General features: G+C 61.4%; 51 protein-coding genes (2 of these 51 only partly in view). 27 read left to right on the top strand and 24 right to left on the bottom strand.

What is annotated here, in order from left to right:
• The 7 genes from OIU37_RS07365 to OIU37_RS07335 all read left to right on the top strand — a co-directional run.
• Positions 1–1,036, top strand: the 3' portion of a protein-coding gene (locus tag OIU37_RS07365) for an ABC transporter ATP-binding protein (RefSeq protein ID WP_180694534.1). It extends 53 nt beyond the left edge of the window; only the last 1,036 of its 1,089 coding nucleotides appear in the window; its start codon lies beyond the left edge, outside the window; the stop codon is at positions 1,034–1,036.
• A 52-nt stretch (positions 1,037–1,088) separates the two neighbouring features.
• Positions 1,089–2,387 carry a PotD/PotF family extracellular solute-binding protein gene (locus OIU37_RS07360; RefSeq protein WP_264256856.1) on the top strand — a complete coding sequence of 433 codons (1,299 nt, stop codon included), beginning with the start codon at positions 1,089–1,091 and terminating at the stop codon, positions 2,385–2,387.
• Between the two features lie 309 nt (positions 2,388–2,696).
• Positions 2,697–3,608, top strand: a complete 912-nt coding sequence (locus OIU37_RS07355) for an ABC transporter permease (RefSeq protein WP_180694536.1) — start codon at positions 2,697–2,699, stop codon at positions 3,606–3,608.
• Position 3,609: 1 nt separating this feature from the next.
• A complete protein-coding gene (locus tag OIU37_RS07350) occupies positions 3,610–4,431 on the top strand; it encodes an ABC transporter permease (RefSeq protein WP_180694537.1) in 822 nt (273 codons plus the stop codon).
• Between the two features lies 1 nt (position 4,432).
• Positions 4,433–5,176, top strand: coding sequence for an aspartate/glutamate racemase family protein (locus tag OIU37_RS07345; RefSeq protein ID WP_264256854.1), 744 nt, complete (start codon positions 4,433–4,435; stop codon positions 5,174–5,176).
• A gap of 4 nt (positions 5,177–5,180) precedes the next feature.
• On the top strand, positions 5,181–5,792 hold the full coding sequence (locus OIU37_RS07340; protein ID WP_164070108.1) for a flavin reductase family protein: 612 nt from the start codon (positions 5,181–5,183) through the stop codon (positions 5,790–5,792).
• Positions 5,793–5,880: 88 nt separating this feature from the next.
• Positions 5,881–6,378: a heme-degrading domain-containing protein gene (locus OIU37_RS07335; RefSeq protein WP_168309929.1), complete on the top strand. Its 498-nt coding sequence runs from the start codon at positions 5,881–5,883 to the stop codon at positions 6,376–6,378.
• Between the two features lie 27 nt (positions 6,379–6,405).
• On the opposite strand, the gene OIU37_RS07330 is transcribed toward OIU37_RS07335, so the two are convergent.
• Positions 6,406–7,665: an AGE family epimerase/isomerase gene (locus OIU37_RS07330; protein WP_180694539.1), complete on the bottom strand. Its 1,260-nt coding sequence runs from the start codon at positions 7,663–7,665 to the stop codon at positions 6,406–6,408.
• A 170-nt stretch (positions 7,666–7,835) separates the two neighbouring features.
• Between OIU37_RS07330 and metH the strand changes: the two genes are divergently transcribed.
• Positions 7,836–11,609 carry a methionine synthase gene (gene metH / locus OIU37_RS07325; RefSeq protein WP_264256850.1) on the top strand — a complete coding sequence of 1,258 codons (3,774 nt, stop codon included), beginning with the start codon at positions 7,836–7,838 and terminating at the stop codon, positions 11,607–11,609.
• 132 nt (positions 11,610–11,741) lie between these two features.
• Here metH and OIU37_RS07320 read toward each other — a convergent pair whose 3' ends face one another.
• Positions 11,742–12,506: a GntR family transcriptional regulator gene (locus tag OIU37_RS07320; RefSeq protein WP_171604111.1), complete on the bottom strand. Its 765-nt coding sequence runs from the start codon at positions 12,504–12,506 to the stop codon at positions 11,742–11,744.
• Positions 12,503–13,387, bottom strand: a complete 885-nt coding sequence (locus OIU37_RS07315) for an N-acetylglucosamine kinase (RefSeq protein ID WP_180694541.1) — start codon at positions 13,385–13,387, stop codon at positions 12,503–12,505. Before OIU37_RS07315 ends, OIU37_RS07320 begins: the two co-directional genes overlap by 4 nt.
• 528 nt (positions 13,388–13,915) lie before the next feature.
• On the opposite strand from OIU37_RS07315, the gene OIU37_RS07310 reads away from it, so the two are divergent.
• The 5 genes from OIU37_RS07310 (at position 13,916) to OIU37_RS07290 (ending at position 19,257) form a co-directional block, all read left to right on the top strand.
• Positions 13,916–15,175 carry an ABC transporter substrate-binding protein gene (locus OIU37_RS07310; protein WP_180694542.1) on the top strand — a complete coding sequence of 420 codons (1,260 nt, stop codon included), beginning with the start codon at positions 13,916–13,918 and terminating at the stop codon, positions 15,173–15,175.
• A gap of 218 nt (positions 15,176–15,393) precedes the next feature.
• Entirely contained in the window at positions 15,394–16,341 is a 948-nt protein-coding gene (locus OIU37_RS07305) for a carbohydrate ABC transporter permease (RefSeq protein ID WP_180694543.1), read from the top strand.
• 9 nt (positions 16,342–16,350) lie between these two features.
• Positions 16,351–17,190, top strand: coding sequence for a carbohydrate ABC transporter permease (locus OIU37_RS07300; protein WP_180694544.1), 840 nt, complete (start codon positions 16,351–16,353; stop codon positions 17,188–17,190).
• Positions 17,187–18,245, top strand: coding sequence for a Gfo/Idh/MocA family protein (locus OIU37_RS07295; protein ID WP_180694545.1), 1,059 nt, complete (start codon positions 17,187–17,189; stop codon positions 18,243–18,245). Before OIU37_RS07300 ends, OIU37_RS07295 begins: the two co-directional genes overlap by 4 nt.
• A 10-nt stretch (positions 18,246–18,255) precedes the next feature.
• Entirely contained in the window at positions 18,256–19,257 is a 1,002-nt protein-coding gene (locus tag OIU37_RS07290) for an ABC transporter ATP-binding protein (protein WP_171604106.1), read from the top strand.
• Between the two features lie 68 nt (positions 19,258–19,325).
• Here the strand turns inward: OIU37_RS07290 and OIU37_RS07285 are convergent, their stop codons facing one another.
• The 6 genes from OIU37_RS07285 to OIU37_RS07260 form a co-directional block, all read right to left on the bottom strand.
• Entirely contained in the window at positions 19,326–19,631 is a 306-nt protein-coding gene (locus OIU37_RS07285; RefSeq protein ID WP_180694546.1) for an NIPSNAP family protein, read from the bottom strand.
• A 193-nt stretch (positions 19,632–19,824) separates the two neighbouring features.
• The gene (locus tag OIU37_RS07280; RefSeq protein WP_180694547.1) at positions 19,825–20,886 is read right to left on the bottom strand and encodes an ABC transporter ATP-binding protein; all 1,062 of its coding nucleotides are present in this window, start codon (positions 20,884–20,886) and stop codon (positions 19,825–19,827) included.
• Between the two features lie 12 nt (positions 20,887–20,898).
• The gene (locus OIU37_RS07275; RefSeq protein ID WP_171604103.1) at positions 20,899–21,687 is read right to left on the bottom strand and encodes an ABC transporter permease; all 789 of its coding nucleotides are present in this window, start codon (positions 21,685–21,687) and stop codon (positions 20,899–20,901) included.
• Positions 21,684–22,577, bottom strand: a complete 894-nt coding sequence (locus OIU37_RS07270) for an ABC transporter permease subunit (RefSeq protein ID WP_064652265.1) — start codon at positions 22,575–22,577, stop codon at positions 21,684–21,686. Before OIU37_RS07270 ends, OIU37_RS07275 begins: the two co-directional genes overlap by 4 nt.
• Before the next feature lie 73 nt (positions 22,578–22,650).
• Positions 22,651–23,754, bottom strand: coding sequence for an ABC transporter substrate-binding protein (locus OIU37_RS07265; RefSeq protein ID WP_171604102.1), 1,104 nt, complete (start codon positions 23,752–23,754; stop codon positions 22,651–22,653).
• A 191-nt stretch (positions 23,755–23,945) separates the two neighbouring features.
• Positions 23,946–24,818: a MurR/RpiR family transcriptional regulator gene (locus tag OIU37_RS07260; RefSeq protein ID WP_264256842.1), complete on the bottom strand. Its 873-nt coding sequence runs from the start codon at positions 24,816–24,818 to the stop codon at positions 23,946–23,948.
• A 178-nt stretch (positions 24,819–24,996) separates the two neighbouring features.
• Here OIU37_RS07260 and OIU37_RS07255 point away from each other — a divergent pair, with 178 nt between their 5' ends.
• The 6 genes from OIU37_RS07255 to OIU37_RS07230 all read left to right on the top strand — a co-directional run bounded on the left by OIU37_RS07255 (position 24,997) and on the right by OIU37_RS07230 (position 32,659).
• Positions 24,997–25,767 (top strand): N-formylglutamate amidohydrolase, encoded by a 771-nt coding sequence (locus OIU37_RS07255; RefSeq protein WP_182208905.1) that lies wholly within the window; start codon positions 24,997–24,999, stop codon positions 25,765–25,767.
• A gap of 118 nt (positions 25,768–25,885) precedes the next feature.
• Positions 25,886–27,475: an amino acid permease gene (locus tag OIU37_RS07250; RefSeq protein WP_182208846.1), complete on the top strand. Its 1,590-nt coding sequence runs from the start codon at positions 25,886–25,888 to the stop codon at positions 27,473–27,475.
• A 149-nt stretch (positions 27,476–27,624) separates the two neighbouring features.
• A complete protein-coding gene (locus tag OIU37_RS07245; protein WP_264256840.1) occupies positions 27,625–28,989 on the top strand; it encodes a glutamine synthetase family protein in 1,365 nt (454 codons plus the stop codon).
• Between the two features lie 204 nt (positions 28,990–29,193).
• Positions 29,194–30,579 carry an aldehyde dehydrogenase family protein gene (locus OIU37_RS07240; protein ID WP_264256838.1) on the top strand — a complete coding sequence of 462 codons (1,386 nt, stop codon included), beginning with the start codon at positions 29,194–29,196 and terminating at the stop codon, positions 30,577–30,579.
• Positions 30,576–31,730, top strand: a complete 1,155-nt coding sequence (locus OIU37_RS07235) for an iron-containing alcohol dehydrogenase (RefSeq protein WP_180694549.1) — start codon at positions 30,576–30,578, stop codon at positions 31,728–31,730. The genes OIU37_RS07240 and OIU37_RS07235 overlap by 4 nt, the downstream gene beginning before the upstream one ends.
• 230 nt (positions 31,731–31,960) lie before the next feature.
• Positions 31,961–32,659: a ParA family protein gene (locus OIU37_RS07230; protein ID WP_180694550.1), complete on the top strand. Its 699-nt coding sequence runs from the start codon at positions 31,961–31,963 to the stop codon at positions 32,657–32,659.
• Positions 32,660–32,717: 58 nt separating this feature from the next.
• Here OIU37_RS07230 and OIU37_RS07225 read toward each other — a convergent pair whose 3' ends face one another.
• From OIU37_RS07225 to OIU37_RS07210, 4 genes are all read right to left on the bottom strand, one after another.
• Entirely contained in the window at positions 32,718–33,473 is a 756-nt protein-coding gene (locus OIU37_RS07225) for an ABC transporter ATP-binding protein (RefSeq protein WP_180694551.1), read from the bottom strand.
• A gap of 1 nt (position 33,474) precedes the next feature.
• A complete protein-coding gene (locus OIU37_RS07220) occupies positions 33,475–34,314 on the bottom strand; it encodes an ABC transporter permease (RefSeq protein ID WP_180694552.1) in 840 nt (279 codons plus the stop codon).
• A 21-nt stretch (positions 34,315–34,335) separates the two neighbouring features.
• Positions 34,336–35,304, bottom strand: a complete 969-nt coding sequence (locus OIU37_RS07215; RefSeq protein WP_264256835.1) for an aliphatic sulfonate ABC transporter substrate-binding protein — start codon at positions 35,302–35,304, stop codon at positions 34,336–34,338.
• A gap of 183 nt (positions 35,305–35,487) precedes the next feature.
• Positions 35,488–36,888, bottom strand: a complete 1,401-nt coding sequence (locus OIU37_RS07210) for a L,D-transpeptidase (RefSeq protein ID WP_264256833.1) — start codon at positions 36,886–36,888, stop codon at positions 35,488–35,490.
• A 361-nt stretch (positions 36,889–37,249) separates the two neighbouring features.
• Here OIU37_RS07210 and OIU37_RS07205 point away from each other — a divergent pair, with 361 nt between their 5' ends.
• From OIU37_RS07205 to OIU37_RS07195, 3 genes are all read left to right on the top strand, one after another.
• Complete coding sequence (locus OIU37_RS07205) at positions 37,250–38,089, top strand: DUF4432 family protein (RefSeq protein WP_171377564.1); 840 nt, start codon at positions 37,250–37,252, stop codon at positions 38,087–38,089.
• A 71-nt stretch (positions 38,090–38,160) separates the two neighbouring features.
• Positions 38,161–38,499 carry a TIGR01244 family sulfur transferase gene (locus tag OIU37_RS07200; RefSeq protein ID WP_018074112.1) on the top strand — a complete coding sequence of 113 codons (339 nt, stop codon included), beginning with the start codon at positions 38,161–38,163 and terminating at the stop codon, positions 38,497–38,499.
• Positions 38,500–38,568: 69 nt separating this feature from the next.
• A complete protein-coding gene (locus OIU37_RS07195; RefSeq protein ID WP_003561071.1) occupies positions 38,569–38,913 on the top strand; it encodes a RidA family protein in 345 nt (114 codons plus the stop codon).
• A 39-nt stretch (positions 38,914–38,952) separates the two neighbouring features.
• On the opposite strand, the gene OIU37_RS07190 is transcribed toward OIU37_RS07195, so the two are convergent.
• The 4 genes from OIU37_RS07190 to OIU37_RS07175 are packed head-to-tail and all read right to left on the bottom strand — an operon-like array spanning position 38,953 to position 43,784.
• Positions 38,953–40,611 (bottom strand): thiamine pyrophosphate-binding protein, encoded by a 1,659-nt coding sequence (locus OIU37_RS07190; RefSeq protein WP_264256825.1) that lies wholly within the window; start codon positions 40,609–40,611, stop codon positions 38,953–38,955.
• Between the two features lie 13 nt (positions 40,612–40,624).
• On the bottom strand, positions 40,625–41,827 hold the full coding sequence (locus OIU37_RS07185; RefSeq protein ID WP_180694557.1) for a CaiB/BaiF CoA-transferase family protein: 1,203 nt from the start codon (positions 41,825–41,827) through the stop codon (positions 40,625–40,627).
• Between the two features lie 38 nt (positions 41,828–41,865).
• A complete protein-coding gene (locus OIU37_RS07180; protein WP_171377566.1) occupies positions 41,866–42,822 on the bottom strand; it encodes a DMT family transporter in 957 nt (318 codons plus the stop codon).
• Positions 42,823–42,839: 17 nt separating this feature from the next.
• Positions 42,840–43,784: an alpha/beta fold hydrolase gene (locus OIU37_RS07175; RefSeq protein ID WP_264256823.1), complete on the bottom strand. Its 945-nt coding sequence runs from the start codon at positions 43,782–43,784 to the stop codon at positions 42,840–42,842.
• Positions 43,785–43,942: 158 nt separating this feature from the next.
• Between OIU37_RS07175 and OIU37_RS07170 the strand changes: the two genes are divergently transcribed.
• The 4 genes from OIU37_RS07170 to metF all read left to right on the top strand — a co-directional run bounded on the left by OIU37_RS07170 (position 43,943) and on the right by metF (position 48,523).
• Complete coding sequence (locus OIU37_RS07170) at positions 43,943–44,683, top strand: ribonuclease (protein ID WP_168309957.1); 741 nt, start codon at positions 43,943–43,945, stop codon at positions 44,681–44,683.
• Positions 44,684–44,781: 98 nt separating this feature from the next.
• Positions 44,782–46,431: an energy-dependent translational throttle protein EttA gene (ettA, locus tag OIU37_RS07165; RefSeq protein WP_018242886.1), complete on the top strand. Its 1,650-nt coding sequence runs from the start codon at positions 44,782–44,784 to the stop codon at positions 46,429–46,431.
• Between the two features lie 162 nt (positions 46,432–46,593).
• Positions 46,594–47,619, top strand: a complete 1,026-nt coding sequence (locus OIU37_RS07160; protein WP_168309958.1) for a metalloregulator ArsR/SmtB family transcription factor — start codon at positions 46,594–46,596, stop codon at positions 47,617–47,619.
• A gap of 1 nt (position 47,620) precedes the next feature.
• Positions 47,621–48,523 (top strand): methylenetetrahydrofolate reductase [NAD(P)H], encoded by a 903-nt coding sequence (gene metF, locus OIU37_RS07155; RefSeq protein WP_264256819.1) that lies wholly within the window; start codon positions 47,621–47,623, stop codon positions 48,521–48,523.
• Between the two features lie 480 nt (positions 48,524–49,003).
• Here the strand turns inward: metF and OIU37_RS07150 are convergent, their stop codons facing one another.
• The 5 genes from OIU37_RS07150 to OIU37_RS07130 form a co-directional block, all read right to left on the bottom strand.
• Entirely contained in the window at positions 49,004–49,909 is a 906-nt protein-coding gene (locus tag OIU37_RS07150) for a DMT family transporter (protein WP_264256817.1), read from the bottom strand.
• 124 nt (positions 49,910–50,033) lie between these two features.
• Positions 50,034–51,251, bottom strand: coding sequence for a lytic murein transglycosylase (locus tag OIU37_RS07145; protein WP_264256816.1), 1,218 nt, complete (start codon positions 51,249–51,251; stop codon positions 50,034–50,036).
• An 81-nt stretch (positions 51,252–51,332) separates the two neighbouring features.
• On the bottom strand, positions 51,333–52,130 hold the full coding sequence (locus OIU37_RS07140; protein ID WP_168314045.1) for a GH25 family lysozyme: 798 nt from the start codon (positions 52,128–52,130) through the stop codon (positions 51,333–51,335).
• A 125-nt stretch (positions 52,131–52,255) separates the two neighbouring features.
• Complete coding sequence (locus OIU37_RS07135) at positions 52,256–52,930, bottom strand: class I SAM-dependent methyltransferase (RefSeq protein WP_168309963.1); 675 nt, start codon at positions 52,928–52,930, stop codon at positions 52,256–52,258.
• Positions 52,927–54,171 (bottom strand): DUF3419 family protein, encoded by a 1,245-nt coding sequence (locus OIU37_RS07130; RefSeq protein ID WP_168309964.1) that lies wholly within the window; start codon positions 54,169–54,171, stop codon positions 52,927–52,929. Before OIU37_RS07130 ends, OIU37_RS07135 begins: the two co-directional genes overlap by 4 nt.
• A 218-nt stretch (positions 54,172–54,389) precedes the next feature.
• Here OIU37_RS07130 and OIU37_RS07125 point away from each other — a divergent pair, with 218 nt between their 5' ends.
• The gene (locus tag OIU37_RS07125; RefSeq protein WP_264256812.1) at positions 54,390–55,817 is read left to right on the top strand and encodes a serine hydrolase; all 1,428 of its coding nucleotides are present in this window, start codon (positions 54,390–54,392) and stop codon (positions 55,815–55,817) included.
• Between the two features lie 71 nt (positions 55,818–55,888).
• Here OIU37_RS07125 and OIU37_RS07120 read toward each other — a convergent pair whose 3' ends face one another.
• On the bottom strand, positions 55,889–56,830 hold the full coding sequence (locus tag OIU37_RS07120) for a transglycosylase SLT domain-containing protein (protein WP_264256810.1): 942 nt from the start codon (positions 56,828–56,830) through the stop codon (positions 55,889–55,891).
• Positions 56,831–56,955: 125 nt separating this feature from the next.
• Positions 56,956–57,192, bottom strand: partial view of a LysE family translocator gene (locus OIU37_RS07115; protein ID WP_264256808.1) — the 3' end only. 399 nt of this gene lie beyond the right edge of the window; 237 of the gene's 636 nt are visible here — the last part of the coding sequence; its start codon lies off the right edge, out of view — the gene reads right to left on this strand; its stop codon occupies positions 56,956–56,958.

Genomic DNA, 57,192 nt, shown 5'->3' with positions numbered 1-57,192 from the left:
GACGACGGCGGTCCATGCGATCAGCCTGAAGATCCCCGCCGGTTCCTATTGCTGCTTCCTCGGCCCGTCGGGCTGCGGCAAGACTTCGACGCTGCGCATGATCGCCGGCCACGAGAGCATTTCGTCGGGCGATATCCGGCTCGGCAATGTCGTCGTCACCGATTTTCCGCCGGCCAGGCGCGGCACGGCGATGATGTTCCAGTCCTACGCGCTCTTCCCGCATCTCGACCTGATCGACAACGTCGCCTTCAGCCTGAAGATGAAAGGCGTCGACAAGCAGGAGCGGCGGGCGAAGGCGCTCGAGATGCTGAAGCTGATGCAGATGGAGGCCTATGCCGCCAGGCGTCCGGCCCAGCTTTCCGGCGGCCAGCAGCAGCGCGTGGCGCTGGCGCGCGCGCTGATCACCGATCCGGAAGCGCTGCTGCTCGACGAGCCGCTGTCGGCGCTCGATCCGTTCCTGAAGATCCGCATGCGCGCCGAACTCAAGAAACTGCAGAAGTCGCTCGGCATCACTTTCGTGCACGTCACCCATAGCCAGGAAGAGGCAATGGCGCTCGCCGACGTCATCGTCATCATGAATGACGGCCGGATCGAGCAGGCGGCAGCCCCGCGCGAGGTCTTCGAGCGTCCGGCGACGGCCTTCGTCGCGCGGTTCATGGGCGACCACAATGTGCTGTCCGGCCGGGTGACCTCGAGCGAGAACGGCGTGCTCGTCATGACCGTCCCGGAAGGTCAGAGCTTTTCCGTGCGTGGGACGGGCAGGGAAGTCGGCGAGCCCGTCGATATCGGCATCCGCACCGATCGCGTGCGCCTGCAGGTGGCGACCGAATGGACGCTCGGCTTCGACGGCATTGTCTCCAACATCGAATATCGCGGCTCTTCCGTGAAGATCACCGTTATCGGCGCCGGCAGCGATGACTTCACCGTCATTGCCGACGACGGCGACTATTTCGCCCGGCCGGTCGCCGTCGGCGATGCCGTTTCGCTCAGCTGGGCGCTCGAGGACGCCGTGCTTCTCGGCCGCTCTTCCGCATGAGCCATCCATCAAGAACACTGAACCTTCCATATCCAAGAAAAGGGGAACTGACATGACGACTGAAGCGACATCGACCAAGGCGGAGAAGGGTCTTTCCCGCCGCACGCTGCTGAAGACGGGTGCTGCCGCCGTCGGCGCCATCGCCGGCTCCGGCGCCATCACCGGCTTTCCCACAATCTGGGCGCAGACGAACATCACGCTTCGCCAGTTCGGCACCGGCGTTTCGAACATCAATGCGATCGCCGAGAAGTGCAAGGCCGATCTCGGCATCACGCTGGAGATGACGGCGACCGATTCCGACGCCGCCGCCCAGCGCGCCGTCACCCAGCCTGACAGCTACGACATTGCTGACATCGAATATTGGATCGCCAAGAAGGTGTTCCCGACCGGCGTCATGCAGCCGATGGACGTCAAGAAGCTGAAATATTACGACAAGATCGTGCCGCTGTTCATCAACGGCAAGCTGAAGCCGGAAAGCGTCATCGCCCAGGGCACGGCGCCGCACACGGTCGGCTTCGTCGAGGCTCCGGGCGCCAAGACCTTTGCCAAGGAACCGACGCAATGGATGACGATGGTTCCGACCATTTACAATGCCGATACGCTCGGCATCCGCCCCGATCTCGTCGGCCGCGATATTTCGAGCTGGGCCGACATCATGGATCCGAAGTTCAAGGGCAAGACCTCGATCCTCAATATCCCGTCGATCGGCATCATGGATGCGGCGATGATCATGGAGGCTATGGGCAACATTAAGTATGCCGACAAGGGCAACATGACCAAGGAAGAGATCGACAAGACGATCGAATTCCTGATCAAGGCCAAGGGCGACGGCCAGTTCCGCGCCTTCTGGAAGAGCTTCGACGAGTCGGTCAACCTGATGGCGTCGGGTGAAGTCGTCATCCAGTCCATGTGGTCGCCGGCCGTTGCCGCCGTCCGCTCCAAGGGCATCGCCTGCAAGTATCAGCCGCTCAAGGAAGGCTACCGCGCCTGGGGCGGCGGTCTCGGCCTTGCCTCGCATCTCAAGGGCGCGCAGCTTGATGCCGCCTATGAATATATCAACTGGTACACGTCGGGCTGGGTCGGCGGCTACCTCAACCGCCAGGGCTATTATTCCGCCTGCATGGACACTGCCAAGCAATTCATGTCGGCCGACGAATGGGGCTACTGGATCGAGGGCAAGCCGGCTGCCGGCGACATCCTGTCTCCCGAGGGCAAGGTGATGGAAAAGGCCGGCGCCGTTCGCGACGGCGGCTCCTTCGAAGCCCGCATGGGTGCTGTCGCCTGCTGGAACTCCGTCATGGACGAGGACCGCCACATGGTTCGCCGCTGGAACGAGTTCATCGCTGCCTGATCTCCGCTGACAGGGCGGCAGCTACTGTCTTTCGCTAACGCTTAAGACGTCGCTTCGCTCCGCCCCATCATCTGCCCTTCGGGCATCTTCTCCCCGCCGGGGAGAAGGGGGAGTTTGTCGCTCGGAAGGTAACAAAAGAGCAAGGTTTGCGGCGGCGGAGACGCTGCCGCGAATCTCTTCTCCCCAGCGGGGGTCCGAAGGACGGGGCGAGACCAGTGGCTCGACCCAGGCAAAAGGTGCCGGCAGGCGGATGAAGGGGCTGCACGCGCCTTCGTTCAACCTGGCGTAATCAGAACGGAGAACTGGATCATGGCGACCATTGCAGTGGAAACGGAAGAAGGCAGCCGCGGCGCACGCGGTAGACGGTCTTTCCTCTCCCCCTCAGCCATCTCCTATCTCCAGGCGACGCCGCTGTTCGTCATTCTCGGCTTGTTCTTCCTGCTGCCGATCGTCATGATCGCGGTCGTCAGCTTCTGGGACTACGACTTTGCCGGTCTCTATCCCGATTTCCTGACGATGAACTACACCGACACGCTCGGTTCGTGGGTGACGTGGAAGATCTATCTCAACACGCTGAAATTCACCGCGATCGTCTGGGCGCTGACGCTCGTCATCGGTTTCTGGGTCGCCTATTTCCTGGCCTTCCACATCCGCAAGACGTCGACGCAGATGATCTTCTTCCTTGTCTGCACCGTGCCGTTCATGACGTCGAACATCATCCGCATGATTTCGTGGATCCCGGTGCTTGGGCGCAACGGCCTCGTCAATTCGACGCTGATCAAGATGGGCATCATTCCGCAGCCGATCGAATGGCTGCTCTATTCCGATTTCGCCGTCGTGCTCGCCATGGTGCATCTCTATACGCTGTTCATGGTGACGCCGATCTTCAACACGCTGATGCGCATCGACCGGTCGCTGTTCGAGGCGGCGCGTGATGCCGGCGCCTCCGGCTGGCAGGTGCTGTGGAACGTCGTCCTCCCGCTTGCCAAACCCGGCATGGCGATCGGCACGATCTTCGTCGTCACGCTTGTGATGGCTGACTTTTCGACGGTGCAGGTGATGTCCGGCGGCCAGAGCGCCTCGGTGGCGCTGATGATGAAGAACCAGATGTCGCTGCTGCAATATCCGGCGGCTGCCGCCAATGCCGTGGTGCTGCTCGCCGTCGTGCTGCTGATGGTCGCGGCCATCCTGCGTGTCGTCGATATCCGCAAGGAGCTTTGAGATGAGCCACGAAAAACGCGGCCTTGAATTCTATCTGCTGGCGCTCTTCTTCATCATCTTCGTGCTGTTCCTCTACGGGCCGCTTTCGGCAATCCTGATCCTCTCCTTCCAGGGGCCAGACGGCGGCCTGACCTTCCCGATGAACGGCGTTTCCACGCACTGGTTCTTCAACCTGTTCGAAAAGCAGGCGGTCGGCGATTTCGGCGCCTCGTTCCGTCGCTCCTTCACCCTCGGGCTGATGGTGATGGTCGTGACCGTCGTCGTGTCGCTGCTTGCCGGCCTTGCCTTCCGTCGCCGTTTCCGCGGTTCGACTGCGCTGTTCTACGCCACGGTCGCAAGCCTCGTGGTGCCGTCGATCATCATATCTCTCGGCATCGGCGTCGTCTTCCAGCAGGGAGGCTTGAAGCCCGCCTGGTATTCGTCGGCCTTCGGCGCTCATCTCACCTGGACGCTGCCCTTTGGCGTGCTGATCATGTTTGCCGTCTTCAACCGCTTTTCGCCGGCCTATGAAGAGGCGGCGCGCGATCTCGGCGCCAGCTCCTGGCAGACGTTCCGCCATGTCGTGCTGCCGATGATCGCGCCGAGCCTCGTCGGCGTCGGCCTGTTCGGCTTCACGCTCTCCTATGACGAATTCGCCCGCACGCTGATGACATCAGGCACCTACAACACGCTGCCGCTCGAAATCTACGGCATGACCACCAATGTCACGACGCCGGTGCTCTATGCGCTCGGCACGGTGACGACGCTGTTTTCCTTCACCATCATTCTCATCGCGCTCGGCATCATGACGATGCTCAGCCGGCGGCAGGCAAAGATAGACTGACATGCGCATCCTCATCGTCAATCCGAACACCACGGCCTCCATGACCGAGAAGGCCGCCACCGCCGCGCGAGCGGTGGCGGCATCCGGCACGGAGATCATCGCGGCCACCTCGCGCATGGGGCCGGTTTCCATCGAGGGGCATTACGACGGGGCCTTAGCGATCCCAGGCCTGCTCGCCGAGCTTAAGGAGCGGCAGGGTGTGGGCTACGACGCGGCTATTATCGCCTGTTTCGACGATACCGGTCTCGAAGCGGCGCGAACCTTTGCCGATGTGCCGATCCTCGGGCTTTGCGAATCCGCCGTGGTGACGGCGGGCTTCCTGGCGCAACGCTTTACCGTGGTGACGACGCTGGAGCGCTCGCGGGTGCTGATCGACAATCTGGTGCGCCGCTACGGCATGGGCGACCGCGCCAAGGTGCGCGCCTCCGACATCCCGGTGCTGGAGCTCGAAGATGCGGCCTCGGGCGCGATCGGCAAGCTCAGAGCCGAGATCGAGCAGGCGCTTTTAGAAGACGGCGCCGAGGCGATCGTGCTCGGTTGTGCCGGCATGACCGATCTGGCGCGCGAGCTGCAGGAAATCTATGGCGTACCTATCGTCGATGGCGTCGCCGCCGCCGTCAAGCAGGCTGAAGCGCTGGTGTCGCTCGGGCTTTCCACCAGCAAGCGCGGCTCCTATGCTTCGCCGCTGCCGAAACCCTTCACCGGGGCGATGAGCGGTTTTTCGCCGGTCCTGAAGGTCGGCTGAACCGATGGCCGTTTCCTTCGATTTCAAACAGCTCACCGAGCGCGAACGCTACAAGCTGATGATCGGCACGATCATTCCGAGGCCGATCGCACTAGTGACGACGGTCGATGAGAACGGCCGGATCAACGCCGCGCCCTTCAGCTTCTTCAACTGCCTTTCGGCCGATCCGCCGATCCTTGCGATCGGGGTCGAGAACAATGCCGACATGTCGTTCAAGGACACCGGCCACAATATCCGCATGACCGAGGTGTTCACGGTCAATATCGTCTCCTTCGCGATCGCCGAGGCAATGCATGTCTGCGGCGCCAAATATCCGCGCGGCGTCGACGAGTTAAAGGAAGCGGGGTTGACGGCGATGCCGGGTGAGAAGGTCGCCTCGCCCTTCATAGCCGAGGCGCCGGCCGCCTTCGAATGCAAGCGGCACGTGACGCTGGAGCTCGGCCGTTCGCGGCAGATCGTCATGGGCGAGATCGTCTATGCGCATTACCGCGACGGGGTCGTCGATCCTGAACGACTGCATGTCGACCCGGCTGCGGTCGATGCCATTGCGAGGCTTGGCGGCGATACCTGCGCCACCATCCGCGACCGCTTCGAGATGCTGACGCCGAAGCTCTGACATCGGGGGTAGGCCCAAGTTTTGCTTTACTTTTTCTCTTCTGATGAGAATGGTCTGCAGCGGATCATTGCAGGAGAGGGCGCCCATCATGACAATCGAGAACGATCTCAGCCGGATCGCGGAGCAGGAGAAAGCGCTGAGCTTCGACGCCTTCGACCTGACGACGGCATGGCAGCTCGGCAAGCTCCTGCAGGAGCTTGCCACCGAGCGCGGCCTCGGCATCGCGATCGACGTGACCCTGCATTCGATGCCCGTTTTTTATGCGGCACTCCCGGGTGTGACACCCGACAACGTCAACTGGGTCCGCCGCAAGCGCAACATGGTGCTGCGTTATTTCCGCAGCAGCTATGCCTCCGGCCTGAAGCTGCAGAAGGACGGCAAGACGGTCGAGGATAACGGGCTTTCCGGCGCCGACTATGCGCCGCATGGCGGCAGTTTCCCAATCAACGTCAAGGGTATCGGCTGCATCGGTGCGGTCACCGTCTCCGGCCTGCCGCAGCGTGACGACCATAATCTCGCCGTCGAGGCGCTGGCGCTGATGCTGGCGAAGGATCTGGATACTCTGCGGCTCGCCCCGCCGCTCTGAGCGAGCGCGGCGCTGGACTCCTCAATCTTAGAGCTTGCCGCCGGCCTCGGCGATACCCTTCGTCAGGCTGCCCGTGGCCGGGAAGAGCGGGATGAGGCAGGCCTGTAGGGCGTGGTAGATATCGCCCTTGCCGGGGAACAGCGAGTGCGAGGGAACGAGATCTTCCGTCAGCTCCTCGTGCCAACCGCCGTTCTTGTGGTCGATGAAGGCGCGCTCGATCACGTTCCAGATCTTGCGGTAGCTTTCCTCATGGAAATCGCTCGGCAGGTGCTCGTTGAGGAAATGTGCAGCAGCCGCACCTTCGCAGGCTGGCCACCAAAGTTTGTTGCGCTTGGCGGGCTTGTCGTCCCAATCGAGCGTGTAGAAGAAGCCGCCCTTGTCGTTGTCCCAGCCGAGCGCCATGGATTGCGCAAAGAGGGCCTTGGCCGCATCCGGCATCCATTCGATCCGTTTGCCGCCGAGCGCCCAGAGCTGCAGGATCAGGCGGGCCCATTCCAGCCAATGGCCGGGCGTCGTGCCGGCCGGGCGGAACATTTCGTTCGGATGATAGTAGGTCTTGTCGAGCTTCCATTCGGCGTCGAAATGCTCGGCGACGCGCCAGTCGACCGAACCGGCCGCGCGGCGGATGACGAGGTCGGCGATGCTTTCGGCCTTGGTTAGATATTCCCTGTCGCCGGTGGCCTCGAAGGCCGCCATCAGCGCTTCGGTCAGGTGCATATTGGAGTTCTGGCCGCGATAGGTGCCGCCATCGAGCGGCTGCCAGTCGGCCGTGAATTCCTCCGCGATCGCGCCGTGTTTCGCCTCCCAGAACTTCGTGTTGAGGATCTCGGTGATATCGGCCAACATGCCGTCGGCAAGCGGATGACCGATCGTTTTTGCGGATGAGGCGGCGAGCAGCACGAAAGCATGGCCATAGCCCTGCTTGTTGGAATCAACGGGACCATCATTGTTGAGCGACCAGAAATAGCCGGCATTTTTCCGGTCGCGGTGATGGTTCCAGATATAATCCATGCCGTGGTCGACGACATCGGCAGCGCCGGGGCGGCCGAGCAGGGCGCCGATCGAGAAGCAATGCACGGCGCGCGCCGCGATATGGATGCCGCGAATCTGGCCCTCGGCGTCGAGAGGCCTGCCTTCGTCGTCGAGATCGTAGAAGCCGCCCTTGGGATTGACCGAATTGTGCTGGAAAAAATCGAAGAGACCGTTCGCCTGGTTAAGCAGCCAGCCGCGATGATAGGCGCGGGTCGTCCAGTTTCCAAGCACGGCGTTGCCGGTTGCGGGTGCCATAATGCTCCTCCGATTTCGTGCACAAAGCGTTGTAAACGCCTATATAGGCGTCGTGCGAGTCTGTCATCCGGCGAGATTTGCAAAGCACGAAATCGATAGGCATATATTGACATAAAGATATCTTTATGTGATTTGGACTATCTGGTCTTATGACGTCAAGGAGCCTTCCCGTGTTTGACAATCTCTTTGGTCCGGAAACGGGCAAGCGTGACGGCAGTGAAGTTTTCGCAGCTTTGAGACAAGCCGCGAGCGAACGCATCCTTGTTCTTGACGGCGCCATGGGCACGCAGATCCAGGGGCTTGGCTATGATGAAGACCAGTTCCGCGGAACGCGCTTCATCGGCTGCGCCTGTCATCAGAAGGGCAATAACGACCTTCTGATTCTGACCCAGCCGGACGCGATCGAAGAGATCCATTACAGATACGCCAAGGCCGGCGCCGATATTCTCGAGACCAACACCTTCTCCTCGACCCGCATCGCGCAGGCCGACTACGAGATGGAAGGTGCGGTCTACGACCTTAACAAGGAAGGTGCAGAGATCGTGCGCCGGGCAGCACAGCGCGCCGAGCGTGAGGATGGCCGCCGCCGCTTCGTCGCCGGCGCCATCGGGCCGACCAACCGCACCGCGTCGATCTCCCCCGACGTCAACAATCCCGGCTTCCGCGCCGTGACCTTCGACGATCTGCGTTCGGCCTATGGCGAGCAGATCGACGGACTTATCGACGGCGGCGCCGACATCATCCTGATCGAGACCATCTTCGACACGCTGAACGCCAAGGCAGCGATCTTCGCCTGCGAGGAGCGCTTCGAAGCCAAGGGCGTGCGCCTGCCTGTGATGATCTCGGGCACGATCACCGACCTTTCCGGCCGCACGCTGTCCGGCCAGACGCCGTCGGCCTTCTGGAATTCCGTGCGCCATGCCAATCCCTTCACGATCGGGCTCAACTGCGCGCTCGGCGCCAATGCGATGCGCCCGCACCTGCAGGAGCTTTCGGGTGTTGCCGACACCTTCATCTGCGCCTATCCGAATGCCGGCCTGCCGAACGAGTTCGGCCAGTACGACGAAACGCCGGAGCTGATGGCGGCGCAGATCGATGGCTTCGCCCGCGAGGGCCTCGTCAACATCGTCGGCGGCTGCTGCGGCTCGACGCCCGAGCATATCAAGGCGATCGCCGAGACCGTCGCCAAGTACAAGCCACGGCCGATCCCCGAGCATCGCCCCTTCATGTCGCTGTCGGGTCTCGAACCCTTCGAGCTGACCAAGGACATTCCCTTCGTCAATGTCGGCGAGCGCACCAACGTCACCGGCTCGGCCCGCTTCCGCAAGCTGATCACCAATGCGGATTTCACCGCAGCGCTCGATGTCGCCCGCGACCAGGTCGAGAACGGCGCGCAGGTGATCGATATCAACATGGACGAAGGCCTGATCGATTCCGAAAAGGCGATGGTCGAGTTCCTCAACTTGATCGCTGCCGAACCCGACATCGCGCGTGTGCCTGTCATGATCGACTCGTCGAAGTTCTCGATCATCGAATCCGGCCTGAAGCGCGTGCAGGGCAAGCCGATCGTCAACTCGATCTCGCTGAAGGAAGGCGAGGAGAATTTCCTCGCCCAGGCGCGGCTGCTGCACAATTATGGTGCCGCCGTCGTCGTCATGGCCTTCGACGAGACGGGGCAGGCGGACAGCTACGAGCGCAAAGTGGAAATCTGCACGCGCGCCTACAAGCTGCTGACCGAAAAGATCGGCTACCCGCCCGAGGATATTATCTTCGATCCGAATATCTTCGCGGTCGCGACCGGCATCGAAGAGCACAATAATTACGGCGTCGACTTCATCGAGGCGACGCGGACGATCCGTGAGCGCATGCCGCTGGTGCATATTTCGGGCGGCGTCTCGAACCTGTCCTTCTCGTTCCGCGGTAACGAGCCGGTGCGCGAGGCGATGCATGCCGTGTTCCTCTACCACGCCATTCAGGCGGGCATGGACATGGGCATCGTCAATGCCGGCCAGCTTGCCGTCTACGACAACATCGATCCCGAGCTGCGCGAGGCCTGCGAGGACGTGGTGCTGAACCGCCGACCTGACGGCACCGAGCGGCTGCTCGAAGTGGCAGAGAAATTCCGTGGCGGCGCGGCACGCGAAGGCCGGGTCCAGGATCTTTCCTGGCGCGAATGGAGCGTCGAGAAGCGTCTCGAGCATGCGCTGGTCAACGGTATCACCGAATATATCGAGGCCGATACCGAGGAAGCACGCCTGCAGGCCGCGCGGCCGCTGCACGTCATCGAAGGGCCGCTGATGGCCGGCATGAATGTCGTCGGTGACCTCTTCGGCTCGGGCAAGATGTTCCTGCCGCAGGTGGTCAAGTCGGCGCGCGTGATGAAGCAGGCGGTCGCCGTGCTGCTGCCCTACATGGAAGAGGAAAAGCGCCTCAACGGCGGCGATGAACGCCGGTCTGCCGGCAAGATCCTGATGGCGACGGTCAAGGGCGACGTGCACGATATCGGCAAGAACATCGTCGGCGTCGTGCTTGCCTGCAACAATTACGAGATCGTCGACCTCGGCGTCATGGTGCCGGCGACGAAGATCCTCGAAACGGCCATTGCCGAGAAGGTCGACGTCATCGGCCTTTCCGGCCTGATCACGCCGTCGCTCGACGAGATGGTGCATGTTGCCGCCGAGATGGAACGCCAGGGCTTCGAGATCCCGCTGTTGATCGGCGGAGCGACGACCAGCCGCGTGCATACGGCCGTGAAGATCCATCCGGGCTACAACAAGGGGCAGACGGTCTACGTTACCGATGCGAGCCGCGCCGTCGGTGTCGTCTCGGCACTGCTGTCGCCGGAGACACGCCAGGGTTATGTCGACGATATAAGAGCCGAATATGCCAAGGTGGCGGCCGCCCATGCGCGCAGCGAGGCCGAGAAGGTGCGCCTGCCGCTGCCGCGGGCTCGCGAGAATGCGCACAAGATCGACTGGTCGGGCTACCAGCCGACGAAGCCGCAATTCTTCGGTACGCGGGTGTTCGAGGATTACGATCTGGCCGAGCTTGCCAAATACATCGACTGGACGCCGTTCTTCCAGACCTGGGAGTTGCGCGGCCGCTACCCGGCCATTCTCGAAGACGAGAAGCAGGGCGAGGCGGCGCGTGCGCTCTGGGCCGATGCGCAGGCGATGCTGAAGAAGATCATCGACGAGAAGTGGTTTCGCCCGCGCGCGGTCATCGGCTTCTGGCCCGCAGGCGCTGTCGGCGACGACATCCGGCTGTTCACGGACGAGAGCCGCAGCCAAGAACTCGCCACCTTCTACACGCTGCGCCAGCAGCTTTCCAAGCGGGACGGGCGGCCGAATGTGGCGCTCTCCGATTTTGTGGCGCCGGTTTCAAGCGGTGTTCAGGACTATGTCGGCGGCTTCGTGGTGACGGCAGGTATCGAGGAAATCGCCATCGCTGAGCGTTTCGAGCGGGCGAACGACGATTATTCCTCGATCCTCGTCAAGGCGCTGGCCGACCGCTTCGCCGAAGCTTTTGCCGAGCGTATGCACGAGCAGGTACGACGCGAATACTGGGGCTATGCCAAGGACGAGACGCTCAGCAAGGAGGATCTCATCACCGAAGCCTATACCGGCATCCGCCCGGCGCCCGGTTATCCTGCCCAGCCTGACCACACCGAGAAGGCAACGCTGTTCAAGCTGCTCGACGCTGAAAAAGCGGCCGGCGTGAAGCTGACGGAGAGCTATGCGATGTGGCCGGGCTCCTCGGTCTCCGGCCTCTATATCGGCCATCCCGACTCCTACTATTTCGGCGTTGCCAAGGTGGAGCGTGATCAGGTGGAAGACTATGCCAAGCGCAAGGGCATGGAGGTTTCCGAAGTCGAGCGCTGGCTCGGGCCGGTGCTGAACTACGTGCCTCGCAAGACGGAAACCGAGATCGAGGATGCGGCGTAACCAGCCGTTTGGCCTCTTCCGCTGATAAAGTGATTCAAGAAACGAGGAAGCCGGAAAGTGATTCACTTTCCGGCTTCATGCTTTGAAAATCAAGAAGATTTTTCTGTTGAATCGGTGATGTCGGCTTTGCGGTCAAGTCACCGCGATCGTCAGCTCCGCGACGAAATCGTAGGCGTCGCCGCGATAGAGCGAGCGGGTGAATTCCACGGCGCGGCCGGAGCCGAGATAGGAGATGCGCTCGATCGACAGGCCGGCGGCGCCGACGGAGACGCCGAGAAGCTGGGCGTCGGCTTCCTTCATATTGGTCGCCGAGATGCGCTGCACTGCGCGCACCGGGCGGACCTGGCGGCGTTCGAGTTCGGCATAGAGCGAATTGGTGACGGCGGAGGGATCCGGCAGAAATTCGCCGGAGACGCTGGCATTCTCGATCGCCAGCGGCTGGTCGTCGGCGATGCGCAGGCGGGAGAGGCGCGAAACCTTTACGTCAGCGGCGAGGCCGAGGATCATCATCTCGTCGGGCGAGGGAGTGTGGATGCCCTTATGCAGCCATTCGGAGCGCGAGGACATGCCGCGGCGCGCCATGTCCTCGGTGAAGGAGGTGAGCTGCGACAGGCGCTGCTCGACCTTGGAGACCGGCTTGGCGACGAAGGTGCCCGAGCCGTGGCGGCGCACCAATAGGCCGTCGGCGACGAGTTCGTCGATCGCCTTGCGCACGGTGACCCGGCTGACGGCGGCAAGTTCGGCGATGTCGCGCTCCGGTGGCAGCGCATCGCCATGGCCGAGCGTGCCGGTGCGCACCGCCTCTTCGAGCGTGCGGCGCAGCTTGACATAGAGCGGGCCTGTGCCGGCCGCCTGCAGGCGTTCCAGGGACAGGATTGTGGCGAGATCGTCGGTCATGCCGCACCTCTCTGCTGATCGTTCAGAAGCTTGACCGCAAGTTCCACCGCACCCTGCAGGGCACCCCCCTTCGGCTTGGCAAGCCGTGACCTGTAGCGTTCGGAAAGCCAGGGCTCGTAGGCTCCCGCAAGGCCACCGAGCAGGCAGATCGACGGGCATTCGGACCAGAGCAGCGCTTCAAGGCTTTCGCCGATCGCCGTTGCCGCATCGGTGACGATGCCGGCGGCAACGACATCGCCCTTGGCGGCATGTTCGAAGACAACAGGCGCATAACGGGCAAAATCCGTCGGTCTTGCCGAATGCGCGAATTCGACGATGCGCTCGGGATCATTGCCATATTCGGTCATGACCGCGTCGGTAATCGGCGATGCTGGGCGCACGCCATCATGGGCAAGCAACGATCGCTCCAGGAGGTCGCGGCCGAGGCGGGCGCCGCTTGCCTGATCGCCGACGACGAAGCCCCAGCCGCCGATGCCGTTCAGCCGGCCATCCCTGCGGGCATTATAGACCGAGCCGGTGCCGAAGGCGCCGACGATGCCATCAGCATCGCCGAGCGCGCCCTGCAGGGCGATCAGCGCATCAGTGACGACGCGGCCTTCGGCAAAGGGCAGGGCCTTTTCGATTCGCTGGCCGTAATCCGTGACATTGGCGCCGGCGACACCGACGACTGATACAACAGAGGAGATTGTTTCAGCGGCAATTCCGGCATCGCGCAGCGCCTGCCGGGCGGATTCGACGATATTGAGAAGAGAGTTCTCCAGATCGGACAGGATGTTGGCCGGGCCTGATTTGCCACGGCCGACGATATTGCCGTTTCTGTCCGCGACCGCGGCCCGGCAGCTCGTTCCGCCGCCATCTATGCCGATTGCAAGCTCCGTCATCGGACCTCCGAATACGCCGTTCCCACTTGTTTTGAATACAATACCAAAAAAATACCATTTACCAAGTGGGAATGGTTGAGAAAATTCATCTTTTTATCGTATTGATTTTACTTGATAAAATTTTTTAATGAATTTTTGACAGCCAAAAAGTTAAATTCGGCTGGACAATTGGTATTTTTTTGGCCTTAATTCGACAAAAGGGAACAGCGTTTCGAAGCCCACGAAACCGGCAATAAAGCCAAAGCCGGAACCGCTTCGGGAATGATTGCCAGAATGCCGTCGGCCTGTCGGGCCGGCGTTGGAATTCAGGCATCTATCGGCTTTCCCATCATTTCGGCGCGTCCGGTGCAGGTCACCGGCAAGGCGCACAGTCCGGCCGCAGGCGATTCGCCTTTGCGTCCATCGAGCTTTCGGGGCCGGCAGTCGCTGGCGGCCCTCCAAGGGGCGTTGGGTGTTGCCTCAGGCACCCCAATTGCTTGTTTCAGATCGAGATCGGCGCCTTCAGGCGCTTTAAAACAGGAGAGGGAAATGAAAAACACTGCTCTGAAAAGCCTGCTGCTTGCCTCCAGTCTGCTGAGTTCAGCGGGTCTCGTCCATGCCGCCGACGTCACGCTGACGGTCGAAAGCTGGCGTAACGACGACCTGCAGATCTGGCAGGAAAAGATCATCCCGGCCTTCGAAGCGAAGAACCCGGGCATCAAGATCGTCTTCTCGCCGACCGCGCCGACCGAATACAATGCCTCGCTGAACGCCAAGCTCGATGCCGGCTCCGCAGGCGATATCATCACCTGCCGTCCGTTCGACGCCTCGCTCGAACTTTTCAACAAGAAGCAGCTCGTCGATCTCACCAGCCTGCCGGGCATGGAGAACTTTTCGCCCGTCGCCAAGGCCGCCTGGACGACCGACGACGGCAAGTCCACCTTCTGCGTGCCCATGGCTTCGGTCATCCACGGTTTCATCTACAACAAGGATGCCTTCGACAAGCTTGGCATAGCCGTGCCGAAGACGCAGGACGAGTTCTACGCAGCGCTCGACAAGATCAAGGCCGACGGCACCTATATTCCGCTCGCCATGGGCACGAAGGACCTCTGGGAAGCCGCCACCATGGGCTACCAGAACATCGGCCCGAATTACTGGAAGGGTGAAGAGGGCCGCGAGGCCCTGATCGCCGGCAAGCAGAAGCTGACCGACCCCGAATGGGTCAAGCCCTATGAAGAGCTCGCCAAGTGGAAGCCTTATCTCGGCGACGGATTCGAAGCGCAAACCTACTCCGACAGCCAGAACCTCTTCACGCTCGGTCGCGCCGCCATCTATCCGGCCGGTTCGTGGGAAATCGCTCTGTTCAATACCCAGGCTCAGTTCAAGATGGGCGCCTTCCCGCCGCCGGTTCCGAAGGCTGGCGACACGGGCTACATCTCCGACCATCCGGATATCGGTGTTGCCCTGAACGCAAAGAGCACCCATGCCGAGGAAGCCAAGAAGTTCCTCAGCTGGGTCGCTTCGCCGGAGTTCGCCGATATCTACGCCAACTCGTTGCCAGGCTTCTTCAGCCTGAACTCCACCCCGGTCAAAATGTCCGATCCGCTCGCTCAGGAATTCGTTTCCTGGCGCGGCCCGTACAAGTCGACGGTGCGCTCGACGTACCAGATCCTGTCGCGCGGCACCCCGAACCTCGAAAACGAGACCTGGGTCGAATCGGCCAACGTCATCAACGGCACGGATACGCCGGCGGTTGCTGCCGAGAAGCTCCAGAAGGGCCTCGACAGCTGGTACAAGCCGGCCAAGTGATGTGATCGAGGGGCGGCGTCTGCTGCCCCTCATCCGGCCTGCCGACCACCTTCTCCCCGCTTGCGGGGAGAAGGAGACTCGCAGCGACCTCCCAGCCCGATATGGCATCTCAGCAGGGCGTGTTCCCTCTCTTCCCAGGTGGCAGAGAGTTAGGGTGAGGCGCAACGTTTTCCACCTGAGCTGCCCTTGCAGCCAGTCGACAAGAACAGGCAAAAGCCATGAGCGAAACCGACAACGCGGCTGATATCGTCCCGATCAAGCGCCCGGTGCGCTGGCACATTTTCGTCTTCATGCTACCCGCCCTGATCATCTATTCCGCCGTCATGGTGCTGCCGCTCATCGAAACTCTTCGGCTCTCGCTCTACAATACGGTCGACGGGCAGCCGGCCTTCGTCGGACTGGCGAATTTCAAGGTGCTGTTCGGCGATGCGCGCTGGGCGCGCGATTTCTGGAATGCCCTCGTCAACAACCTGATCTTCTTCGCCATCCACATGTGCGTGCAGAACCCGATCGGCGTGGCGCTGGCCGCGCTGCTTTCGGTGCCGAAGCTGCGTGGCGTCGCCTTCTACCGCACAGCGATGTTTCTGCCGACGCTCCTGTCCTTCGTCATCGTCGGCTTCATCTGGAAGCTCATCCTTTCGCCGATCTGGGGCGTGGCGCCCTGGATGCTCGATCTCATCGGCTTGAAATTCCTGTTCGCGCCTTGGCTCGGCCAGTCCGGCCCGGCGCTGATCGCGGTGTCGCTGATCTCCAACTGGCAATATATCGGCATTCCGATGATGCTGATCTATGCGGCCCTTCTGAGCATCCCCGAGGAAGTGATCGAGGCGGCCGAATGCGACGGCATTACCGGCTGGGCTCAATTCTGGAAGATCAAGCTGCCGCTTATCCTGCCGGCGATCGGCATTATCTCGATCCTGACCTTCGTCGGTAATTTCAACGCCTTCGATCTGATCTACACCGTGCAGGGGGCGCTTGCCGGACCTGACATGTCGACAGACATTCTCGGCACGCTGCTCTACCGCACTTTCTTCGGTTTCCAGCTTCAGCTCGGCGACCGCTCGATGGGGGCGACGATCGCCACAGTGATGTTCCTCATCATCCTCGCCGGCGTCTCGCTTTATCTCTTCGTCATCCAGCGGCGCATGCGTCGCTATCAGTTCTGAGGAGCGCGCATGTCCAAGGCACGCACATCTCCCATCCGCACCGGCCTCGTGCATCTGGCCCTGAGCGCCTATACGCTGGTCGCGCTGTTTCCGGTGTTCCTGACCATCATCAACTCGTTCAAGGATCGCGCCTCGATCTTCCGCGAGCCGCTGATGATCCCGACGCCGTCGACCTTCAGCCTCGTCGGCTATCAGACGGTGCTCGGGCAGGGCGATTTCGCCACCTATTTCCAAAACAGCTTCATCGTCACGATCGTCTCGATCCTGCTGGTGCTGCTGTTCGGGGCCATGGCCGCCTTTGCGCTTTCCGAATACCGTTTCCGCGGCAATACGCTGCTCGGGCTCTATATGGCGATCGGCATCATGATCCCGATCCGCCTCGGCACGGTGGCGATCCTGCAGGGCATGGTGGCAGCCGGCCTCGTCAATACACTGACGGCGCTGGTCCTCGTCTATACCGCGCAGGGCATACCGCTGGCGATCTTCATCCTGTCGGAATTCATGCGCACGGTTTCGGACGATCTGAAGAATGCCGGGCGCATCGACGGGCTTTCCGAATATGCGATCTTCTTCCGCCTGGTGCTACCGCTGGTGCGCCCCGCCATGGCGACGGTCGCCGTCTTCACCATGATCCCGATCTGGAACGATCTCTGGTTCCCGCTGATCCTGGCGCCTTCGGAGGCCACCAAGACGGTCACGCTCGGCTCGCAGATCTTCATCGGCCAGTTCGTCACCAACTGGAATGCGGTGCTGGCGGCGCTGTCGCTGGCGATCCTACCGATCCTCGTCCTCTACGTCATCTTCTCGCGGCAGCTGATCCGCGGCATCACGTCAGGAGCCGTCAAGTGACCGAAAAACCGATCCGCGTGCTCGTTGCCGGCCTCGGCAATATGGGCCGCAGCCATGCGCTCGCCTATCACAACAATCCAGGCTTCGAGATCGTCGGTCTCGTCAACCGCTCGACGCCGGAGCTGGCGGCCGAGCTGCAGGGCTACACGATCCATCCCGACTTCGCGACGGCGCTGGCCGAGCTGAAGCCGGACCTCTGCTCGATCAACACCTATTCCGACAGCCATGCCGATTATGCCGTCGCCGCCTTCGAGGCCGGCTGCGATGTCTTCGTGGAAAAGCCGCTGGCAACCACCGTCGCCGACGCAGAGCGCGTCGTCGCGGCGGCCAGGAAGGCGGGGCGCAAGCTGGTGATCGGTTATATCCTTCGCCATCACCCTTCCTGGATGAAGCTGATCGAAGAGGCGCGCAAGCTCGGCCCGCCTTACGTCTTCCGCATGAACCTCAACCAACAGTCCAGCGGCCCGACCTGGGCGACGCACAAGTCGCTGATGCGCACGACCTCGCCGATCGTTGATTGCGGCGTGCATTATGTCGACGTCATGTGCCAGATCACCGACGCGAGAGCCGTCGAGGTGCGCGGCATGGGGCTGCGCTTGTCCGACGAGATCGCTGCCGACATGTATAATTACGGTCACCTGCAGGTGCTGTTCGAGGATGGCTCCGTCGGCTGGTACGAGGCGGGCTGGGGGCCGATGATTTCGGAAACCGCCTTCTTCGTGAAAGATGTGATGTCGCCGAAGGGTGCGGTGTCGATCGTCATGGATCCGAACGCCAAGTCCGATGATATCGACACGCACACCAAGACCTCGGTGATCCGCTTGCACACGGCCGAGACCGGCCCGGACGGCAAATTCATCCGGCCCGACCAGGATATGACTATGGAAGGCGAGCCCGGTCATCAGGCGCTCTGCGACCTGGAACAGGCCTTCATGCTGAGGGCGATCCGCGAGGATCTCAACCTCGACCGCCATATGGCGGATGCGGTGGCGTCGCTGCGCATCTGCCTTGCCGCCGACGAGAGCGTGCGCACCGGCCAGCCGGTCAGATTATAAGGAAAGACCCGTGGGATCGCTTCAACTCAAATCCATCCGCAAGACCTATGGCACGCATGAGGTGCTGAAAGGCATCGACCTCGAGGTCAAGGACGGCGAATTCGTCATCTTCGTCGGGCCGTCGGGCTGCGGGAAATCGACGCTGCTGCGCAGCATCGCTGGCCTTGAAGACGTCACGTCAGGCGCCGTCGTCATCAATGGCCGCGATGAGACGCTGACGCCGCCGGCCAAGCGCGGCATCGCCATGGTGTTCCAGTCCTACGCGCTCTATCCGCATCTGACGGTCAAGGACAATATGGGGCTCGGTCTCAAGCAGGCCGGCACCGCCAAGGACGAGATCGAAAAGCGCGTCGCCAAAGCATCCGGCATGCTCTCGCTGGAACCCTATCTGGGGCGGCGGCCGGCAGAGCTCTCCGGCGGCCAGCGCCAGCGCGTCGCCATCGGCCGCGCCATCGTGCGCGAACCGGAGCTCTTCCTGTTCGACGAACCGCTGTCGAACCTCGATGCGGCGCTGCGCGTCCAGACCCGCCTCGAAATCGCCCGGCTGCACCGGAGCCTGAAGGCAACGATGATCTATGTCACCCACGACCAGGTCGAGGCGATGACGCTTGCCGACAAGATCGTGGTGCTGAATGCCGGCGCGATCGAACAGATCGGTTCGCCGATGGAACTCTACAAACGACCGGCCAATGTTTTCGTCGCCGGTTTCATCGGCTCGCCGCAGATGAATTTCATCGCGGCCGAGAAGGTCGGCGATCACAGCGCCAAGACGATCGGAGTGCGTCCCGAACATTTGACTCTGTCGCGCGAACACGGGACTTGGGCTGCGAAGGTCGTCCATGTCGAGCATCTCGGCGCCGACACGATCATCTATCTGGAATCCGATCAGTGCGGCCTGCTGACCGCGCGTCTTTTCGGCGAGCACCAGTATGAGCCGGACGAGATCGTCTATGCGACGCCGGACCAGGGGCACGTGCATCGTTTCGATGTAGACGACCAGGCGATCCGCTGAGCGCATGATAGAACGAAAAGCCCCGTGTTGCGGGGCTTTTCACTTCCCGTCGACGTGCAAGAGTTCGATCAGCCGAGCACGGGCCGCATGAAGCTACGTTCATAGCTGACGATACTGCGGTTGCGTTTGTCGAGTTCGAAAGCGGCCTGACATTCCGGATCGCTCGCCATGCGCGTGCGATAGTCCTCGTAGGCGGCAAGGCTCGGGAAGGAAAACAAGGCAACGGCAATGTTGTTGGCGCCTTCGGATGGCAGGAAATAACCGTGATGGGTGCCGCCCATCCTATTGACGATCGGAATCCAGAGCCGGGCATATTCCTCGAATTCGGCAAGCTTGTACGGATCGATCATATAACGCAGGTGGCAGGTAATCATTGACATATCCCATCGCGTAAATGCTGGCGGACGTCTGCCTGGCAGGTTTGGTTTGCTCACCTTCTGGCATCGCGTCGAGAGAGTGCAAGTGCTTTGTGGTGATGGCTGCATCACGTTTGCTGACGTGTCGGCCGGCCTGAAATGGAGAAGGCGCCGTTTCGCGGCGCCTTTTGCGTGAACGGTATCGGCGAAATCAGTCGCGGATGATCAGCAGGTCGGCTGCCATGAAGCGCAGCGTCACCGTTTCGCCGGCCTGCGGCGGGGTGATGCCCGGGCTGTTGAACATGTCGAAGGAGATGACGTTGCCGCCGACATTCATACGGGTGCGGATGACAGAACCCAGGAAGTGAGCCGAGACGACCTGGCCGGTTAGCGCCGTATCGCTTTTGACGTTGTCGGAGAGGGAGCCGGCTTCCGGACGCAGCGCCAGCGAGATGGTTTCGCCAGCCTTGTGAGTGGCGACCGACTGCTTCAGCGTGATATTCTGATCGCCGATTTGGATGAGGTTGCTGTCGGGATCCACGACCTTGGCTTCGATCAGGTTCAGCGTGCCGACGAAGGAGGCGACGAAGCGCGTCGCCGGCGTGTTGTAGATCTCGAAGGGCGAACCGATCTGGTCGGCCTTGCCGGCATTCATGACGACAATGCGGTCGGAGATTGACAGGGCCTCTTCCTGATCATGGGTGACGAAGACCGTGGTGATGCCGAGCTGCTGCTGGATCTGGCGGATTTCCTCGCGCAGCGATACGCGGATCTTGGCGTCGAGTGCGGAGAGCGGTTCGTCGAGCAGCAGCACCTGCGGCTTGACGGCAAGCGCGCGGGCAAGGGCGACACGCTGCTGCTGGCCGCCCGACAGTTGATAGGGGAAGCGGTCGGCCAGATGATCGAGCTTGATCAGGCCAAGCATTTCCTTGACGCGGGCGTCGATCTCAGTCTTCGGGGCGCCGGCGACCTTGAGGCCGAAGGCGACATTGTCGTGCACGGTCATATTGGGGAACAGCGCGTAGGCCTGGAAGACCATGCCGATATTGCGCTGGTTCGGCTTCAGCGAGCTCTGATCTTTGCCATTGATGGTCAGCGTGCCGCCGGTCGGCGTTTCGAAGCCGGCGATCATGCGCAGGACGGTCGTCTTGCCGCAGCCCGACGGGCCGAGAAAGGAGATGAACTCACCCTTTTCGATCGTCATGTTGAAGTTCTTGACGACCTGCACCGGGCCGAAGGATTTCTGAATGTTGGTCAGTGTGAGAAAGGACATGAGCCAGTTACCTTAAGCCTTTGCCGGGCGGGCTTTGCCGACGCGGGAAACGAGGTTGAGCAGGCCCATGCTGAGCCAGGTGATCGAGAAGGCGATGACGGCGAGCGCCGAAGGCTCATAGGCCTTGTTGGCACCGACGAGCTGCAGGTAGGGACCAAAGGCCGGACGGTTGAGCAGCGCGGCGAAGGTGAATTCACCCATGACGATCGCGAGCGTGATAAAGGCGCCTGAGAGCACGCCACTCATGACGTTGGGGAAAATGCACTTGAACATGATGGTCGTCCAGCTGGCGCCGAGACTTTCGGCTGCCTCCGTCAAGGTGCGGACGTCGATGGCGCGCATGGCGGTATCGACGGCGCGATACATGTAGGGCAGCGACAGGGTGATATAGGAGAAGACCAGCAGGATATTGGTCCCGGTGGTCGAGCCCGTCAGCGGCAGGTAGGAGGACGAATTGTACATCCTGAGGTAACCGAAGACGATGACGATCGCCGGAATGACAAGCGGCAACAGCGTGATGAATTCGACGACGGGGCGCATCTGCGGCAGGCGCAGCCGCACCCAATAGGCGGTCGGCACGACGAGCAGCATGCCGAAGACGATGGTGAGCAGAGCCATCAGCATGGAATAGCCGAAGGTCTCGCGGAACTGAATGTCTGAAAAGACCGACTCATAGGCATCGAGGCTGTATTCGCCGCGGCGCATGCGCAGCGAAAACTCGATTGTGCCGATCAGCGGGATGATAAAGTAGGACGCGCCGAGAATGATGGCGATCCAGGCTCCGAGACGTTGAGCTTTCATTTCTGCCACCGTTCGGCGCGCATGCGCAGCAGGAGGTAAAGGACGTTGGAGACGCCGGTTATCACGATCATGCCGAGCGCGATGGCGTAACCGAGGTTGGCATTATGCAGAACGTCGCCGCGGATCTGCGCATAAAGCAGGATCGGCACGATGTTCAGCGAACTGCCGGTCAGCGCAAAGGCTGTAGCGATAGCGCCGAAGGCATTGGCGAAGAGCAGCAGCGTCGTGCCGAGCAGGCTCGGCCAGAGGATCGGCAGCGCGACCATCGTCCAGTACTGACGGTTGGTGGCGCCGAGAATCTGCGAGGCTTCGCGCCATTCTTTCTTCATGCCGTCGAGGGCCGGCGTCAGGATCAGCACCATCAGCGGGATCTGGAAATACATGTAGGTGATGGTGAGGCCGAAGAAGGACAGCAGGTTGAAGCCGGTGCCGTAGAGATTGAAGCCGAACCATTCGCGCAGGAAGATCGTCACAAGGCCGGTGCGGCCGAGCGTTGCGAGGAAGGCGAAGGCGAGCGGCACGCCGGCGAAATTCGAGGCGACGCCGGAGAAGGTCAGCAGTGTCGAGCGCACGGAGGCGGGCAGGCCGCCGAGCACGACGGCCCAGGCAAGGAAAAAGCCGATCAACGCGCCGCCGAGGGCGGAGGCGACCGAGACGCGGATACTGATCCAGTAAGCGCTCATGATCGATGGCGTAAAAAGATCGCCGATATTCTTCAGCGTGAAATCGCCCTCGGGCGTCAGGAACGCGCCCACCACGAGATAAAGCGTAGGGATGATCAGGAATAGCAGGGAGAAAATAATGAAGGGTGCGATGCCCAGCCAGTCGATCACGCGGTCTTTGTTGATCAAGGGGGCACTGCTCGCCATCGGCGTTGAAACGGTGCTCATGGAAAAGCTCATCCTGGGGCGTCGGAGTGAGAAAACCTCCCCGCCTTGGCGGGCGGGGAGGCAGGATCAAAGTTTACTGAACGTTGGCGCCGACGACGGAATCCCAGTTCTTGGTGATGGTTTCCTTGCCGGCGGCCTGCTCTTCCAGCGTCGGGAAGACAGCCTTTTCATAGGCTGCTGCCGGCGGCAGCTTGTCGAGCAGTTCCTTCGGGATCTTGTTGTTCTTGGCAAGATCGTTGAAACGGATCGGGTGGCAATAGCCCTTCAGCCAGCCGAGCTGACCTTCGTCGGAATAGAGATATTCCATCCAGAGCTTGGCAGCGTTCGGGTGCGGAGCGAAGGCGGAAATCGCCTGAACGTAGACGCCGGCTACGACGCCGGTCTTCGGAACGACAACCTCGAAGGGAGGATTGCCCTTCAGGCCTTCGCCCCACGAGAGGGCGTTGTAGTCCCAGGCGATGACGATCGGCGTGGAGCCCTGCGCGAAGGGAGCAGCCTTGCCGACGACCGGCACGAAATTGCCGCTCTTGTTCAGTTCGGCGAAGAACTTCAGGCCTTCCTCGGCTGCCTTGGCCGCGTCGCCGCCGGATGCGGAAAGACCAGCGGCGTAGACGCCCTGGACAGCCTGGTTGGCGCTGCGCGGATCGCCTGCGAGGGCGACGGTGTTTGCATAGTCGCTCTTCTTCAGGTCGGCCCAGTCGGCCGGCGATTCCTTGACGAGATCCTTGTTCACCAGGAACGCGAGAACGCCGTAATAGTCGCCGTACCAGTAACCTTCAGAATCCTTTGCGGTATCCGGAATGGAATCCCAGGTGGAGACTTTGTAAGGCTGGATCAGGCCGTCTTTCTTGGCAGACGGGCCGAAAGAGAGGCCGACGTCGATGACGTCAGGAGCCTGCGGGCCGGTGTTGCCTTTGTTGGCCTTGATGGCTTCGATTTCGTCGCCCGAACTTGCATCCGGGTTCAGTTCGTTGACCTCGATGCCGTACTTGGCCTTGAAGCCGGCAATGACGTCGCCATAGCCGCACCAGCTGTGCGGAAGAGCGATCGTCGTCAAGCTTCCTTCTTTTTTGGCGGCGGCGATAAGCTCAGCGCTCGGCTCGGCGGCGGCAATCGCGGTCGAGGCCACGATCAGCGCAGTAGAAAGCGACAGAAGTCGAGAAATGTTAGAGATCACTGTTGTTCTCCTTCGGGTTTTCAGTGTCTGGCGATGCTGTTAATGAGATTACATGAAGCTTGTGTGACAGTTCGGTGACGTTAATTCTGCTGTGAATAGCGGGGGTTGCAACAAATGTTTTATTTGCGACAACGTCGTCTGGTTCCGCGAAAAATCCGTCATTGTTTTTCTTCTGTTTTAGTCTTGTCCTCCTAACCCGGTTTACGGAAAAGCCTGGTCTGCTCGAACAGGCCTTCCAGTGTCTTCATGCGCTCTTTCGTCTCGTCCCAGGTCGAATTCTGAACGGCCTCGATCAGCGCTTCGACGATGAAAAGGGTGACGACGGAGGAATCCCAGGCCGACGGCGCCTCGATCCGGACGCGGAAGGCATGCCTGGCGAGCTTGGCGGCCGGCGAACCCCACTGGTCGGTGAAGACGATGATTTCGGCGCCGCGTTTGCGAGCGGCGGTCGCAAGGCTCACCATCTCCTGCTCATAGCGGCGGATGTCGAAGATGATCAGGATGTCGCCGGCATTCATGTTGAGGACATATTGCGGCCAACTGCTGGAATTCGACGATAGTAGCGTCGTTGCCGGCCGGATCACCTGCATATGGGTGAAGAAATATTCGGCAAGGGCGCCGGTGATGCGGCCGCCGACGAAATAAAGGCCGCGCTTGCGATCGGAGAGCAACGCGGCGACGCTGTCGAACGTTGCGGTGTCGAGATCTGTCAGCGTCTGGCGCAGATTGCCCATGATGGCATCGGCGAAACGGTTGAGAATATGGGTGCCCGGCGCGTTCTGCGCCCAGCGGTCGTGCTTGGTGATCGGGTTCGAGATCGTCGCCTCGACTTCCTGATGCAGATGCGCCTGAAAGTCCGGATAACCCTTGAAGCCGAGCTTCTGTACCATGCGCACGACGGTCGGCGTCGAGACGCCGGCGTTTTCGGCGATCGTGGTGATGCTGCCGAGGCCGGAGACCGGATAGTTGTCCAGCAGGCTTTCGGCCAGCTGCTTCTCGGCACGAGTCAACACCCCCAAATGCGAGTGTATGACGTCCGAAACCGTCTTCGACGCAACTGTCACTTAATATGCTCCCCGGGATGGTCTGGCGCCACTTTCCCACTCAAAGTTAACAACGCTGTCACAATCCATGTCAACCGCTGTCATGAAAAGAAATTTTCAGTCCATGCTTGACACTGGCCGAAACCTGAAGAATTCTTTTCTTCATCAAGAGTTTGTTAAGGGATAAGGAGTGGCGCCTTTGGTGCTGGCCCGGCCGAAGATCCTCAGCGAAGCGGACGGCGACTGCGTCGGGATCGAACGCATCCACGGCCCGAGCCCGGTGCTTCTTATCTGCGAGCACGCTTCGAATGCGCTTCCAGCTGTTTTCGGCGATCTCGGCCTACCCAGCGAAGCGCTCTCCAGCCACATTGCCTGGGACCCGGGCGCGCTGGCGGTCGCCCGCATCCTATCGGAAGCGCTCGACGCGACGCTCGTTTACCAGCGGTTCTCCCGGCTTATCTACGACTGCAATCGGCCGCCCAGTGCACCCGGCGCCATGCCGGAGACCAGCGAAGTTTACGCCGTTCCCGGCAACAAGGATTTGAGCCCTGAAGAACGGCTTGCGCGCACCGATGCGCTCTATGTACCTTTCCATGACGCTATTCGCGGCCTGATCCGCGATCGCCGGGCGAAAGGGCAGGACAGCATCATCGTGACGATGCACAGCTTCACGCCGGTCTATCACGGCCGCGAACGCGCCGTCGAACTCGGCATATTGCACGATGAGGACAGTCGGCTCGCCGACCGCATGCTGAGAGCCGCGGCCGAGGCGCCGCTTTACAGGACGGAACGCAACGAGCCTTACGGACCCGAGGATGGCGTCACCCACACGCTGATCCTGCACGGGCTTTCGAATGGCTTGCGCAATGTGATGATCGAGGTCCGCAACGACCTCATCGCAGACGATATCGGCCAAGGGGTCATGGCCGATTATCTAAAAGGGCTGCTCCAGCAAAGCCTGGACGCCTGAATAAAAAGAAGACCCGAGGGAGCAGTCTAACTGCGAACGTCCGAATGGCGAAAACGCCGCGGACAATTGGCACTGAAACGGCCGCAATCCCGCGGTCGACCGTGAACAGGGGGAAGTCATGTCTGACTATACCGATCAGGATAAGAAGCAGGACGTCCATGTCCTGCATTCGATGGGCTACGCCCAGGAACTCGAACGGCGAATGAGCTCGTTCTCGAATTTCGCAATTTCGTTTTCGATCATCTGCATCCTTTCGGGCGGCATCAATTCGCTCGCGCAGGCGACGTCGGGCGTCGGCGGCGCGGCCATCGGCATCGGCTGGCCGGTCGGCTGCATCATCTCGTTGTTCTTCGCCCTCGGCATGGCGCAGATCTCGTCCGCCTATCCAACGGCTGGCGGCCTCTATCACTGGAGCTCCATTCTCGGCACCCGTTTCACCGGCTGGCTGACGGCCTGGCTGAACCTGCTCGGCCTCATCACCGTTCTCGGCGCCATCAACATCGGTACGGCCCTGTTCCTCGGCGGTACGTTCGGCGCCCGACTCGGCATTGCCGATGCCAATGGCGTCGTCTCGCCGGGCATGCAGGTTGTTCTGGTCGTGCTCTTCACGATCGTCCAGGCAGCGATCAACCATTTCGGCATCGGCCTGACGGCAAAGCTCACCGACTTCTCTGGTACGCTGATCCTCGTGACCGCGGCCGTTCTGACGATCGCCTGCTTCTACTTCGCCCCGACGCATGATTTCTCGCGTCTGTGGACTTTCACCAATAATTCCGGCGAAGCCGGTGGTTCGGTTTGGCCGCAGTCGGACAGCATGTGGTATATTTTCGGCCTCGGTCTGCTTTTGCCGATCTATACGATCACCGGTTACGACGCTTCCGCTCACACGTCGGAAGAGACCAAGAAGGCGGCTCTTTCCGTGCCGCGCTCGATGGTGTCCGCTGTCATCTGGTCGTCACTTGCAGGCTGGGTGATGCTTTCGGCTTTCGTCATCGCCATTCCCGATATGGCCGAAGGCGCAAAGCAGGGCTGGAGCGTGTTCTTCATGACCATCAACGCCATCATGCCGGCCTGGCTGGTGACACTGCTTTACATCGCGATCTTCATCTCGCAGTTCCTCTGCGGCCTTGCGACCGTTACGTCCTGCTCGCGCATGATCTTCGCCTTCTCGCGTGACGGCGGCATTCCGGTCGGCTCGAAGACGCTTGCCAGCGTCAGCCCGAAATTCCGCACGCCGGTTGCGGCGATCTGGACGGGTGCAGCTCTCGAAAGCCTGTTCGTCTGGGGTGCGCTGTTCATTTCGGTCGGCGAGGCGAGCCTCTATGTCACCGTGGTCAACGCCACACTGATCTTCCTCTTCCTGTCCTTCCTCTTCCCGATCGTGCTCGGCATCTTCGCCTACGGCACCAAGAAGTGGCCGGCACCCGGACCGTGGAACCTCGGCGGTGGCCTCTACAAGGTGGTCGGCGTTCTCGCGACGCTCGGCATGATCTTGATCGTCTACATCGCGATCCAGCCGCCGAACGACAAGGTCTTCGGCGTAACTCTCGGCTTCATCGTGCTGGCGATCGTCATCTGGTTCGCGGTTGAGAACAGACGCTTCCAGGGTCCGCCGATCGGCGACATGATCGCCAAGCGAAAGGGCGAGATCGCCGCCGCGGAAGCTGCTGTCGGTGAAACCGGTACAGTCGCCGTTCCCGGCGAATAGTCGGGCGTATTGCTAAGAAACGGGGCCGCGTCCTGCGGCCCCGTCAGCGGTTCATCGAAAAGGCATCCGGCCGGAAAACGCCGGCGATGGCATGCCGTTTCGTTGCCCCGGTTTCAGATTTTCCTATTTCTCGTTCAGGCGGATCAATCATGAGCAGCTACACAATCGACGATCTCAGGAAGGATGTTGCCGAAGGGCGCATCGATACGGTTCTGGCCTGCCAGGTGGATATGCAGGGCCGGCTGATGGGCAAGCGTTTCCAGGCGGAATATTTCGTCGAGAGCGCCTGGAAGGAAACGCACAGCTGCAACTACCTGATCGCCACCGACATTGAGATGGAGACGGTCTCCGGCTACAAGGCGACGAGTTGGGAGAAGGGCTACGGCGACTACACGATGAAGCCGGATCTGGCGACGCTGCGCCGTATTCCCTGGCTCGAAGGCACCGCGCTGGTGCTCTGCGACGTGCTCGATCATCACACGCACGAGGAGGTCGCCCACTCGCCGCGTGCGATCCTGAAGAAGCAGGTGAAGCGCCTCGAAGATATGGGCATGAAGGCCTATATGGCCTCCGAACTCGAATTCTTCCTGTTCGACCAGAGCTACGAGACGGCGCAGGCTTCCGGCTACCGCAATCTCAAGCTCGCCAGCGCCTATAACGAGGATTACCACATCTTCCAGACCACCAAGGAGGAAGAGGTGATGCGGGCGATCCGCACCGGGCTGCAGGGCGCCGGCATTCCGGTCGAGAACTCCAAGGGCGAGGCGTCGGCCGGCCAGGAGGAGATCAACGTGCGCTACGCCGATGCGCTCGCCATGGCCGACCGGCACGCGATCATCAAGAACGGCTGCAAGGAGATCGCCTGGTCGAAGGGCAAGGCCATCACCTTCCTCGCCAAGTGGAATTACAACGCTGCCGGCAGTTCCTCGCATATTCACCAGTCGCTTTGGAGCCTGGAGGAGAAGCCGCTTTTCTTTGACCATACCGGCAAATACGGCATGTCGCCGCTGATGCACAATTACGTCGCCGGGCTTCTTTCCCATGCGAGCGAGATCACCTATTTCCTGGCGCCCTACATCAACTCCTACAAACGCTTCATGGCCGGCACCTTTGCGCCGACCAAGGCGATCTGGAGCAAGGACAACCGCACTGCCGGCTACCGGCTCTGCGGCGAGGAGACCAAGGGAATCCGTATCGAGTGCCGCGTCGGCGGCTCCGATCTCAATCCCTATCTCGCCTTCGCGGCGCTGCTTGCCGCCGGCATTGACGGCATCGAGAACAAGCTCGAGCTCGAAGCCCCCTTCGTTGGCGACGCCTATGGCGGCAAGGATATTCGCGAGATCCCGCGCACGCTGCGCGCGGCCACGGCGGCGATGACGGAATCGGCGATGCTGCGCAAAGCCTTCGGCGATGACGTGATCGACCACTATACGCGCGCAGGCGAATGGGAGCAGGAAGAATACGACCGCCGTATCACCGATTGGGAAGTGGCGCGCGGTTTCGAAAGGGCTTAATAGGCGTTTCGTGGGTTTGCCCCTCACCCTAACCCTCTCCCCGTTCTGACGGGGAGAGGGGACGTGCCCTGCGCGGGATTTGCGGTTGACGAAAGCGGTGCTGCGTAGTCCCTTCTCCCCGCGTGCGGGGAGAAGGTGCCGGCAGGCGGATGAGGGGGCGGTCGCCCACACACATTTTGAATAATACGAGGACAGGAAACGATCATGGCAATGATCCAATGCATTTCACCGGTTGACGGCTCGATCTATGCCGAGCGTCCGGCACTTTCGCTCGATGCCGCGAAGGATGTGGTGGCGCGCGCTCGCAAGGCGCAGAAGGCCTGGGCGAAACGGCCGCTCGAAGAGCGTGTGCAACTGGTGCTGAAGGGTGCTGCGCGGTTGAACGAGATGTCCGACATCGTCGTGCCGGAGCTTGCCTGGCAGATGGGTCGGCCGATCAAGTATGGCGGCGAATACAAGGGCTTCAACGAGCGCTCCAACTATGTCGCTTCGATCGCGGCGGATGCGCTGGCGCCTGTTGTGGTCGAGGAGAGCGAGCGTTTCGAGCGTCGCATCGAGCGCGAGGCGCATGGCGTCGTCTTCGTCGTCGCACCGTGGAATTATCCCTATATGACGGCGATCAATACGATCGCGCCGGCGCTGATGGCCGGCAACACCGTGGTGCTGAAGCATGCCTCGCAGACGCTTGTTGTGGGTGAGCGGCTGGTGCAGGCCTTCGTCGAGGCTGGCGTTCCCGAGGATGTGTTCCAGAACGTCTTTCTCGACCATGAAACGACATCGGCGCTGATTGCCGCCGGCAGCTTCAATTTCGTCAACTTCACCGGATCGGTCGAAGGCGGGCGGTCGATGGAGCGGGCCGCCGCCGGCACCTTCACCGGTCTCGGCCTCGAACTCGGCGGCAAGGATCCGGGTTACGTCATGGAAGACGCCGATCTCGAGGCGGCCGTCGACACGCTGATGGACGGCGCGACCTATAATTCCGGTCAGTGCTGCTGCGGCATCGAGCGCATCTATGTGCATGAATCGCTCTATGACGCCTTTGTCGAAAAATCGGTTGCCTGGGTATCGAACTACAAGCTCGGCAATCCGCTCGATCCCGAGACGTCGCTCGGGCCGATGGCGCATAAGCGCTTCGCCAAGGTGGTGCGCGAGCAGATCGCCGACGCGGTTTCCAAGGGCGGCAAGGCGCTTGTCGATCCCAAGCTTTTTCCTCAGGATGACGGCGGCGCCTATCTCGCACCGCAGGTTCTCGTCAATGTCGACCATTCTATGGCCTTCATGCGCGAAGAGACTTTCGGCCCGGCGGTCGGCATCATGAAGGTGAAGAGCGACGAAGAGGCACTCGCTTTGATGAACGACAGCCAGTACGGGCTGACGGCCTCGCTCTGGACCAAAGATGTCGAGCGGGCAGGGCGGCTCGGCCGCGAGATCGAAACCGGCACCGTTTTCATGAACCGCGCTGATTATCTCGATCCGGCGCTCTGCTGGACCGGCGTCAAGGAGACCGGCCGCGGCGGTTCGCTGTCGATCATCGGCTTCCACAATCTGACGCGTCCGAAATCCTTCCATCTGAAGAAAGTCACAGCATGAGCAGCAGCAACATCACCGCAAACTGGAGCTATCCGACATCGGTCAAGCTCGGCCGGGGCCGCATCACGGAACTGGCCGACGCCTGCAAGAGCCTCGGCATCAAGAAGCCGCTGCTCGTCACCGACCGTGGCCTCGCCTCGATGGCAATCACCAAAACTGCGCTCGATATTCTCGAAGATGCCGGTCTCGGCCGGGCGATCTTTGCCGATGTCGATCCGAACCCGAACGAAAAGAACCTCGACGCCGGCGTCAGGGCTTTCAAGGATGGCGGCCATGACGGCGTCGTCGCCTTCGGCGGCGGCTCCGGCCTCGATCTCGGCAAGTGCGTCGCCTTCATGGCCGGCCAGACGCGGCCGGTCTGGGACTTCGAAGATATCGGCGACTGGTGGACGCGTGCGAGCCTCGAGGGCATCGCGCCAATCGTCGCGGTACCGACAACGGCAGGCACCGGTTCGGAAGTCGGGCGCGCCAGCGTCATCACCAATTCCGAAACGCATGTGAAGAAGATCATCTTCCATCCGAAGTTCCTGCCTGGCGTCGTCATTTCAGATCCGGAACTGACGGTCGGCATGCCGAAGATCATCACGGCCGGCACCGGCATGGATGCCTTCGCTCATTGCCTGGAGGCCTACTCCTCGCCCTTCTATCACCCGATGTCAGCCGGCATCGCGCTGGAAGGCATGCGCCTCGTCAAGGAGTTCCTGCCGCGCGCCTATAGGGAAGGCACGGATCTGGAGGCCCGCGCCAACATGATGTCGGCCGCCGCTATGGGCGCGGTCGCCTTCCAGAAGGGGCTCGGCGCCATTCACGCGCTGTCGCACCCAATCGGCGCCGTCTACAACACCCATCACGGCATGACCAACGCGGTGGTGATGCCGGCGGTGCTGCGCTTTAATCGCAAGGCGATCGAGGAGAAGATCGGCCGCGCCGCGGCCTATCTCGGCATTTCGGGCGGTTTCGACGGGTTCTACGATTATGTGTTGAAGCTCCGCTCGGAACTCGGCGTGCCGGAGACGCTGTCGGCGATGGGAATCGCCGCCGACCGCCTCGACGAATTGTCGGCCATGGCGATCGAAGATCCGAGCGCCGGCGGCAACCCGGTTGCAATGACACTCGAAAATACCAAGGCCCTTTTCAGGGATTGCTTCTGACAACATAAGAGCGGACCTACAGACTCGCCTGGAAAACCTCGGTTTTCCAGGCTTTTTTCGTTTCGGCGGCATCCCTATTTTTAGGGATGTGAAAAATACCGGCTGCAATTTCGCCGCGCGTGTTTCGAATTTGTTAACCATGATTAGAAAGGATGGATTAACCGCACGATGCTCCGAGGGTGCGTAAAAGAGCGATTCCGGCTCGCACCATATCCTTCCGAGGACCGAACATGCCTGTTATCACATTCGCAAATACCAAGGGCGGCGCCGGCAAGACCACCGCTGTTCTCCTGCTCGCCACCGAGCTTGCCCGCAAGGGCTATCGCGTCACCATTCTCGACGCCGACCCGCAGCACTGGATTTCGCGCTGGCACGAAATATCAGGTCATGTGCCCAATCTTTCGGTGATCGATTTCGTGACAACTGCGTCGCTGCCGCTGCATATCAGCGAGAACAAGCACAATACCGACTATTTCATCGTCGACCTGCCGGGTGCTCGCAATCCGCTGCTTGCCACCGCCGTCGGCCTTTCCGACCATGTGCTGATCCCCATTCAGGGCTGTGCGATGGATGCGCGCGGTGGCGCGCAGGTGCTCGAACTGCTGCAATATCTGGATGAGAAGGCCGGCATCAAGATCGGCCATTCGGTGGTGCTCACCCGTGTCAATTCGATGGTGACGACGCGGGCGCTACAAGTCGTCAAGTCGCTGCTCAGCGAGCGGCACGTGCCGGTGCTGGATACCGCGATTATCGAACGCTCCGCCTTCCGCGACATCTTCGACTGTGGCGGCACACTGCACACGATCGACCCCACACGCGTCAGTAACCTCGACAAGGCGCGGGAAAACGCCACCTGTTTTGCCGAGGAAATGATGCGCAAGCTGCCGGTCAGGCTGACGGCCTCGGCCCGCATGGCGACCGCCGCCTAACCGTTTCCCGTATTGTCGAACAAAATGCGTCCGGTTCGCCCGCGACGCATTTCGTTTTTCAGGCACTCGCCGTGCGGCTGCCATTGTTGAGGGAACGGGCCAGGAGATCGGAAAGGCGCCTTTTGACAGCGGCAAATTCGTCGGACATGCGATTGCGTTGCCGCGGCAAGCCCATGTCGACCACTTCGAGAATGCGTCCCGGCCAGGGGCTCATCACGACCACGCGATCCGCCAGAAAAGCTGCCTCTTCGATGTCATGGGTGACCAGTAGCATCGTCGTGGCATTCACCTGCCAGAGGTCGATCAAATGATCCTGGAGATCAACACGCGTCATCGCATCAAGCGCGGAGAAGGGCTCGTCCAACAAAAGTACGGCCGGCTTCGTAACGAGTGCGCGCGCCAAGGCCACGCGTTGCGCCTGCCCGCCGGACAGCTCTTTGATCCAGCGCTTCTCGTAGCCACGAAGGCCGATCTTCTCCAGGGCCGCCGATACCTGCTCATCCCGTTCGCTGCTTGGGAGATGTCGCAGGCCGAAACCGATATTGTCCGCGACTCTCAGCCAGGGAAAGAGCCGAGGCTCCTGGAAGACGATGTTCACCAACGAGTCCGGCTCCGTCAGCCGCCGTCCCTGCGAGCTGATTTCGCCATGTGTCGGGGCTTCGAGGCCTGACAAGAGCCTCAGAAGAGTGCTCTTGCCACAACCCGAGCCGCCGATGACTGCCACCAGTTCTCCCTTTCCGATGCTCAGGGAAAAGTCTTGCAGCGCGTGCGTTCCGTTGGGATAGACCTTGGATAGCGAGCGGATCTCGAGCATGTCAGATCCCGCTCGTATGGCTGTCACGCCAGCGCAGAAATGGTCTGGTCGCAATCAGAAGCAGGCTGTCGGTCGCCTTGCCGACAATGGCAAAGATCAAGATAGCCGCCAGGATTTGATCCGGTTTTCCGAGCTGCTGACCATCCACCAGGAGATATCCCAGGCCCTCCGACGCGCCCATGAATTCCGCCGCGACAACGAACATCCAACCGAGACCAAGGCCGGCGCGCAGAGCCAGAATAAAGTCCGGAAGGACCGCCGGCAGCAGAATCAGACGAATGAGTTCGAACCCCGAAAGCCGGAAGACGCGACCGACTTCGACGATGCGCCTGTCGACGCCGATGACCGCGCCATAGATCCCGAGATAGACCGGGAAGAAGACGCCGACGGCAATCAAGGCGACTTTGGAGGCCTCGAAAATGCCGAACCACAGGATGAAGAGCGGCACCCAGGCAATCGAAGGAATCGCTCTCAGGGCCTGCAGTGTCGGATCGAGCAGGCGCGCCAGCAGTTTGGAGTAGCCTGTCAGCGCCCCGAGCACAGTCCCCGCCAGGGACCCGAAGGCAAAACCGATCGCCACTCTGCGCAGCGTCGCACCGACATGGGTAGCCAGATCGCCGGATCCGGCCAGCGTATAGACCGTATAAAGAATCTTCGAGGGCGGAGGCATCAAGCGGCCGCCGACTATCCCTGTGCGGACGAGGATCTCCCAGGCGGCAAACAATGCGATTGGAAACACGATCCCGACGATCGGGTGATCGAAAGGCGAGACCCGGCGCTGCCGGGTCTCCCTTTCTGTTTCGGAATTGCGCCATGACAGCGCGATGTCGACCAACGACATGGGAATGTGTTTCCTATCGCTTCATTGGCCGAGAGCGGCGGAGGCGAAGCTGGGATCGATCAGCGTGGAGACGACCGTTTTGACATCGACATCCGCCTTGATGACATCCGCCTTTTGCAGAGCAAGACCTGCGGCTTCGATCGTCTCGCGCTGGGCATCGCCGATCACGGAATAGCCGAGGTTCGTGCGCTCCAGCTGGCGCTCAATTACGGTATCGGGCAGCTTGGTGGCGGCAACGAGGGCGGCTTTGAGCTTTGCCGGATCTTTCAGAGCCTCAGTGCGCGCCTTCTCGTAAGAGGCAAGCACGCGTTTAACGATGTCCGGATGCGCGGCGGCAAACTCCTCGCGCACGTTGAGAACGCCCCAGCTGTTATTCTCCGGCTTGCGATAAAAGAGAACATCGCCATCCTCGATCTCGGCGGAGGCCATGATCGGATCGAGGCCCGCCCAGGCATCGACGTCCCCCCGCTTCAGCGCAAGGCGGCCGTCCGCATGCTGGAGCAGAACAAGCGAAACATCCTTTTCGGTGAGACCTGCATCAGCGAGCGCGCGTACCAGGAAAATGTGCGGATCGGTGCCGCGCGTCACGGCGATGGACTTGCCCTTGAGGTCCTCGACCTTGGCAATGCCGGTATCCTTGCGCGTTACGAGCGCGGTCCATTCCGGACGCGAATACACGTAGATGGATTTGATCGGGTTGCCGTTGACCCGGCCGATCAATGCAGCCGCACCCGCGGTCGAGCCAAAGTCGAGGGAGCCGGCATTCAGGAATTCCAGCGCCTTGTTGGAGCCTGCGGACTGGACCCAGGTTATCTTGATCCCGTCCTTTTCGAATTCCTTTTCCAGGATGCCTTCATCCTTCAGAATAAGGCTGACCGGGTTGTAGGTTGCCCAGTCCACGCGAATTTCCGAGACATCGGCAGCCCGCGCCGTGCCGATTGCGACCAAACCCGCGAACACGCTCAAAGCCAAGCGAATAAACGATTTCATACGACCTCCTAAATGTCAGGAGATGAAATCTACAGATTTAATAGCTTTTGGCGCGCTTTCAGGTTCTAAACTTTGAAACGGGAGAGCAAATTTGAACTGCCGCCGCGGTCGCCGCTAGATTGTTGTGTCAAAAAGTGGACGTGGCGTGGCCGCGTCACGGTCAAAGACGACGCGTTGCTGTAGTCAGTCGACGAATTCGACCGTCACTCCTGGCTTGACCATCTTGGCAAGCTCGGTGGCATCCCAGTTGGTCAAGCGGATGCAGCCGTGGCTCTGGGTGCGGCCGATCTTTGAGGGCTCGGGCGTGCCATGGATGCCGTAGGTCGGCTTGGAAAGCGCCATCCAGACGGTGCCGACGGGACCGTTCGGGCCGGGCGGAATGTTGAGGATCTTATCATTGGCGCCCTGCTGGAAATTGATCTTCGGATTGTAGGTGTAACCGGGATTGAGGGCGACGCGCTCGACATTGACCGTGCCCGATGGAGAGGGGGTATCGGTGGAGCCGATCGACGCCGGATAGGCGGCGAGGAGATTGCCGGCGCCGTCATAAGCGAAGACCTGCTTACGCCCCTTGTCGGCGATGATGCGGGCTACCGCGCCGCTTTTCGGCTCGCCTGGATTGACGACCTTGATGACGGTGCCGGGAACGGTGAAGTCGGCGCCGGGGTTCATCTCCTTGAGGAAAGCCTCATCCATGTGGAAACGCTCGGCGAGCATTTCGATGGTCGAGGTGTAAGCCAGCGACGGCAGCAGCGCCTTATGCGAATAGTCTTCCGGAATCTCGGCGACGAAGGGGCCGGCCGCATCGGCCGGCGTGATCGTATAGCTGACGACGGGCAGCCCGCCGGTCATGCGCAGCTCTTCCAGAATGGCGTCGGTGTTGTTCGGATCGAGCTTCGAGCCGGTCATCTGATCGTAGGCTAAGATCGCCTTGGTGACGTTCGAACCCATATGGCCGTCGATGACGCCGGGGGAGATGCCGGCGCGGTCGAGGAAGACCTGCAATGCGACGATCTCCGGCTTCGATTTGTTGTTCAGCGTGATGGCAGGTTCATCGGGTGCGGCCTTCGGCTGATCGGCGGGCGGGATCTGCTGGTCGGGATCGATCGAGGCATAATCGTCGCCGGGCTGCGGATTGCCGATGCTGTTATCCTCGAGGTAGGGCTGGTCGCCGAGCGGATGGCGCTCGATCGCGGCATCGCGCGGAATGCCGCCGGTGACGGCGCCACGCTCGGAATAACGCGTATCGCCGTCGGGATTGTTGTCGGAATAATAGGGGTCGTTGCCGTACTGGTCGTTATAGACTTCGCGCGGGCCGGGCCGCGGCGGATAGTAGCCGCGGGCGCGCATCTCGGTGGCGACGACGTTGCCATAGTCGTCGATCAACACGCGATTGCCGCTACGGTCGCGGGCATAGATATAGCCGGCTGGAACATAGTCGAGGATTTCGCCGCTCGGTGTCACAAGCACGATATCGCTCTGGCGGCGGTCGCGGAACTGCTGCGCGCCTGCCTCCGGCGGTGTAGCCGCAAGGGCAGTCAGAGCGGCCGCCAAGCAAAATGCCGACTTCAAAAAGCGATTCACGTCTCATACCTCGAACAGTGATTGGGCAGACACACACCTGCGAATTTTGACGCTAGTGTGGAATTTATGAAAGCGTGCTGAACAAAATATGAAAATCACTAAGATTTCCTTTTACTCATAAACGTTTGCGTCCTTGTGTCAGTTCCGCAAAATCCGCGGTTGCGGCAAAACCACAAGATGGGAACAGCCCCGATTGACGAATGGCGGCGCGAAACCTAACGCTAGCGCATCATGCTTTTCGAAAAGCGGAATCGATTTTCGGAAAGCATGATGCGTTGATTCAAGGTGTTAGAGCGTTCTTTGTGCGTCCGAAAGGACACACGGCGCTCTAAGGGGCCGACCATTCCCCGAGGAGACTGTGATGATCGAATTTGCCGCCGCAAGCGGGCCGCGCCTGATGCTGGACGAAACATCGGTGCTGGATATCGGCGGATGCATCGTCGAAGGCGTCGACATCGCTCCGAAACGCGCCATTCCCGATGACGGCGACCCGCGAATCGATCACTCGCTCGAGGGCTTCCTGTTCACCTGCGGGCCGGACCATATCCGCCACCGCCAGCCGATCGCCGGCCGGAACGACGGTAAGGTCTATCCGCTGCACGGATCGGCCTCCGGCCATGCGGCAAAGGTGCTGTGGACGAAGTTCGAGAACGGCAATGCGGAATGCCGGGCCGATATCGACATCACCACCGTCGAGGGACTGCCGCAGCGCATCGAGCGGCTGTGGCGGATCGATGGTGCGACCGGCGAGGTGCGGCTCGAGGATCGGGTGGTCAATACCAGCGATCGGACGGTGCCGACCTTCCTGATGTACCACATGAACATCGGCGGCAAATGGCTGGACGACGGCACGCGGCTCGAAGGCCGGATGCTGGAAAATGGCGGTTTCCCCTGGGCGTTTGGCGAGGAGCTGGGCGGCATCTTCTGCGTCGCGGCGTCGGCGACGGAGGAGGGTTTCGCGGAGGTCCGCCTCGGACCGATCGCCGCAATCGGCGGCAGGACGCTGCGTGTGCGCTTCCGTGCCGACACGCTGCCCCATCTGCAGGTCTGGCGGAACCAGAAGGCGCCGGCCCATATCATCGGCATCGAGCCGGTGTCGCATCGCTGGATATCGCGCGACGAGCTTGAGGCTGCCGGTGAGTTCAATATGCTGGTGCCCGGCGAAAGCCGCAGCTCTGCGCTGACCTTTACCTTCCTGTGAACGAAGTGTTGTTGACGCTGGCAGACCTCCGTCGTAGACCTTCAGCCCACGATTTTTGAGGAGACAAGACGATGGATATTCGCCAGATCGACGATGAATATTCGGTTTCAGGCCAGATCACGCTGGAGGAGCTCGACGAGATCAAGGCGCTGGGGTTCAAATCGATCGTCTGCCACCGCCCCGACCATGAAAGTCCCGACCAGACGTCGTTCTCCGTTATCGAGGCGCGCGCCAAGGAGCTCGGTCTCGAGATCGCCCATGTGCCGGTTGGACCGATGGGGGTGACCGAGGAAGCCGTGCAGGGCATGGTCGACGCGCTCGATGAATTCCCGCGGCCGATGCTCGGCTATTGCCGTTCCGGCGCACGCTCGACGGCGATTTACCAGAAGACCCACCATATCCGTAATTGAGGCCGTTCCGGGCGATTTTCCGGCGTTGAACCTCAGCGCCGTCACCTTTCATTCACTCAGGAGACTATAATGAGCATCAAGCGTATCGACGTCGGCTCGCGCATGAGCGGCGCCGTCATTCACGGCAACACGGTCTATCTCGCAGGCCAAGTCGGCGAAGGCGAAAGCGTCACCGATCAGTGCAAGTCATCGCTTGCCGAAGTCGACCGTCTGCTGGCTGCATCAGGCAGCAGCAAGTCGAAGATCCTGCAGACGATCATCTACCTGTCCGACATCGCCGATTTCGCCGAGATGAACGCCGTCTGGGAAGGCTGGATCGATCCGGCCAATCCGCCGGCCCGCGCCACCAGCGAAGCCAAGCTCGCAGCGCCGAAATACAAGGTCGAATTCATCGTCACGGCTGCACTCGACTGAAGTCGCAGCGTCCCTATCCTTCAGGGCCGGTGAGTTTTCTCACCGGCTTTTTGTTTGCGCGATTTCCGAGAGCGTGCGTGTCGGCGTGATCGCTTCGGGATCGAGTTTGACTTCGATGATTGCGGGTTTGCCGCTGGCGCGTGCTCGCTCGAAGGCGGGGGCGAAATCCGCTGTCGTTTCCACCGTCTCGCCGTGGCCGCCATAGGCGCGGGCAAGGGCTGCGAAGTCGGGATTGGTCAGATCGGTGCTGCTGACACGGCCGGGATACTCGCGCTCCTGATGCATGCGGATCGTGCCGTAGATGCCGTTGTTGACGACGACTGCGATGATCGGCAGGCCGTAGCGAATGGCAGTGGCGAATTCCTGGCCGTGCATCAGGAAACAGCCGTCACCGGCAAAGCAGATGACTTCGCGCTCGGGAAAGAGCCGCTTGGCAGCCACCGCCGCCGGCAGGCCGTAACCCATTGAGCCTGAGGTGGGGGCGGCTTGGGTGTTGAAGCGGCGGAAACGATGGAAGCGGTGCACCCAGGTGGCGTAGTTGCCGGCGCCATTGGTAAAGATCGCGTCCTGCCCGGTATTGGCCTCCAGCCACTCCATGATCGGCCCCATATGGACGGCGCCCGGACCTGTCGATGGTGGCGTCGACCAGGCGAGATAGGCCTGGTGCAGGCAGACGGTGCGCTCGGTCCAATGCGGTTCGGCCGGCGCTTCCAGATCGGCGAGGGCGGCCACGAAATCGGCAGGTGCTGCGCAGATGGCAAGATCCGGACGGTAGATGCGGCCGAGCTCGGAAGGGTCGGGATAGATATGCACCAGCGATTGCTGGGGGTAGGGGATGTCGATCAGCGTATAGGACGAGGACGGCATTTCCGACATGCGGCTGCCGAGGAGGATCAGCAGGTCGCTCTCCTTGATCTCCTTTGCCAGCACCGGATTGATGCCGATACCGACATCGCCGGCATAGCAGGGATGGAGATGATCGAACAGCATCTGCCGGCGGAAGGAGCAGCCGACGGGCAACTGGAAACGCTCGGCGAAGCTCTGAAAATCGGCGACGGCATCGGTATCCCAGCGCGTGCCGCCAAGGATCACAATCGGTCGCTCTGCTTTCAGCAGACGGAGATAAAAATCGTCGATCTGACGGCGGCCGGGATGGGCCTCGACGTTGGCATAGTGCCGGGCGCGGGGGGCCTCGACCTCGTCGCGCAGCATGTCCTCCGGCAGTGTCAGCACGACAGGACCGGGCCGGCCGGAGGTTGCGACCGCAAAGGCGCGGGTGACGAACTCGGGAATACGGGCGGCATCGTCGATCTCGCCCACCCACTTGGCGAATTCGGTGAAGGCGCGGCGGAACTCGACCTCCTGGAAGGCTTCGCGCTCGCGTGCTTCGCGCTGCACCTGGCCGATGAACAGGATCATCGGGATCGAGTCCTGCTTGGCGATATGCAGGCCGGCGGAGGCGTTGGTGGCGCCGGGGCCACGGGTCACCATGCAAATGCCGGGTTCGCCGGTCAGCCGGCCCCAGCAATCCGCCATCATCGCCGCTCCGCCCTCCTGGCGGCAGACGAGGACGTCGATATCGCTGTCGCGCAACGCGTCGAGGACTGCGAGGAAGCTCTCGCCGGGCACGCAGGAGAGACGCTTGACGCCGTTCGCCTTCAGCGCCTCAACGATCAGTTCTCCGCCCGTCTTCTTCATGACAATGCCTTCTTCATGACGATGCCTTCCTCTCGCGCTCGGCGAGTTCCGCCAGAATTTCTGCCTGGTGTTCGCCGAGACGCGGGCTCGGCCTGATATAGTGCAGCGGCGTCTCCGACAGCACCACAGGCGTCCTGACACCGGGGATTACCGTTCCGGCGGCATCCGCAAGATCGATGCGCAGACCGCGGGCCTGCACCTGCGGATGGGCGAACATTTCCTCGATCGTGTTGATTGCGCCTGATGGAACCGCGTTCTCTTCACAGGCCTTCAGCAGATCCGCCTTCTGCCATTTCAGCGTTTCGGTGGAGACGAGGCGGCGAACTTCGTCGCGATTTGCGACGCGGGCCTTGTTGGTGGCGAAACGCTCGTCGCCGGTGATGGCCTCCAGGCCGAGGATGGTGCAGAGGCGGCGGAACTGGCCGTCGTTTCCAACGGCGAGAATGAGGTAACCATCCGCCGTCGGCACGACCTCATAGGGCGAGATATTGGGATGGGCATTGCCGAGGCGGGTCGGTGCGGCGCCGGAGACCAGGTAATTCATGTTCTGATTGGCGAGCACGGCCGATTGCACATCGAGCAGGGCCATGTCGACCAACTGGCCTTCGCCTGACTTCAGGGCATGGATCAGAGCGGCTTCGATCGCCGAGACGGCATAGATGCCGGTGAAGATATCGGCGATGGCGACGCCTGCCTTCATCGGCTGGCCGTCCGGCTCACCGGTAATCGACATGAAGCCGGACATGCCCTGGACGATGTAATCGTAGCCGGCGAGGCTGGCATAAGGGCCGTTCTGGCCGAAGCCGGTGATCGAGCAATAGACGAGCTTCGGGTTGATCTTGCGCAGGCTGTCATAATCGAGCCCGTATTTGACGAGGCCGCCGAGCTTGAAATTCTCGATCACCACATCGGCGGTGGAGACGAGGCGGCGGACGAGATCCTGGCCTTCGGCGCTCTTCAGGTCGGCGGTGACGGAGCGTTTGCCGCGATTGGCGGCGTGGTAATAGGCGGCCGAGAGATTTTCGCCGTCGGCGCCCTCGACGAAGGGTGGCCCCCATTGTCGCGTATCGTCGCCGCCGTCGGGATTTTCGACCTTGATGACGTCGGCACCGAGATCGGCGAGCATCTGTCCTGCCCAGGGGCCGGCGAGCACACGGGCAAGCTCGATAACCCGGATCCCTGCAAGCGGCGGTTTTTTCGTCACGGTCTCCGTCATGTTCCTCCGGGCTCGCATTCTTAGATCTGGGCTTAGATCTAGGGCGCCAACGTCGCCTCTGATGTACCGGATACCGGTTTCGATGCAAAGCGGCGCTCGCGCCAGACAATGTAGAACCCCGACGCCATGATAATCATGATGCCGAGCCATTTGACCGCATCCGGAAAGTCGCCGAAGACCAGCCAGGCGAAGATCGTCGCCGAGACGATCTCGAAATATTGCAGCGGCGCCAGCGTCGAGGCTGGTGCTGCGCGATAGGCATAGACGCCAAGGATGCCCGCGATTGCGGCCATGGCGCCGACGCCGGCGAGATAGAACCAGGCGCGGCCTTCCGGCATGATCGGATCGAAGAGATCGGAGCCGGTTCCCTGGCCCAGGAAAAGCAGGACGGCGCAGAAGAGCAGGCCCCAGATGCTCATCTGGAATTGCATCGCCCAAGGGTCCTCCCTGTGCGAGAGGACGCGGGTCATCAGCACGAAGATCGCGATACAGAACGCACTGACGACAGGCAGAAGCGCGATGTAGCCGACCTCTTCAAAACTCGGCTGGATGATCAGCATCGCCCCGAAGAAACCGACGCCGCAGGCGGTATAACGCCGCCAGCCGATGGTCTCCTTCAGGAAGATGCCGCCGAGGATCGTCAGAATGATCGGCTCGACGAAAAAGATCGCAATCGCGTCGGCGACCGCCATGTATTTCAGCGTGGTGACGAAGGAGATCATCGAGACAGTGATGATCGCGCCGCGGATTGCGTGGAACAGGCTCTGGCGCCAGGAGAAATCGGCGAAGCTGTGCCGCCATACGACGATCGGCAGCATGCAGAGCGCCTGTACGGCGAAGCGGCCGGCGGTGATCTCCGCGGACGGGATTGTGACGATGGCAAGCTTGGCGAAAATATCGATGAGCGGCGAGAACATCACCGAGATAAACATCAGCACAAGCCCCATCGTCACGTCGGAGGCGGACGAAACGGGGCGGGCGGAGGTGCTGTTCATGATGAAATCCCTGTCACTCAAGATATTGATCGCTCAGGATCTTGGACGGCCCTGTCGCACCAGTCCGCGAAGGCTGCAATCGCCGCATCCGCGCCGATCTCATTCAGTGTTTCGTGCCGCATGTCCTGATATATCTCAGTGCTGATACGGGAGAAGCCTTGGCCTTTCAAATGGTTTGACAGCCAGAGCGCGGCTTTTCCATGCTCCGTCGCCGGGTCTTCTCCGCCGCCGACGAGATGGATCGGCATGTCCCGCGGCAGCCGGTCGAGGTGGATTTTCTGTGGCGCGCGGAAGGTCAGCTCGAAGATGTCGAGCCAGAGAGAGACTGAGGCGTCGAAGCCGCAGAGCGGATCGGCGACATATTTGTCGACTTCATCAGGTCTGCGCGACAGCCAGTCGAACTCGGTGCGGCGGCCGGGAATGGATTTGCCCCAGGTGCCGAAGGTGAGCTTCGGCAACAAGCCGCTCGGCACGTCGGAGCCCTTCAGCATGCGCTCGGCAAGCAAGATCGCTTGGGCAGCTCGACCGGCAAGACCGACGGCGAAATTCGAATTCCAGACGGCGACGGCATCGAAGTCGGCCGGAGCCGTAACGGCAGCATTGAGGGCGATGAGGCCGCCCATCGAATGGCCGAAAAGGATCACCGGCAGGCCGGGATGGCGGGAGGCTGCATGGCCACGCATGGCGATGACGTCGCCGATCACCCTTTCGACCCCACCGCGCCGGGCGAAGCGGCCGATCGGCGCATCGGGTGCCGTCGTCTCGCCGTGGCCGCGATGATCATGGGCATAGACATGATAACCGCGCGCCGCCATCGTCTCGGCAAAGACGCGGTATCGTTTCGAATGTTCGGCCAAGCCATGCGATATCAACAGAATGCCGCGTGGAGGGGTGATGGCCTCAGCATGGTGATAGGCCAGCGACGCCCCCGGCACGGCGAGCCTTTGTGTTTCAGAAAACATGTGGGTCCTCCCGGCGGCAACAGACCAGATCGCCGGGTAATTGCAACATGGGCATTTGATTATCTGATAACAATTTGCGGCCTTGTTGCGATTCAGGGTTGCGGCCTTTTAATTTTGATGCTTATTTGTTCCTGTATTGTTCTTTTTTGGGGGTTGAAATGAGCAGCATGCAGTTGCGTACCTTGACGTTTGCCGTGTCGATGGTTGTTGCCGGCGCCGGCGTGGCGCAGGAGGCCGGCGGGCGCACCCGCTTCATTCTGGCGGCAAGCTGGCAGCCGGCCTTTTGTCAGACGAACCAGAAGAAGGCCGAGTGTGCGAGCCAGACCGGCGAGCGCCCCGACGCGACGAACTTTTCGTTGCACGGACTTTGGCCGATGCGGCAGGATTATTGCGGCGTGAGCGCCGAGCAGAAGGCCGCCGACAAGGATGGCGACTGGAACAAGCTGCCGGAGGTCACGCTTGCGGCCGAGACAAAGACGGCGCTGGCAAAGGCGATGCCCGGCACGCAATCCGGCCTGGAACGGCATGAATGGGTGAAGCATGGCACCTGCACGAAGATGAGCGCCGACGACTATTTCGGCGTCGGTGTGCATCTCGTGGGCGCACTCAACGCTTCGGCCGTGCGCGATCTTTTCGCTGCCAATATTGGCAAGCCGGTGAAGGCCGACGCGATCAAGGCGGCTTTCGACAAGAGCTTCGGGCCGGGTGCCGGCGACCGCGTCAAGATGAGCTGCCGGCGGGCCGGCAATGTCAGGATGATCAGCGAGCTGACGATCGGGCTTTCGGAAGCCGCCGGGGCGGCATCGGCGAAGAGTGCCGGCCTCGCCGATCTGATCCAGGGTGCGGGAAAAACGTCGTTCGGCTGTGACGAGGGCGTCGTCGACGCTGCAGGCTTTTGACCGGAAATCCTGAGTAAACCGGGTTTCGGCGTTGCCCGCAGGCGCTGTTTCGCCTACATAGCGGCACAATCGAAGTTTCCCGCCCGGAGCAGCGCAGCATGGCACGTCAGTTCATCTATCATATGTCCGGCCTCAACAAGGCCTATGGCAACAAGAAGATCCTGGAGAATATCCACCTTTCGTTCTACCCGGATGCCAAGATCGGTATCCTTGGTCCGAACGGCGCGGGTAAATCCACCGTGCTGCGCATCATCGCAGGTCAGGACAAGGAGTATACCGGCGAAGCTTGGCTCGCCGAAGGTGCGACGGTCGGCTATCTGGAGCAGGAGCCGCATCTCGATCCCAACAAGACGGTGTTCGAGAATGTCATGGAAGGCGTTGCCTCGAAGACGGCCGTCCTCGATCGCTACAATGAATTGATGATGAACTATTCCGACGAGACGGCGGAAGAGGGCGCCAAGCTTCAGGACGTCATCGACAGCCAGAACCTCTGGGATCTGGAAAGCCAAGTCGAAATGGCGATGGAAGCCCTGCGCTGCCCGCCGCGCGACGCCGAAGTCACCAGCCTTTCCGGTGGTGAGCGCCGCCGTGTCGCGCTCTGCCGCCTGCTGCTTTCGCAGCCGGATCTGCTGCTGCTCGACGAACCGACCAACCACCTGGACGCCGAAACCATCGCCTGGCTCGAAAAACATCTGCGCGACTATCCTGGCGCCGTGATGATGATTACCCACGATCGCTACTTCCTGGACAACGTCACCGGATGGATCCTCGAACTCGACCGCGGCCGTGGCATCCCCTACGAAGGCAACTACTCGGCCTATCTGCAGGCGAAAGCCAAGCGCATGCTGCAGGAAAGCCGCGAAGACGCGTCGCGCCAGAAGGCGATCAGCCGCGAACAGGAATGGATCGCTTCCAGCCCGAAGGCCCGTCAGGCCAAGTCCAAGGCGCGTATCAAGTCCTACGAGCAGCTCGTGGATGCCGCCGAGAAGCAGCGTCCCGGCGACGCGCAGATCATCATCCCGGTCAGTGAGCGCCTCGGCCAGGTGGTCATCGAGATGGAAGGCATCACCAAGGGTTTCGAGGGCCGCACGCTGATCAACGACCTGTCGATCAAGCTGCCGCCGGGCGGCATCGTCGGCATCATCGGCCCGAACGGCGCCGGCAAGACGACATTGTTCAAGATGATCACCGGCCAGGAAAAGCCGGATGGCGGCTCGATCCGCATCGGCGAGACCGTGCATCTTGGTTATGTCGACCAGAGCCGCGACGCGCTTGCGGCTGACAAGACGGTCTGGGAGGAAATCTCCGGCGGCGCCGAAATCATCAAGCTCGGCAAGTTCGACATGAACTCCCGCGCCTATTGCGGCGCCTTCAACTTCAAGGGCGGCGACCAGCAGCAGAAGGTCGGCAATCTCTCTGGTGGTCAGCGCAACCGTGTTCACCTTGCCAAGATGCTGAAGGCCGGCGGCAACGTTCTGCTGCTCGACGAACCGACCAATGACCTCGATACGGAAACGCTGGGTGCCTTGGAAAACGCGCTGGAGAACTTCGCCGGCTGCGCCATCATCATCAGCCATGATCGCATGTTTCTCGACCGTCTGGCGACGCATATCCTCGCTTTCGAAGGCGACGGCCATGTCGAATGGTTCGAAGGCAACTTCGAGGATTATGAACAGGACAAGGTGCGCCGTCTCGGCCCCGACGCCCTTAACCCGGGCAGCCAGGCCCACAAGCGTCTGACGCGCTGATTTCACTCATTTTTGCTTGCGGAAGCCCCGGTTCGGCCGGGGCTTTTTCATGTCTGGCTCTGTCGCAATTTGAGCAGGCAATTTCGTGGAGAGAGCGAATTCTCGCTTGCCACCGCTCTTCAAATCACATAAAGATATCTTTATATCTTGATTGGATCGAAGATGAGCGAACCCTTGAAGCTTGGACTGGATGCGCTGGTGGACGTCTTGAAGGCGGCCGGCGAGCCCACGCGCCTGCGTCTGCTGGCACTTCTTGACGGCGGCGATCTGACGGTGACCGATCTTACCGAAATTCTCGGCCAATCCCAGCCCCGCATCTCGCGCCACTTGAAGCTGCTTGGCGAGGCCGAACTGATCGAACGCTACCAGGAGGGAGCCTGGGCCTATTTCCGCCTCAAGCAGGACGGTAAGGCAGCCATGCTGGTGCGGGCGTTGCTGAAGCATGTTTCCGAGAACGATCCGACCATCCTTCGCGACGGCGAGCGGCTTTCGCTGGTCAAGCGCCAGCGCGCCGAGCGCGCACAGGCCTATTTCAGCCGCAACGCGGCCGAATGGGACGAGCTTCGCCGCCTGCATGCGGCCGATGAGGAGGTCGACGCTGCCGTCATCCGGCTGCTCGGCAGCCAGCCGATCGACTCGCTGCTCGATCTCGGCACCGGCACCGGCCGCATCCTCGAACTCCTGTCCGGGCTCTACCGTCGGGCGACCGGCGTCGATGCCAGCCGCGACATGCTGAGCGTGGCGCGCGCCAATCTCGACAAGTCCCGCATCACCAAGGCCACAGTGCGTCACGCCGATATCCTGAACCTGCCGTTCGAGGGACAGGATTTCGATCTGGTGACGATCCATCAGGTGCTGCATTTCTTCGATCAGCCGGAGATTGCGATCGCGGAAGCGGCGCGCATGCTCCGGCCGGGCGGCCGGCTCGTGGTCATCGACCTTGCGCCGCACACGCTCGAATATCTCCGCGACGAGCATGCGCATGTCCGTCTCGGTTTTTCGCACCAGGCGATGTCCGACTGGTTGCGCAAGACCGGGCTCGACGTCGAGCAGGTCGTCGATCTTCATCCGGGTCAGCAAAGCGGGCAGGGGTTGACGGTCACCGTCTGGCTCGCGCGCGATCCGAGGCGCCTCATGGCTTCGCAACTAAGCGAAGGCGCCGAACCTACATTTGCCGGGAGGGTATGATATGGCTTTGAAAAACGAAGCGCGCGGCCGCAACGTCAGGGTCTCCTTCGAATTCTTCCCGCCGAAATCGGAGGAGATGGAAGGGCAGCTCTGGCATACCGTCAGCGAACTGAAGGACTGGGACCCGGATTTCGTCTCGGTGACTTATGGCGCCGGCGGCACCACCAAGGCGCCGACGCTGACCGCCGTTACGCGGTTCCTGTCGCAGACGCCGCTTGCCACCGCCTCGCATCTCACCTGCGTCGGCGCGACGAAGGAGGAGACGCATCAGGTGGTCGACACGTTCCGCAAGGCCGGCGTGACGCATTTCGTGGCGCTGCGCGGCGATGCGCCCGGTGGCGCCGGCGCACCCTACCAGCCGCATCCCGGCGGTTATGCCAATGCGGCGGAGCTGGTGGCCGGCCTGAAGGAAATCGGCGATTTCGAGATTTCGGTTTCCGCCTATCCGGAAAAACACCCGGAAAGCCGCGACACGGCGGCCGATATCGAGATGCTGAAGCGCAAGGCCGACAATGGCGCCGACAGAGCACTGACGCAGTTCTTCTTCGACAACGATAATTTCGAGCGCTACCTGGAACGGGTGCGCGGCGCCGGCATCTCGATCCCTATCGTGCCCGGCATCATGCCGATCCAGAACCTGACGCAGCTGAAGCGCTTCGCCGGGGCTTGCGGCACGATCATCCCCGCCTTCCTCGACGAGCGCTTCGCAGGCTTCGACGACAAGCCCGAGGAGCGGGCGAAGGTCGCCGCCGAAGTCGCTGCCGAACAGATCGACGATCTCGTCCGGCGCGGCATCCACGACTTCCATCTCTATACGATGAACCGTGCGCCGCTGGTTTCCGCCGTGCTCGACAATCTCGGCCTGTCCCGCCGGGCGCCAAAAAGTGCGGGCGCAGCCGCCTGATCTTTGCGCGTCTGAAAGACGTGCGGCGCTGTAAAAGTGAAAAGCGCATGTCGGGCGGGACATGCGCTTTTTCGTTGGCGGATTGATCAGCTATTCAGGAGTTTAGGCACTATCAGTCATTACACTTTCGTCGGCCAGCTCAGATGAAGAGCATGGACAAGACGAAAGCAAATGCTGCACTGACCAACAGAACATTCAAGGATTGCGTGAGTCCCATGTCTGTCTCCTCGCGTTAACCGGCCGATAATATGTCTGAAATATGTCGGTTGGGAAGCAGATCTTATGCTGCGCTGCAGAAGGGCTCGGTGGATAAGTCGAATAGTGTTTCAGCAAGTATTTGAAATTACTTCTTAATTTTCAGAAAATTTTTGTTCACAGATTTTAACATGCCGTTAAATCGGGCGATCGCGCATTTACCTATGCGCCCAAAACATGGCCGGCTCGCAACCGGTTGAAAACATATGGAATTCGCAACCGGTTTCAGGCGGCCTTGGCCAGCATGCGATAGGCGCGGCCGTCGAGAATGACGAGGCCGACACCGATCAGCGCCATGCCGGCAAACTCGCTCAGTGCGAGCCTTTCTCCGAGGAAGAGCACGCCGAGAAGGATGGCGCTCGGCGGCACCAGCAAGGTGACGAGCGAGGCATTGGTGGCGCCGGCCGCCGCCATGATCCGGAAATAGAGGATGTAGCCGAAGGCGGTAGACAGCAGCGCCAGTGCCAGGATGGCGAGGAGGGCATCGAGCGGCGGTGCGGCAAGCGTCCAGGGACGATCGGCCAGCAGCGACAGCGGCAGCGCAATCAGCGAGGAGGCGGTCAACTGTCCGGCTGCGGTGACAGGGGCGGGAACATTCTTGAAACGTTTTCCGTAAGTGGCGGCGAAACCATAGGAGATCGCGGCAAGCACGGGAAGAAGCAGCGCCCAGAGCGGGGCTTGGCCACCTGCCGACATGCCGGGGCCGATCAGCACGATCGTTCCGGCCAGCCCGACCAGGCAGCCGGCGATCTTTACCGGCGACAGCTTCTCGTCTGAGGTGAAGTAGTTGGCGATCAACACGGTCCAGATCGGCGTCGTCGCATTCAGGATCGCCGCCAGACCCGCGCCGATGCGGGTCTGGCCGAAGAAGATCAGCGTATGTGGCAGGGCATTGTTGATGAGCCCCAGGATCAGGAATTCGCGCCAGCGGGCCGTGAGGATCGCATGGAAGTCGAAACGGCCGGCGATATAGATATGCAGTGCCAGCGCTGCGAGCAGCAGCCTGAAGAAGACGAGGGTCAGCGGTGGCACGTCCTGGACGGCGATGCGGGCAAAGAAGAAGGAGCCGCCCCAGATCAGGCCGAGCAGGACCAGCAGCCCCCAGGTCCAGGCATTCATTCTGCTGTCCATGCCGCTTCCTCCAGCGCAAGCCGTTTTGCCGAAAAAACGGTTTTCGGTTTCATGCTTTAGCGCAGGCGGCGGATCGCGCCACCCGTTTCTTGCGAAGCGGTTGGCGGCAAGATGTCAGCTGGGATCAGAGGGCGTTGAGAAGGGCAGGCGTCGCCCAGCCGTCGGCCGGCATGCCGAGGCGCTGCTGTTCCTTCTGGATCGCGACACGCGTGCCGGAGCCCAGGATGCCATCGATCTCACCGACATCATGGCCGAGCGACTGCAGCTTGGTCTGCAGCGCCTTCATCTGGTCGCTGGCAAGCCCCTGTTCCGGCACCCCCTTGAGATAGGGTTCGGCGCCCGAAAGGCGCGTCCCGAAATACGCGGCCGAGGTCGTGTAGATGAACGACTTGTTCCATTCGAGATAGATCTTGAAATTGGGATAGGCGATGAAGGCCGGTCCCATGCGGCCCTGCGGCAGCACGAGGTCGCCTTCGAGGTTACCGAAGGCGGTATTGCCGTCGCGCGGCTTGACGCCGAGCGCAAACCATTCGGCGGCCTTCATCGTGCCGCCAAGACCGGATTTCTCGAAGGGCAGGTTATCGGGCACGGTCACTTCCTGCAGCCAGGGCTGGCCGCGCTCGAAGCCGAGGTGCTGGATGAATTTCGCCGCCGTCAGGATGGCGTCGGGGCTACTCTGTTTCAGGCGGACATGGCCGTCACCATCGCCATCCATGCCATAGGCGATGATGTCGCGCGGCAGCATCTGCACCTGGCCGATCTCGCCGGCCCAGGCGCCGGTATTGGTGGCAGGGTCGAGGTCGCCGTGCTGAACCATCTCGACGAGGGCGATCAGCTGCGGACGGAAGAGTTCCGGGCGGCGGCAGTCATGCGATAGCGTCACCAGGGCGTTGCGGGTGTTGAAATCGCCCTGGACGGCGCCGAAATCGGTTTCCATCGCCCAGAAGGCGGTGATGACGCCCGGGGGGACGCCGAATTCCTGCTCGGCGCGGGCAAAGACGTCGGCATATTGCTTCATCTTCTGGCGGCCGATGTCGAGGCGGGCTTGGTTGACGGTGCGCTGGGAGAATTCGAGGAAGGTCTGCTTGAAGACGCCTTGGGCGCGATCCCGGCTCAGGACCTTGGGGTCGATATCGGCGCCGGCGAAGGCCTCGTCGGCGGCTGCTGCACTGGCGCCGGCTGCGACAGCATCTTTCTTCACGCCTTCGAGGAAAGCGGACAGATCGCCGCCGCAGGGCGCTGCCGGGGCTGCGCCCGGCGCCTGCTGGGCGACCGCGCCGCCTGCGAGGGCGAGGGCAAACAGAAGAGCGAGTGCAGAGCGGCTTGCGAGCGAGCGGTGCATGGATGCGGTCCTTATATCAAACAGATTGCCGTCGCTTTCACAGACGAATGTGACGGAAGCAAGAAACATCGCAAGACGTTACTAAGAATTTCTATCCTTGGAAACGGCCGCGACCCAATTGTTCCAGTTCTTTGCGCTGCCGGCAAAGACATTGATATCGGTCGGCCCACTGATGCCGGGAATAACGCCGGTCGAGGTATATTGCCAGAAGGCCCAGCGGCGGTCGGAATAGGTCACCTCGGGGTGTTTTGCCACCGAACGGACCCAGAAATGATAATCCCGGAAGTAGCCGGCGAGATTTTCGCGGTGGAAATCGACCGAGGTATAGATGATCGGGCGCTTGCCGTAATAGGCTTCCAACCGGTCCATGAAACGCTGCATTTCGGCGCGCACGGTTTCGGCGTCGGGACGGTAGCGGCAGGTCTTCGATTCGGCGTTCCATTCGACGTCGAGCACCGGCGGCAGGCGCATGGCCTCCTTCGGCACGTTGCGGATGAACCAGTCGGCTTGCTGATCGGCGGAGGAGCAGAAATAGTAGAAATGATAGGGAGCGTGCGGTATGCCGGCGGCGCGGGCCTCTCGCCAGTATTCGTCGAAGCGCGGATCGACCCTGTCCTTGCCTTCGGTGGCCTTGATGAAGGCGAAGGCGACGCCGGAATTCTTCACCGTGCCCCAGTCGATATCGCCTTGCCATTTGGAAATATCGATGCCGTGCACCGGATTCTGCTGCGGATGCTTCGCTCCGAAATCCTGGGGATCGGTATCCTTGAAGCGCGTCTTCGGCTTGATCGAGGCCGTTTCGAGGTAGTCATAACCGGAGGAACTGCAGCCGGCCAAAAGGACGGCCAAGGGCAAAACGCAAAACAAAAGCCGGCGCATGGGCGTCCCGTCGTAGCTCGAATTATCTCTTTGCCCCACAACCTGACCTTCGAAAAAGACGAGTCAGCAGAGGATAACCCTCTTTTCATCATATCAACGTAAAAAATCGGTTAGTTTCAAGCGAATTATGAGCGCTTACTGATAATAGCTGCCCGCCAGGCATAACCGCCGCCGACGCTATCGAACAACAATGTCGCGTTGTTTTCATGGGCTTGCGCTTCCAGGACCTCGCGCAGATCGGGGCGCGGGGTGACGTGGAATTTCGCAAGCCAGGACTGCAGCATGCGCCGGAACCAGCCCGGCAAGCCTTCCTGCTGGCCGAAATCGACGATGTGCAGCTGGCCGCCGGGATTGAGGGCGGCGATCGATGCATCGACGGCGCGCTCCCAGTCCGGAATCATCGACAGGGCATAGGAAATCAGGATGCGGTCGAAGCCGCTGACGCCGAATTCGCGCGGTGTGAACGCCGTGGCGTCGGCGACGCGGAATTCCGGGATCGTCGCCTTGGTGGCGAAGGTCTTGCGCGCCGAAATCAGCATTTCCTGGGAAATGTCGAGGCCGAACAGCTTGGCGGTGGGGAAATGCCGGTGGGCGAAAGCCATGTTGCGCCCCGTGCCGCAGCCGACTTCGAGCAGCGTGCCGCCTTCGGGCACGTCGAGGTTGCGGATCGTGCTGTCGCGGCCGAGAAGGTAATATTTGCGGGTCAGGTCGTAGATATGGCGCTGGTAGCGGTACATGCCATCCATGAGGCTGGCATGTTCATCGCTCTGTCCTGCCGTCTCCGTGCCGACCTTGCTCACGCTTTCTTCCCATAAATATGGAAGCCGCCGTAGATTGCCGAGCGATCAAGCGCAGTCAGTTCACGCGACTTCTCTTCGAAGTAATCCCATTGGTCACGGATCGCCGGAGCCAGACGGCCTTCGATGATGCTTTTTTCGGCAGCGGTGCGGAAGATCACGCGGGCGCCTTCGCGCGCCGTGCGGGTGATCTCCGTCCAGACGTCGTTCAGCTGCTCGTCCGTCATCCAGTCCTGCGCGTCGAGCAGGATGTAGCGGTCGCGTGAGGCGGCCGGCTCGCCGGCCAGAAGCTCGGTGAAGCTTGCGTGGTGGACATTGACGCGGTCGACATTGGCGCGGATCACCTGATAGTGCTCCGACTTCAGATAGGTCGGCAACGGGCCCTCCGCTTCGGTGCCGTAGCGGCGGCCGAAGGCCTGCCAGGCGAAATAGTTGTCGCTCATGGGGAAATGACAGGCAAGCTTTTCCAGGCGGTGCTTCAGCACCGGCGCGATCGAATGATCGGCGGCAAGGCTTGCAAGTTCGTCATATTGCTGCGGCGGAATGCCGAGGCCGAAGAGCGAACTCTTGCGGCCGGTGATCCAGCGCACGACCGGCTTCTCGAAGAGCGGCGCGATCTGTTCGTCGAAGAACTGGCGCTGTTCGCGGATCGAGCGGGTCTTGGTCATCTCGCGCAGCTTGACGCCATGCAAGCGGGCAAGAAGATGGGCGGCGCCGATGAAGCGGCCGAGCAGGCCCGTCTCGTAAATGTTGCGGTCGAAGACGGTGACGCGGCGACGGCCGAACTTGCGACCGTTCCAGTAGCTGCGAGTCGCCTCATCGAGGTTGGCGGCAAGATGCTGGTCATAGGCGCGGCTGTTCGACTTCTCGTTCGGCATTGCCAGGAAGCGGACGAGATCGGCATGGCCGGGAAGATGCTTGAAGGCGGCAAGCTTCAGGCGGTTCAGCGCGATGTGGTGCGGGTTGAGATCGACGACGTCGATCGAGGCCGGCGCCTTGGAGAGATAGGCGAGCATGTTACAGCCGCCGGAGCCGATGGTGACGATGCGATGGTTGGGCTTCAGCTCCATCGCCTGCATGTCGAGATCCGGATCCTCCCAGATCTGCGGATAGACGAGGCCGGAGAAGAGAAGGCCGAAGAGACGCTCGGAAAAGCCGTCCTTCGAAAAAGCCTTGTGGCGGAGAAGGGCGTCCTTGAGTTTCCGGTTCTTGCGGAAGCCGGCATCCGGTGCAAATTCTGACATGAGTCTGTCACCTTTTTAGCGTTCAGGGCGTGTAGCGCGCCTCTGCTACAGTTTGATGACGTGGGCTGTGGGGCGCCGCTCTTCGGAGACTTCCGCCTCCTCGGGAGAGCGACCGGGATGCCTCTCCTGGGAAAGTGATCGGGACGACGGACCTTCTTCGCTCCGACCCCTTTTCGGCGCGTGCGATTCCTGCTTCTCTCCCGGCATGGAGGAATGTCATGCGATTTGTCCTGCGTATCCTGAAAGCGCTTGCTCTCCTTGTCGTTCTCGTCGTCTTCGTCGCCGGCGGCTGGCTTTTCATCCAGCCGCCGGAACTGCTGCGTGTCGGCGACGGTTATGCCGCCAAGATCGTCTGTTCGAATGTCTTCATCGCCGGCCGGCAGGCCGAGGATGTGCTCTATGACGATGTCCAGGCGCCCGGAAATCCGCTGTTGCGGCTGATGCGCGTCAACGTCGACCGCGACAACGACCGTGTGACGGCGCGCTTCATGGGGCTGTTTGCGCCGAGTTACGCGCTCTATCGCGGTGCTTTCGGCTGCACGAGCGTGCCGGACGGCAATTTCGAGGCGGCGGCGAAGGCGGTGCCCTTCGATGCGCCGGCCAAAATGGAAGTAAGCGACGCCTTGTGGCCGGAGGGCGAGGGGACCGGCAATCCGGCGGACGGGAAGATCGCCGCGCTGCTGGCCGATCCTGGTCTTGCCGGCCCGGCAATGCGGGCCATCGTGGTGGTGCGCAATGGCCGCATCGTCGCCGAAGCCTACGGCCGCGGCTTCTCGGCGAAGACACCGCTGATCGGCTGGTCGATGACGAAGACAGTGAATGCGACGATCCTCGGCCGGCTGATGCTCGGCGGCAAGATCTCCTTCGACGATGATAACCTGCTGGCGCAGTGGAAGAACGATGCGCGTGCCAAGATCAAGGTTTCCGATCTGCTCGGCATGGAGAGCGGCCTTGCCTTCAACGAGAACTATGGCGACGTCGCCGATGTGACGCGCATGCTCTATCTCGATCCCGACATGGTATCGCTGCCGGCCAATGCGCCGATGGAGGCAGCACCCGGCCAGCGCTTCCGCTATTCGAGCGGCACGGCCATGCTGCTCTCGCGCATCTGGATGGACAGGGTCGGCAATGCCCAGGCGGCTTTTTCCTATCCGCACGATGCGTTGTTTTCGCCGCTCGGCATGACGAGCGCCGTGTTCGAACTCGATGCGCGCGGCACGTTCGCCGGAAGCTCGTATCTTTATGCGACGGCGCATGACTGGGCGCGCTTCGGGCAGTTCCTGCTGCAGGATGGCGTGTGGAACGGCCAGCGTCTGTTGCCGGAGGGTTTCGTCGGCGCCATGCGTACGCCGACGGCGGCTTCGAACGGGCGGTATTCGCAGGGCCAGGCCTGGCTGGCTCCCGGCCGCGGCTCGAGCGCTGGGGCCGGGCTGCCTGAGGATACGTTCTGGCTGACGGGGCACGACGGGCAGAGCGTGGCGATCGTGCCTTCGGCCAATCTGGTGGTCGTCAGGCTTGGCCTGACGCCGAGCTGGTTCGACTACCAGCCGCAGGTGCTTCTTAAGGCGATCCTGGCGGCATTGCCGCAACCGGGAGAGCAGCAACAGCAAGCCGGATCGCAGGGGCAGACCCAGCCGCAGCCATAGGCCGAGGCTTGTTCAGCCGTTATCACTACTGCATATTCAACGGACGCTGTAGTCTCAGCAATGACCGGGTTTCAATAGTTACCTTGGGCGATGTCGGTCATGCCCTTGCGCTTGGCGTCGTAATAATAGCCGCGCGCATAGAGGCGGACGGCATCGTCTTCCTTGCTGTCGGAGACGAGCCAGGCGCCGCGCAGATATTTCGCGGCATATTTGATGTTGGTTTCGGCATCGAAGAGGCCGCCCGGAGCACCATCATAGCCCATCGACTTGGCGGTGTTATACTTGATCTGCATGAGGCCGAAATAACCGCGCTTGTTGTAAGCCTTCGCATTGTAGCGGCTCTCGCGGTGGACGACGCGATGGAGCAGGGTCTCGGGAATTTCGTAGATTTTCGAATATTTCTGGATGAGCTTGGTGACAAAGCTCTTCTCGACGGTCGGCGCATCGTCTTTGTCGTCGTCGCTGAACATCGGGGGCGCGGTCGGCGGATCGATCGGCCCGGATTCGTCGAAACCATAGTCCATGCTGGCGCGCGGCGTGGTGTCGACGGCGGCAAGTGCTGCAAGCGCGCTGTTTTGCGGTGTCGCGGCAAAGGCAAGCTGCGTCGTCGGCTGTGCCGGCGTTCCCGGACGCGGCGTCGGCACGACGGACTGGATCGCCGTCATCTCGGGCGTCAGCGGGATCTGCGCATAGGCTGCCGGCTGCATGCCTGCCTGCATGGTAAGATCGCCAGGCTGAGAAGCTGTCACGGCCGGCATCGCCGCTGCGGTCAGGGAGGGGGATGCCTGGGGAATGATGGCGCCTGCAACCACCTGACCGGCCGCGCCTTCGGCTGTCGGAATCGCGGCGAGTGTTGCATCTTCGCCGGGTTTCGGCATGGGCACGACGGTCTGGGCGGCTGTCAGTTCGGCCTGCGATGTGTATTCGACGCTCGTACATCCCGTCATCACGCCGCAGAGTATCGTCGAGACGACAAGACTGCGTTTCAGGCCGGATAATCCGATCGCTACCATTCCGCCACTTTCGTGAAATCGCGCCGCCCCGGCAGCGTATAAAAGTTACCAAAAGCCTTAAGCCCTGGTGACCCCATTAACCTATTCGTGGCATTCCGGCAACCACGGAATATTTCGGAATATTTCTACGCGGCAATACGGCGATATCCCGCCGTTACGGTCCCTGCAGCAATCAGCAGAGTGCCTCCGGTTCGGTTTACGGCGCGTTGGATGCTCGCCTTGCGAATCATTCCGCGCGCGCTATGGGCGAGAAAGGCGTAGGTGGAAGCGTTGAGGATCGCCAGCACGAGGAAGGTCGCTTCCATGATCGCCATCTGCCCGACGAAGGGCAGGGCCGGATTGAGGAACTGCGGCACGAAGGC

It is taken from the genome of Rhizobium sp. BT-226 (assembly GCF_025847085.2).
GTDB lineage: Bacteria > Pseudomonadota > Alphaproteobacteria > Rhizobiales > Rhizobiaceae > Rhizobium > Rhizobium sophorae.
This window is presented reverse-complemented; position numbering and strand designations above follow the sequence as displayed.

What these genes read in the sequence shown, in the direction of transcription:
- OIU37_RS07220 (WP_180694552.1), bottom strand. Translation starts at nt 34,314, where the DNA reads ATGTCGTTGGTCGACATCGCGCTGTCATGGCGCAATTCCGAAACAGAA.
- OIU37_RS07200 (WP_018074112.1), top strand. Translation starts at nt 38,161, where the DNA reads ATGGATATTCGCCAGATCGACGATGAATATTCGGTTTCAGGCCAGATC.
- OIU37_RS07285 (WP_180694546.1), bottom strand. Translation starts at nt 19,631, where the DNA reads ATGATTACCTGCCACCTGCGTTATATGATCGATCCGTACAAGCTTGCC.
- OIU37_RS07180 (WP_171377566.1), bottom strand. Translation starts at nt 42,822, where the DNA reads ATGAACAGCACCTCCGCCCGCCCCGTTTCGTCCGCCTCCGACGTGACG.
- OIU37_RS07250 (WP_182208846.1), top strand. Translation starts at nt 25,886, where the DNA reads ATGTCTGACTATACCGATCAGGATAAGAAGCAGGACGTCCATGTCCTG.
- OIU37_RS07280 (WP_180694547.1), bottom strand. Translation starts at nt 20,886, where the DNA reads ATGTCCTTTCTCACACTGACCAACATTCAGAAATCCTTCGGCCCGGTG.
- OIU37_RS07215 (WP_264256835.1), bottom strand. Translation starts at nt 35,304, where the DNA reads ATGAAATCGTTTATTCGCTTGGCTTTGAGCGTGTTCGCGGGTTTGGTC.
- OIU37_RS07355 (WP_180694536.1), top strand. Translation starts at nt 2,697, where the DNA reads ATGGCGACCATTGCAGTGGAAACGGAAGAAGGCAGCCGCGGCGCACGC.
- OIU37_RS07245 (WP_264256840.1), top strand. Translation starts at nt 27,625, where the DNA reads ATGAGCAGCTACACAATCGACGATCTCAGGAAGGATGTTGCCGAAGGG.
- OIU37_RS07160 (WP_168309958.1), top strand. Translation starts at nt 46,594, where the DNA reads ATGAGCGAACCCTTGAAGCTTGGACTGGATGCGCTGGTGGACGTCTTG.
- OIU37_RS07300 (WP_180694544.1), top strand. Translation starts at nt 16,351, where the DNA reads ATGTCCAAGGCACGCACATCTCCCATCCGCACCGGCCTCGTGCATCTG.
- ettA (WP_018242886.1), top strand. Translation starts at nt 44,782, where the DNA reads ATGGCACGTCAGTTCATCTATCATATGTCCGGCCTCAACAAGGCCTAT.
- OIU37_RS07310 (WP_180694542.1), top strand. Translation starts at nt 13,916, where the DNA reads ATGAAAAACACTGCTCTGAAAAGCCTGCTGCTTGCCTCCAGTCTGCTG.
- OIU37_RS07305 (WP_180694543.1), top strand. Translation starts at nt 15,394, where the DNA reads ATGAGCGAAACCGACAACGCGGCTGATATCGTCCCGATCAAGCGCCCG.
- OIU37_RS07240 (WP_264256838.1), top strand. Translation starts at nt 29,194, where the DNA reads ATGGCAATGATCCAATGCATTTCACCGGTTGACGGCTCGATCTATGCC.
- OIU37_RS07270 (WP_064652265.1), bottom strand. Translation starts at nt 22,577, where the DNA reads ATGAGCACCGTTTCAACGCCGATGGCGAGCAGTGCCCCCTTGATCAAC.
- OIU37_RS07330 (WP_180694539.1), bottom strand. Translation starts at nt 7,665, where the DNA reads ATGGCACCCGCAACCGGCAACGCCGTGCTTGGAAACTGGACGACCCGC.
- OIU37_RS07190 (WP_264256825.1), bottom strand. Translation starts at nt 40,611, where the DNA reads ATGAAGAAGACGGGCGGAGAACTGATCGTTGAGGCGCTGAAGGCGAAC.
- OIU37_RS07335 (WP_168309929.1), top strand. Translation starts at nt 5,881, where the DNA reads ATGACAATCGAGAACGATCTCAGCCGGATCGCGGAGCAGGAGAAAGCG.
- OIU37_RS07225 (WP_180694551.1), bottom strand. Translation starts at nt 33,473, where the DNA reads ATGCTCGAGATCCGCTCGCTATCCAAGGTCTATCCCAACGGAACGCAC.
- OIU37_RS07140 (WP_168314045.1), bottom strand. Translation starts at nt 52,130, where the DNA reads ATGCGCCGGCTTTTGTTTTGCGTTTTGCCCTTGGCCGTCCTTTTGGCC.
- OIU37_RS07125 (WP_264256812.1), top strand. Translation starts at nt 54,390, where the DNA reads ATGCGATTTGTCCTGCGTATCCTGAAAGCGCTTGCTCTCCTTGTCGTT.
- OIU37_RS07195 (WP_003561071.1), top strand. Translation starts at nt 38,569, where the DNA reads ATGAGCATCAAGCGTATCGACGTCGGCTCGCGCATGAGCGGCGCCGTC.
- OIU37_RS07150 (WP_264256817.1), bottom strand. Translation starts at nt 49,909, where the DNA reads ATGGACAGCAGAATGAATGCCTGGACCTGGGGGCTGCTGGTCCTGCTC.
- OIU37_RS07340 (WP_164070108.1), top strand. Translation starts at nt 5,181, where the DNA reads ATGGCCGTTTCCTTCGATTTCAAACAGCTCACCGAGCGCGAACGCTAC.
- OIU37_RS07130 (WP_168309964.1), bottom strand. Translation starts at nt 54,171, where the DNA reads ATGTCAGAATTTGCACCGGATGCCGGCTTCCGCAAGAACCGGAAACTC.
- OIU37_RS07170 (WP_168309957.1), top strand. Translation starts at nt 43,943, where the DNA reads ATGAGCAGCATGCAGTTGCGTACCTTGACGTTTGCCGTGTCGATGGTT.
- OIU37_RS07230 (WP_180694550.1), top strand. Translation starts at nt 31,961, where the DNA reads ATGCCTGTTATCACATTCGCAAATACCAAGGGCGGCGCCGGCAAGACC.
- metF (WP_264256819.1), top strand. Translation starts at nt 47,621, where the DNA reads ATGGCTTTGAAAAACGAAGCGCGCGGCCGCAACGTCAGGGTCTCCTTC.
- OIU37_RS07315 (WP_180694541.1), bottom strand. Translation starts at nt 13,387, where the DNA reads ATGACGGAGCTTGCAATCGGCATAGATGGCGGCGGAACGAGCTGCCGG.
- OIU37_RS07205 (WP_171377564.1), top strand. Translation starts at nt 37,250, where the DNA reads ATGATCGAATTTGCCGCCGCAAGCGGGCCGCGCCTGATGCTGGACGAA.
- OIU37_RS07235 (WP_180694549.1), top strand. Translation starts at nt 30,576, where the DNA reads ATGAGCAGCAGCAACATCACCGCAAACTGGAGCTATCCGACATCGGTC.
- OIU37_RS07275 (WP_171604103.1), bottom strand. Translation starts at nt 21,687, where the DNA reads ATGAAAGCTCAACGTCTCGGAGCCTGGATCGCCATCATTCTCGGCGCG.
- OIU37_RS07120 (WP_264256810.1), bottom strand. Translation starts at nt 56,830, where the DNA reads ATGGTAGCGATCGGATTATCCGGCCTGAAACGCAGTCTTGTCGTCTCG.
- OIU37_RS07350 (WP_180694537.1), top strand. Translation starts at nt 3,610, where the DNA reads ATGAGCCACGAAAAACGCGGCCTTGAATTCTATCTGCTGGCGCTCTTC.
- OIU37_RS07360 (WP_264256856.1), top strand. Translation starts at nt 1,089, where the DNA reads ATGACGACTGAAGCGACATCGACCAAGGCGGAGAAGGGTCTTTCCCGC.
- OIU37_RS07185 (WP_180694557.1), bottom strand. Translation starts at nt 41,827, where the DNA reads ATGACGGAGACCGTGACGAAAAAACCGCCGCTTGCAGGGATCCGGGTT.
- OIU37_RS07320 (WP_171604111.1), bottom strand. Translation starts at nt 12,506, where the DNA reads ATGACCGACGATCTCGCCACAATCCTGTCCCTGGAACGCCTGCAGGCG.
- OIU37_RS07175 (WP_264256823.1), bottom strand. Translation starts at nt 43,784, where the DNA reads ATGTTTTCTGAAACACAAAGGCTCGCCGTGCCGGGGGCGTCGCTGGCC.
- OIU37_RS07345 (WP_264256854.1), top strand. Translation starts at nt 4,433, where the DNA reads ATGCGCATCCTCATCGTCAATCCGAACACCACGGCCTCCATGACCGAG.
- OIU37_RS07145 (WP_264256816.1), bottom strand. Translation starts at nt 51,251, where the DNA reads ATGCACCGCTCGCTCGCAAGCCGCTCTGCACTCGCTCTTCTGTTTGCC.